This is a genomic window from Pseudoalteromonas sp. Hal040, from assembly GCF_037162425.1.
Classification (GTDB): Bacteria; Pseudomonadota; Gammaproteobacteria; order Enterobacterales; family Alteromonadaceae; genus Pseudoalteromonas; species Pseudoalteromonas gelatinilytica.
This window is the reverse complement of record NZ_JARLUU010000001.1, coordinates 3,045,687-3,103,357: the sequence shown is the minus strand read 5'-3', so window position 1 is coordinate 3,103,357 and position 57,671 is coordinate 3,045,687. Positions and strand designations below refer to the sequence as shown.

54 protein-coding genes, 1 other RNA gene and 3 pseudogenes (2 of these 58 cut by a window edge) are annotated in these 57,671 nt (G+C 42.1%); 32 read left to right on the top strand and 26 right to left on the bottom strand.

Features of this window, described 5'->3' with window-relative positions:
* Positions 1 to 1,187, top strand: the 3' portion of a protein-coding gene (locus tag P4S60_RS14395) for a YgiQ family radical SAM protein (RefSeq protein WP_337116395.1). Its footprint begins 991 nt before the window's first position; the window shows 1,187 of its 2,178 coding nt (coding positions 992-2,178); its start codon lies beyond the left edge, outside the window; it ends in the stop codon at positions 1,185 to 1,187.
* Between the two features lie 78 nt (positions 1,188 to 1,265).
* Here P4S60_RS14395 and mgtE read toward each other — a convergent pair.
* The 12 genes and pseudogenes from mgtE to P4S60_RS14335 all read right to left on the bottom strand — a co-directional run bounded on the left by mgtE (position 1,266) and on the right by P4S60_RS14335 (position 10,634).
* Positions 1,266 to 2,625 (bottom strand): annotated as a pseudogene (gene mgtE / locus P4S60_RS14390) (magnesium transporter).
* A 211-nt stretch (positions 2,626 to 2,836) separates the two neighbouring features.
* Entirely contained in the window at positions 2,837 to 3,109 is a 273-nt protein-coding gene (locus P4S60_RS14385) for an HPr family phosphocarrier protein (protein WP_054561108.1), read from the bottom strand.
* A gap of 13 nt (positions 3,110 to 3,122) precedes the next feature.
* Entirely contained in the window at positions 3,123 to 3,968 is an 846-nt protein-coding gene (rapZ, locus tag P4S60_RS14380) for an RNase adapter RapZ (RefSeq protein WP_054561107.1), read from the bottom strand.
* Entirely contained in the window at positions 3,969 to 4,421 is a 453-nt protein-coding gene (gene ptsN / locus P4S60_RS14375; RefSeq protein WP_063702723.1) for a PTS IIA-like nitrogen regulatory protein PtsN, read from the bottom strand. It abuts the gene before it with no gap.
* Positions 4,422 to 4,424: 3 nt separating this feature from the next.
* On the bottom strand, positions 4,425 to 4,712 hold the full coding sequence (gene hpf / locus P4S60_RS14370) for a ribosome hibernation promoting factor (protein ID WP_036971325.1): 288 nt from the start codon (positions 4,710 to 4,712) through the stop codon (positions 4,425 to 4,427).
* A gap of 27 nt (positions 4,713 to 4,739) precedes the next feature.
* The gene (locus P4S60_RS14365) at positions 4,740 to 6,236 is read right to left on the bottom strand and encodes an RNA polymerase factor sigma-54 (RefSeq protein WP_063702721.1); all 1,497 of its coding nucleotides are present in this window, start codon (positions 6,234 to 6,236) and stop codon (positions 4,740 to 4,742) included.
* Between the two features lie 115 nt (positions 6,237 to 6,351).
* Positions 6,352 to 7,077: an LPS export ABC transporter ATP-binding protein gene (gene lptB, locus P4S60_RS14360; protein ID WP_337116394.1), complete on the bottom strand. Its 726-nt coding sequence runs from the start codon at positions 7,075 to 7,077 to the stop codon at positions 6,352 to 6,354.
* Positions 7,074 to 7,595 carry a lipopolysaccharide transport periplasmic protein LptA gene (lptA, locus tag P4S60_RS14355; protein WP_337116393.1) on the bottom strand — a complete coding sequence of 174 codons (522 nt, stop codon included), beginning with the start codon at positions 7,593 to 7,595 and terminating at the stop codon, positions 7,074 to 7,076. The genes lptB and lptA overlap by 4 nt, the downstream gene beginning before the upstream one ends.
* Positions 7,585 to 8,139, bottom strand: coding sequence for an LPS export ABC transporter periplasmic protein LptC (gene lptC / locus P4S60_RS14350; RefSeq protein ID WP_063702717.1), 555 nt, complete (start codon positions 8,137 to 8,139; stop codon positions 7,585 to 7,587). Before lptC ends, lptA begins: the two co-directional genes overlap by 11 nt.
* Positions 8,136 to 8,687, bottom strand: a complete 552-nt coding sequence (gene kdsC / locus P4S60_RS14345; protein WP_063702715.1) for a 3-deoxy-manno-octulosonate-8-phosphatase KdsC — start codon at positions 8,685 to 8,687, stop codon at positions 8,136 to 8,138. Before kdsC ends, lptC begins: the two co-directional genes overlap by 4 nt.
* 3 nt (positions 8,688 to 8,690) lie before the next feature.
* Positions 8,691 to 9,662 (bottom strand): KpsF/GutQ family sugar-phosphate isomerase, encoded by a 972-nt coding sequence (locus tag P4S60_RS14340; RefSeq protein ID WP_063702714.1) that lies wholly within the window; start codon positions 9,660 to 9,662, stop codon positions 8,691 to 8,693.
* Between the two features lie 3 nt (positions 9,663 to 9,665).
* On the bottom strand, positions 9,666 to 10,634 hold the full coding sequence (locus P4S60_RS14335) for a calcium/sodium antiporter (RefSeq protein WP_063702712.1): 969 nt from the start codon (positions 10,632 to 10,634) through the stop codon (positions 9,666 to 9,668).
* A gap of 248 nt (positions 10,635 to 10,882) precedes the next feature.
* Here P4S60_RS14335 and P4S60_RS14330 point away from each other — a divergent pair, with 248 nt between their 5' ends.
* The 7 genes from P4S60_RS14330 to murA are packed head-to-tail and all read left to right on the top strand — an operon-like array spanning position 10,883 to position 15,539.
* On the top strand, positions 10,883 to 11,701 hold the full coding sequence (locus P4S60_RS14330; RefSeq protein ID WP_082401555.1) for an ATP-binding cassette domain-containing protein: 819 nt from the start codon (positions 10,883 to 10,885) through the stop codon (positions 11,699 to 11,701).
* Complete coding sequence (gene mlaE, locus P4S60_RS14325; RefSeq protein WP_063702710.1) at positions 11,694 to 12,473, top strand: lipid asymmetry maintenance ABC transporter permease subunit MlaE; 780 nt, start codon at positions 11,694 to 11,696, stop codon at positions 12,471 to 12,473. Before P4S60_RS14330 ends, mlaE begins: the two co-directional genes overlap by 8 nt.
* Before the next feature lie 13 nt (positions 12,474 to 12,486).
* A complete protein-coding gene (mlaD, locus tag P4S60_RS14320; RefSeq protein WP_337116391.1) occupies positions 12,487 to 13,035 on the top strand; it encodes an outer membrane lipid asymmetry maintenance protein MlaD in 549 nt (182 codons plus the stop codon).
* A 2-nt stretch (positions 13,036 to 13,037) separates the two neighbouring features.
* Positions 13,038 to 13,715: an MlaC/ttg2D family ABC transporter substrate-binding protein gene (locus P4S60_RS14315; RefSeq protein ID WP_217875677.1), complete on the top strand. Its 678-nt coding sequence runs from the start codon at positions 13,038 to 13,040 to the stop codon at positions 13,713 to 13,715.
* Complete coding sequence (locus P4S60_RS14310; RefSeq protein WP_054561094.1) at positions 13,708 to 14,001, top strand: STAS domain-containing protein; 294 nt, start codon at positions 13,708 to 13,710, stop codon at positions 13,999 to 14,001. The genes P4S60_RS14315 and P4S60_RS14310 overlap by 8 nt, the downstream gene beginning before the upstream one ends.
* A gap of 5 nt (positions 14,002 to 14,006) precedes the next feature.
* The gene (locus P4S60_RS14305; protein ID WP_054554171.1) at positions 14,007 to 14,264 is read left to right on the top strand and encodes a BolA family protein; all 258 of its coding nucleotides are present in this window, start codon (positions 14,007 to 14,009) and stop codon (positions 14,262 to 14,264) included.
* A 15-nt stretch (positions 14,265 to 14,279) separates the two neighbouring features.
* Entirely contained in the window at positions 14,280 to 15,539 is a 1,260-nt protein-coding gene (gene murA / locus P4S60_RS14300; protein ID WP_337116390.1) for a UDP-N-acetylglucosamine 1-carboxyvinyltransferase, read from the top strand.
* A gap of 65 nt (positions 15,540 to 15,604) precedes the next feature.
* On the opposite strand, the pseudogene P4S60_RS14295 reads toward murA, so the two are convergent.
* The 3 genes and pseudogenes from P4S60_RS14295 to P4S60_RS14285 form a co-directional block, all read right to left on the bottom strand.
* Positions 15,605 to 16,686: pseudogene (locus tag P4S60_RS14295) on the bottom strand (trypsin-like peptidase domain-containing protein).
* A gap of 98 nt (positions 16,687 to 16,784) precedes the next feature.
* Positions 16,785 to 18,138: pseudogene (locus tag P4S60_RS14290) on the bottom strand (Do family serine endopeptidase).
* A 122-nt stretch (positions 18,139 to 18,260) separates the two neighbouring features.
* Positions 18,261 to 18,704, bottom strand: coding sequence for a YhcB family protein (locus P4S60_RS14285; protein WP_063702694.1), 444 nt, complete (start codon positions 18,702 to 18,704; stop codon positions 18,261 to 18,263).
* Between the two features lie 168 nt (positions 18,705 to 18,872).
* Here P4S60_RS14285 and zapE point away from each other — a divergent pair, with 168 nt between their 5' ends.
* The 3 genes from zapE to rpsI all read left to right on the top strand — a co-directional run bounded on the left by zapE (position 18,873) and on the right by rpsI (position 21,180).
* Positions 18,873 to 19,961: a cell division protein ZapE gene (zapE, locus tag P4S60_RS14280; protein ID WP_337116389.1), complete on the top strand. Its 1,089-nt coding sequence runs from the start codon at positions 18,873 to 18,875 to the stop codon at positions 19,959 to 19,961.
* Positions 19,962 to 20,350: 389 nt separating this feature from the next.
* The gene (gene rplM, locus P4S60_RS14275) at positions 20,351 to 20,779 is read left to right on the top strand and encodes a 50S ribosomal protein L13 (RefSeq protein ID WP_062568574.1); all 429 of its coding nucleotides are present in this window, start codon (positions 20,351 to 20,353) and stop codon (positions 20,777 to 20,779) included.
* An 8-nt stretch (positions 20,780 to 20,787) separates the two neighbouring features.
* Positions 20,788 to 21,180: a 30S ribosomal protein S9 gene (gene rpsI, locus P4S60_RS14270; protein WP_095209788.1), complete on the top strand. Its 393-nt coding sequence runs from the start codon at positions 20,788 to 20,790 to the stop codon at positions 21,178 to 21,180.
* 111 nt (positions 21,181 to 21,291) lie between these two features.
* Here rpsI and P4S60_RS14265 read toward each other — a convergent pair whose 3' ends face one another.
* Positions 21,292 to 21,714, bottom strand: coding sequence for a hypothetical protein (locus P4S60_RS14265; protein ID WP_337116388.1), 423 nt, complete (start codon positions 21,712 to 21,714; stop codon positions 21,292 to 21,294).
* 438 nt (positions 21,715 to 22,152) lie between these two features.
* Between P4S60_RS14265 and petA the strand changes: the two genes are divergently transcribed.
* The 5 genes from petA (at position 22,153) to P4S60_RS14240 (ending at position 25,888) form a co-directional block, all read left to right on the top strand.
* Positions 22,153 to 22,743 (top strand): ubiquinol-cytochrome c reductase iron-sulfur subunit, encoded by a 591-nt coding sequence (gene petA, locus P4S60_RS14260; RefSeq protein WP_063702692.1) that lies wholly within the window; start codon positions 22,153 to 22,155, stop codon positions 22,741 to 22,743.
* Positions 22,743 to 24,008, top strand: coding sequence for a cytochrome b (locus P4S60_RS14255; protein ID WP_337116387.1), 1,266 nt, complete (start codon positions 22,743 to 22,745; stop codon positions 24,006 to 24,008). Before petA ends, P4S60_RS14255 begins: the two co-directional genes overlap by 1 nt.
* Entirely contained in the window at positions 24,005 to 24,742 is a 738-nt protein-coding gene (locus P4S60_RS14250; RefSeq protein WP_337116386.1) for a cytochrome c1, read from the top strand. Before P4S60_RS14255 ends, P4S60_RS14250 begins: the two co-directional genes overlap by 4 nt.
* A gap of 79 nt (positions 24,743 to 24,821) precedes the next feature.
* A complete protein-coding gene (sspA, locus tag P4S60_RS14245; protein ID WP_063702686.1) occupies positions 24,822 to 25,448 on the top strand; it encodes a stringent starvation protein SspA in 627 nt (208 codons plus the stop codon).
* A complete protein-coding gene (locus P4S60_RS14240; protein WP_119852541.1) occupies positions 25,448 to 25,888 on the top strand; it encodes a ClpXP protease specificity-enhancing factor in 441 nt (146 codons plus the stop codon). The genes sspA and P4S60_RS14240 overlap by 1 nt, the downstream gene beginning before the upstream one ends.
* A gap of 65 nt (positions 25,889 to 25,953) precedes the next feature.
* Here the strand turns inward: P4S60_RS14240 and dolP are convergent, their stop codons facing one another.
* The 4 genes from dolP to P4S60_RS14220 are packed head-to-tail and all read right to left on the bottom strand — an operon-like array spanning position 25,954 to position 29,426.
* Positions 25,954 to 26,520: a division/outer membrane stress-associated lipid-binding lipoprotein gene (gene dolP / locus P4S60_RS14235; RefSeq protein WP_063702681.1), complete on the bottom strand. Its 567-nt coding sequence runs from the start codon at positions 26,518 to 26,520 to the stop codon at positions 25,954 to 25,956.
* Complete coding sequence (locus P4S60_RS14230; RefSeq protein ID WP_063702679.1) at positions 26,520 to 27,107, bottom strand: SIS domain-containing protein; 588 nt, start codon at positions 27,105 to 27,107, stop codon at positions 26,520 to 26,522. Before P4S60_RS14230 ends, dolP begins: the two co-directional genes overlap by 1 nt.
* Positions 27,108 to 27,139: 32 nt before the next feature.
* Entirely contained in the window at positions 27,140 to 27,511 is a 372-nt protein-coding gene (locus P4S60_RS14225) for a YraN family protein (RefSeq protein WP_063702677.1), read from the bottom strand.
* A 37-nt stretch (positions 27,512 to 27,548) separates the two neighbouring features.
* On the bottom strand, positions 27,549 to 29,426 hold the full coding sequence (locus P4S60_RS14220; RefSeq protein WP_337116385.1) for a penicillin-binding protein activator: 1,878 nt from the start codon (positions 29,424 to 29,426) through the stop codon (positions 27,549 to 27,551).
* 61 nt (positions 29,427 to 29,487) lie between these two features.
* Between P4S60_RS14220 and rsmI the strand changes: the two genes are divergently transcribed.
* From rsmI to P4S60_RS14190, 6 genes are all read left to right on the top strand, one after another.
* Positions 29,488 to 30,345: a 16S rRNA (cytidine(1402)-2'-O)-methyltransferase gene (rsmI, locus tag P4S60_RS14215; protein WP_337116384.1), complete on the top strand. Its 858-nt coding sequence runs from the start codon at positions 29,488 to 29,490 to the stop codon at positions 30,343 to 30,345.
* Positions 30,346 to 30,387: 42 nt separating this feature from the next.
* An RNA gene (rnpB, locus tag P4S60_RS14210) (RNase P RNA component class A) lies at positions 30,388 to 30,753 on the top strand.
* A gap of 549 nt (positions 30,754 to 31,302) precedes the next feature.
* Positions 31,303 to 32,334, top strand: coding sequence for a DNA cytosine methyltransferase (locus P4S60_RS14205; RefSeq protein ID WP_337116383.1), 1,032 nt, complete (start codon positions 31,303 to 31,305; stop codon positions 32,332 to 32,334).
* Between the two features lie 15 nt (positions 32,335 to 32,349).
* Positions 32,350 to 33,426, top strand: a complete 1,077-nt coding sequence (locus tag P4S60_RS14200) for an HD domain-containing protein (RefSeq protein WP_337116382.1) — start codon at positions 32,350 to 32,352, stop codon at positions 33,424 to 33,426.
* A 12-nt stretch (positions 33,427 to 33,438) separates the two neighbouring features.
* Positions 33,439 to 35,229, top strand: a complete 1,791-nt coding sequence (locus P4S60_RS14195) for an ORC-CDC6 family AAA ATPase (RefSeq protein WP_337116381.1) — start codon at positions 33,439 to 33,441, stop codon at positions 35,227 to 35,229.
* Positions 35,230 to 35,239: 10 nt separating this feature from the next.
* Complete coding sequence (locus tag P4S60_RS14190) at positions 35,240 to 36,166, top strand: hypothetical protein (protein ID WP_337116380.1); 927 nt, start codon at positions 35,240 to 35,242, stop codon at positions 36,164 to 36,166.
* A 248-nt stretch (positions 36,167 to 36,414) separates the two neighbouring features.
* Here the strand turns inward: P4S60_RS14190 and P4S60_RS14185 are convergent, their stop codons facing one another.
* The gene (locus tag P4S60_RS14185) at positions 36,415 to 36,840 is read right to left on the bottom strand and encodes a sensor histidine kinase (RefSeq protein ID WP_337116379.1); all 426 of its coding nucleotides are present in this window, start codon (positions 36,838 to 36,840) and stop codon (positions 36,415 to 36,417) included.
* A 421-nt stretch (positions 36,841 to 37,261) separates the two neighbouring features.
* On the opposite strand from P4S60_RS14185, the gene P4S60_RS21550 reads away from it, so the two are divergent.
* The gene (locus P4S60_RS21550; protein ID WP_442961768.1) at positions 37,262 to 37,390 is read left to right on the top strand and encodes a YdcH family protein; all 129 of its coding nucleotides are present in this window, start codon (positions 37,262 to 37,264) and stop codon (positions 37,388 to 37,390) included.
* Positions 37,391 to 37,486: 96 nt separating this feature from the next.
* Here the strand turns inward: P4S60_RS21550 and P4S60_RS14175 are convergent, their stop codons facing one another.
* From P4S60_RS14175 to P4S60_RS14165, 3 genes are all read right to left on the bottom strand, one after another.
* Positions 37,487 to 38,878: a YfcC family protein gene (locus P4S60_RS14175; RefSeq protein ID WP_337116378.1), complete on the bottom strand. Its 1,392-nt coding sequence runs from the start codon at positions 38,876 to 38,878 to the stop codon at positions 37,487 to 37,489.
* A 2-nt stretch (positions 38,879 to 38,880) separates the two neighbouring features.
* Positions 38,881 to 39,729 carry an N-formylglutamate amidohydrolase gene (locus tag P4S60_RS14170; RefSeq protein WP_337116377.1) on the bottom strand — a complete coding sequence of 283 codons (849 nt, stop codon included), beginning with the start codon at positions 39,727 to 39,729 and terminating at the stop codon, positions 38,881 to 38,883.
* Between the two features lie 62 nt (positions 39,730 to 39,791).
* Positions 39,792 to 42,503, bottom strand: coding sequence for a TonB-dependent receptor (locus P4S60_RS14165; protein ID WP_337116376.1), 2,712 nt, complete (start codon positions 42,501 to 42,503; stop codon positions 39,792 to 39,794).
* Positions 42,504 to 42,617: 114 nt separating this feature from the next.
* Here P4S60_RS14165 and P4S60_RS14160 point away from each other — a divergent pair, with 114 nt between their 5' ends.
* The 3 genes from P4S60_RS14160 (at position 42,618) to P4S60_RS14150 (ending at position 48,719) form a co-directional block, all read left to right on the top strand.
* Complete coding sequence (locus tag P4S60_RS14160) at positions 42,618 to 43,544, top strand: LysR family transcriptional regulator (protein ID WP_337116374.1); 927 nt, start codon at positions 42,618 to 42,620, stop codon at positions 43,542 to 43,544.
* 110 nt (positions 43,545 to 43,654) lie between these two features.
* Entirely contained in the window at positions 43,655 to 45,901 is a 2,247-nt protein-coding gene (locus P4S60_RS14155; RefSeq protein ID WP_337116373.1) for a S46 family peptidase, read from the top strand.
* Between the two features lie 139 nt (positions 45,902 to 46,040).
* Positions 46,041 to 48,719 (top strand): M14 family metallopeptidase, encoded by a 2,679-nt coding sequence (locus tag P4S60_RS14150; protein WP_337116372.1) that lies wholly within the window; start codon positions 46,041 to 46,043, stop codon positions 48,717 to 48,719.
* 145 nt (positions 48,720 to 48,864) lie between these two features.
* Here P4S60_RS14150 and P4S60_RS14145 read toward each other — a convergent pair whose 3' ends face one another.
* Positions 48,865 to 50,325: a Gfo/Idh/MocA family protein gene (locus P4S60_RS14145; protein ID WP_337116371.1), complete on the bottom strand. Its 1,461-nt coding sequence runs from the start codon at positions 50,323 to 50,325 to the stop codon at positions 48,865 to 48,867.
* Positions 50,326 to 50,599: 274 nt separating this feature from the next.
* On the opposite strand from P4S60_RS14145, the gene P4S60_RS14140 reads away from it, so the two are divergent.
* Genes P4S60_RS14140 through P4S60_RS14115 form a run of 6 tightly spaced genes read left to right on the top strand, consistent with a single transcriptional unit; the run spans position 50,600 to position 57,302 of the window.
* Positions 50,600 to 51,865: a D-tagatose-bisphosphate aldolase, class II, non-catalytic subunit gene (locus tag P4S60_RS14140; RefSeq protein ID WP_337116370.1), complete on the top strand. Its 1,266-nt coding sequence runs from the start codon at positions 50,600 to 50,602 to the stop codon at positions 51,863 to 51,865.
* A gap of 23 nt (positions 51,866 to 51,888) precedes the next feature.
* Positions 51,889 to 53,007, top strand: coding sequence for an SIS domain-containing protein (locus P4S60_RS14135; RefSeq protein WP_337116369.1), 1,119 nt, complete (start codon positions 51,889 to 51,891; stop codon positions 53,005 to 53,007).
* 17 nt (positions 53,008 to 53,024) lie between these two features.
* The gene (locus P4S60_RS14130) at positions 53,025 to 53,948 is read left to right on the top strand and encodes an ROK family protein (RefSeq protein WP_337116368.1); all 924 of its coding nucleotides are present in this window, start codon (positions 53,025 to 53,027) and stop codon (positions 53,946 to 53,948) included.
* The gene (nagA, locus tag P4S60_RS14125) at positions 53,926 to 55,089 is read left to right on the top strand and encodes an N-acetylglucosamine-6-phosphate deacetylase (protein WP_337116367.1); all 1,164 of its coding nucleotides are present in this window, start codon (positions 53,926 to 53,928) and stop codon (positions 55,087 to 55,089) included. The genes P4S60_RS14130 and nagA overlap by 23 nt, the downstream gene beginning before the upstream one ends.
* 13 nt (positions 55,090 to 55,102) lie before the next feature.
* Entirely contained in the window at positions 55,103 to 56,797 is a 1,695-nt protein-coding gene (locus P4S60_RS14120) for a GMC family oxidoreductase (protein ID WP_337116365.1), read from the top strand.
* Positions 56,790 to 57,302, top strand: coding sequence for a hypothetical protein (locus P4S60_RS14115; RefSeq protein WP_337116364.1), 513 nt, complete (start codon positions 56,790 to 56,792; stop codon positions 57,300 to 57,302). Before P4S60_RS14120 ends, P4S60_RS14115 begins: the two co-directional genes overlap by 8 nt.
* 30 nt (positions 57,303 to 57,332) lie before the next feature.
* Here P4S60_RS14115 and P4S60_RS14110 read toward each other — a convergent pair whose 3' ends face one another.
* Positions 57,333 to 57,671, bottom strand: partial view of a sugar MFS transporter gene (locus tag P4S60_RS14110; protein WP_337116363.1) — the end only. The gene runs 993 nt beyond the window's last position; the window shows 339 of its 1,332 coding nt (coding positions 994-1,332); its start codon lies off the right edge, out of view — the gene reads right to left on this strand; the stop codon is at positions 57,333 to 57,335.

Here is a 57,671-nt window from a genome sequence, read left to right as displayed (position 1 = left end):
GCCATGGCGACCGTTCTATTTGGGTTAACCCGCCAGCATTTCCACTTGAAACTGAAGAAATGGATGGCGTATTTGGTTTGCCTTATCAGCGCATTCCGCACCCAAGTTACGGTGATGAAAAAATCCCAGCCTATGAAATGATTAAAACCTCGGTGAACATCATGCGTGGTTGCTTTGGTGGTTGTTCTTTCTGTTCGATTACAGAACACGAAGGACGCATTATTCAAAGCCGTTCTGAGCAATCAATTATTGATGAAATTGAGCAAATTCGTGACAAGGTGCCGGGATTTACAGGTGTTATCTCTGACTTAGGCGGGCCTACAGCGAATATGTATAAGTTACGCTGTAAGAGCAAAAAGGCAGAGAGCACGTGTCGTCGTTTATCATGTGTTTATCCTGATATCTGTAAGCATATGGACACGGATCACACCCCAACCATTGAACTTTATAGAAAAGCCCGTGATGTAAAAGGTGTGAAGAAAATTTTGATCGCGTCTGGCGTACGCTATGACTTAGCCGTTGAAGATCCGCGCTACGTAAAAGAGTTGGTTACCCATCACGTAGGCGGGTACTTAAAAATTGCCCCTGAGCATACTGAAGATGGTCCATTATCTAAGATGATGAAGCCGGGCATGGGTGCTTACGATAAGTTTAAAGAGCTATTTGATAAATACTCAAAAGAAGCGGGTAAAAAGCAGTATTTGATCCCGTATTTTATTTCTGCTCACCCAGGAACAAAAGACGAAGATATGGTTAACATGGCGCTGTGGTTAAAGGCTCATGACTTTAAACTTGATCAAGTACAAAACTTTTATCCATCGCCGATGGCTAATGCAACAACGATTTATCACACAGAGATGAACTCGCTACGCAATATAAAAAACAATATTGAACAAGTGCCAGTACCAAAAGGTGCGCGTCAGCGTCGCTTACATAAAGCGATTTTACGCTACCACGATCCAGCTGGCTGGCCGATGATCCGCGAAGCGCTGAAAAAGATGGGCAAAGCAAACCTCATTGGTAAAGGGCCAAACTGCTTGGTACCTGAAGAAGGCCGTAATGAAAAAGTGGCGCAGGGTAAAGGTGGAAAAGGCCGTGCGGCACTGACGCGTCACACCGGGTTTAGCCAATTTAAAAAGGCCAATACGAAACCTAGAGTGGGTAAAAATAAGCAGCGCGCAAAGTAAATAGAAATAAATACGGCCCTTAAAGGGCCGTTTTTATTTATACCAATTCGCTTAATTAAGTAGAATTGCGAATTGGTATTAGATCAATAACCAAGTCGCGGTGCCTAAAAAGGCAAAGATACCAACAATATCGGTGACGGTTGTCAGTACTACACTCCCGGCAAGGGCTGGGTCTATTTTCATTTTTTTGAGAATTAGCGGAATACTCGCACCTGCAATACCGGCTGCGACAAGGTTCATAAACATTGCAAACGCTAAGACCGCACCGAGCTTAAAGTCCCATTGCCATAGAGCAACCACGCCAGCAATTAAGACCGACCAAATAACACCATTAAGCGCACCAATTGCTAACTCCTTTAGTAATAAGAAGCGTTGGTTGGTTTGGTTAATATGACCTACGGCTATACCACGAATAACCAGTGTTAGGGTTTGGCTGCCCGCAACACCTCCCATTGAAGGGACGATACCGTTTAGCACCGCCAAAATAGGTAAAATTGCTAAGGTGTTTTCAAAAAAGCTTGCCACAATTGCTGCTAGCAATGCGGTTAATAAGTTAACACCAAGCCAAATAGAGCGACAGCCGCGAACTTTTTAGTACTGGCGCAAAGGTATCTTCTTCATCGTCCAGACCCGCGAGGCTTAGCATGCTGTGCTCTGCATCTTCACGGATTACGTCAACGATATCATCGATGGTAATACGACCAAGCAAGTGGGCGTTATCATCAACAACAGGGGCTGAAATCCAGTTGTGTCGTTCGAACAGTTGCGCGACATCACTTTCATCCATCGAAATTGGAATTGACTCACAATCTTCATCCATTAAGTCTCTGACAACTTTATCGGATGAATTAGTGAGTAGGGTGGTTAATGAGAGCGCCCCTAAAAAGCAATTATGCTTATCTACCACGTACAGGTCATCAGTGCCTTCTGGTAATTCGCCCCTTAAGCGTAAATAGCGTAGTACTACATCGAGGGTAACATCTGGACGAATGGTTACCGTATCGCTGTTCATCAAGGCACCAGCTGAGCGCTCTTGATAAGAAAGTGCTTGCGTTGCCCTTTCTCTATCTTGCGAATCCATGGCACTGACAACGTCTTGGTATACGGTATCAGGAAGACTACGTAGGACTTCACCTAAGTCATCGTCGTCCATGTCTTCTGTCGCCGCGGCGATGTGCTCAGGTTCCATCTGGGCAATAATGCCAAGACGTACATCTTCAGACAGTTCTTCTAGAACATCACCGCGGACATCTGGGTCAACCAGTTGCCAAAGCATACGACGAATTTTATGAGGAGAAGATTCAAGTAAAAGGGCTGTATCACAAGGCGCCGTTTTAGCTAACATACCGCGCACTTGAACAAATTGACCACTATTGAGTGACTTGGTCACTTGTTTGAGTTGTTGTAGTGGGTAATCTTGTTCAAAGGCTTCTGGCATTGGCGTCCTTACAACTGAAAAAAGTTTAAATAGGCTAAGCAAATACAGCATAGTTGCTTTGTGGTGTATTTGCAGAGATATCGTCGCACTGCGATAAATTTATTAAGAGTTTTGTAATTTAGAGAAGCGAGCGATATAAAAGTAGGATATTTAAAGGGAATTTTAAATATCCGAATTAAGTTTACCGTAAACCCCGAAGGCTTAGCAAATGCTATTCTTGCTCGTGAAAGCGTTGCGCAATTAATTCGCCAATTGCCGTTAATGCGGCATCAGCATCTGGGCCTTCGCATACAACACGAACTTCTTTACCTTGGCTGCTTTCAAGTAGCATTAACGCTAACACGCTGTCGCCTTCGGCTTCTTTATCGTCTTGATAAAGCGTAATTTTGGCATCAAATTGCAGCGCTAATTGCGCCAAAACAGTGGCAGCACGAGCATGTAAACCAAGTTTATTTTGAATTAAAAAAGTATCTTCAGCGTGCATTCTAGGTGCCTAATTAAATGTCTTGTTCACGGTGACGAATTTTTACATTGGCATGGCTTTTCGCAAAGCTTTCACCAATTGTTTGCGCTAAATAAACAGAGCGGTGTTGGCCACCGGTACAACCAATTGCGATAGTTAAGTAACTGCGGTTATTGCGCTCTAAATGTGGCAACCATGTTTGCACAAAGGTCTGTATTTGCCATGTGAACTTTTGCACTATGCTGTGGCTCGCAAGATAATCTTTTACTGGTTGATCAAGGCCTGTTAGCGGCTTTAAATCTGGCTCCCAGTGTGGATTGGGTAAAAAGCGTGCATCAAATACGTAGTCAGCTTCTTTTGGAATACCGTGCTTAAAGCCAAACGACATAAAGGTGATAATCAACTTTTTATCTTTTTTACCTAAGATCTTTTCGCGAATTGATTCAGCTAACTGATGAACACTCAAATCAGTGGTATCAATCATAAAATCAGCACGAGTAATCAGTACATCGAGCAAGATTTTTTCTTGTTTAATAGCAAGATCGAGTGGCAAAGAATCAATCGATAATGGATGTAAGCGGCGTGTTTCTGAAAAGCGCTTTATCAGGGTTTGATCATCACTATCTAAGTAAAATAGCGTTGGGTTTGCAAACCCTGGTAGGTATTCAAGAATATCATTAAATTCTTGCTGCTCTTTCGGTAAGTTACGTACATCGATACTGACTGCTATTTTATCGTAATTATCAGATACGCTACGTACGAGTGAAGGCAGTAAATTCACTGGAATATTATCAACGCAATAATAGCCTAAGTCTTCAAGTACTCGTAAAGCGACCGATTTACCTGAGCCTGAGCGACCGCTGATAATAATTAATTCCATTTATGCCTCTGCTGATATGACCTGAAACAGTTGCTGATCGGTTGTAGCACTGCGTAACTGTTTACAAAATTCTTTATCTTTAAGTCTATCAGCAATTGTTGATAAGGTCTTTAGGTGAAGCTGACAGTCACCATCTGGTACGATGAGTGCCACAAATATATCAACCGGGCGGTTATCAATAGCATCAAAATTGATGGGTGATTCACTCACTATGATAAACGCATGGGGCTCATCGGCACCGCTCATTCGACCATGGGGAATAGCAATACCGCGACCTATGCCGGTGCTGCCTAGTTTTTCTCGGTTGAGCAAAGCATCTAGGATATCTTGTTGCGATAAATGAGGAAGCTGCTGGTGGGCCAGTTCGCTGATATATTCAAGAATTCTTTTTTTGCTATTAAAAAGGACCGCAGCTTTGCTGCAGTCCTGGTTAGTAAGTGAACTTAGTTTCATAATTTAATGTCGAGCTAATTTCTCTTTGTGTTTAATGACTTGGCGATCAAGTTTATCGATCAGTGAGTCAATGGCTGCGTACATATCTTGATGTTCTGTAGAAGCGAACAATTCGCCTCCGTTTACATGTAAAGTTGCTTCTGCTTTTTGGCTTAATTTTTCTACATCTAGAATGACATGAACATTATTTATATGGTCAAAATGCCTTTCTAGTTTCGCAAACTTGGTGTTTACATAGTCTCTTAATGAATCAGTGATTTCTACATGACGACCAGTTAAATTTAGTTGCATAAGCATTTTTCCTTCTATGTAAAACGTCTAAATCAAACTCTTACGCTGATTAGACGGAGGTATTGCTAGAGACTCACGATATTTTGCAATTGTACGTCTAGCTACTTTAATTCCTTGCTCAGCCAATATATCTGCAATTTTACTATCACTCAATGGTTTAGCTGAGTTTTCTGCAGCCACTAACTTCTTGATTAAAGCGCGTATTGCCGTAGAAGAACACTCACCACCATTTTCGGTGCTGACATGGCTTGAGAAGAAATATTTCAACTCAAAAATACCCCTCGGGGTATGCATATATTTTTGCGTTGTTACACGTGAAATTGTCGATTCATGCATTTCGACCATTTCAGCAACATCATTTAGCACCATCGGCTTCATCGCTTCAGGGCCGTGCTCAAAGAAAGCTTGTTGTTGTTGAACGATACAGTTGGTTACTTTTAATAACGTATCGTTACGGCTTTCTAAGCTCTTAATAAACCACTTTGCTTCTTGTAAGTGAGAGCGAATAAATTGGCTGTCGCTACTCGATTTTACTGAGCGAGACATAGCCGCATATTGGCTGTTCACTCTAATCTTTGGCATACAATCTGGATTTAACTCAACCACCCAGCGACCTTTTACTTTTTTCACTGATACATCAGGTATAACGTACTCAGACTCTTCGCGTACTATGCTATCCGCAGGCTTAGGATTTAAGCTGTGAATAAGCGTCATCACTTCTTTAAGCTCATTTTCTTTAAGCTTAGTCTTTTTCATCAAAGTGCGATAGTCGCGACTCGCTAATAATTCGATATGCTCAGATAAAACCATTTTAGTTTCAGCTAAATATGGTGTGCTAGCGTCAAATTGACGAAGCTGAATACACAGGCATTCTTGTAAACTGCGCGCGCCAATACCAACAGGATCGAATAATTGTATTCTTTTTAAGACCGCTTCAACTTCATCAAGTTCGATTTCTTCTTCATCGTTATTTTGATTAAAGCTTTCGACAATATCTTCACAGCTGATCGTTAAAATACCTGAGTCGTCTATGGCTTCTACTATGGCTACGGCAATCGCTTCGTCAGTTGGGCTAAATGGTGTGAGCTGTAATTGCCACATCAGGTATTCTTGTAGGGTTTCAGTTGATGCGCCTTGGTAAATAGACTCATCTTCAGGCATCGGTCCTGATGATGTTGATGGGGCTGCGCTCATGTACTCGTCCCACGTGACGTCCATAGCTAAGTCATCACTTACGGTGTCTTTATTGAGGGCGTCACTGCTTTCTTGCTCGTATTCGCTAGGTGCTTCTTCTGCAGACGCGCTCAGTTGCATATCGTCAGATTCCGCTTTTTGCTCATTCTTACCGATACTTTCTTCGTTGTAATCAGCCTCTTCCACTTCAAGTAGGGGATTACTATCAAGCGCTTCTTGAATTTCTTGCTGGAGATCCAATGTACTGAGCTGCAACAAACGAATCGCTTGTTGCAGTTGTGGAGTCATTGTAAGTTGCTGGCCCATGCGCAGCTGTAATGATTGCCTCATGTATCCCTAACAATCCTTTTTAAGTTATCGATGACTGTGCAAACACAGTTAAGTCATTATCGATTTATTGTCATTGTTATAAGTCTAGCAGATGCTCTAGTCGGTGGCGTAATGGTTACAGCCTGAATTGCTCGCCTAGATATACATCACGTACAGTTTGGTCAGCTAATACGTGCTCAGGTGTGCCTGATGCAATTAGCTCCCCATGAGAAACAATGTAGGCTTTTTCACAAACATCAAGGGTTTCTCTAACATTATGGTCAGTAATGAGTACCCCAATACCGCGGTTTTTTAGGTGCTCAATAATTTTCTTTATATCTAACACTGAAATTGGATCAACACCAGCAAAAGGCTCATCTAAAAGGATAAATTTAGGATTTGCGGCTAATGCGCGAGCAATTTCAACGCGGCGGCGTTCGCCACCTGACAGCGCCATACCTTGGCTGTCACGGATATGTTGAATGCTAAATTCGTCGAGTAAGCTGTTTAGCGTTTCTTCGCGGGTGGTTTTATTTAGATCTTTACGGGTTTCTAAAATTGCCATCAAGTTTTGATAAACCGTCAACTTTCTAAAAATTGACGACTCTTGCGGCAGATAACCAATACCTAAACGTGCGCGGCTATGCATTGGTAAAAGCGTAATGTCGTTATCATCAATGCTGATTTTACCTTTGTCGCTGGGTACTAAGCCTACAATCATATAGAAGGTTGTCGTTTTACCTGCGCCATTTGGACCAAGTAAACCAACAATGCTGCCAGCTTCAACTTCAAGGCCTACACTTTTAACCACTTGGCGGCCTTTGTAGCTCTTAGCTAAAAGCTCTGCTTTTAATGTGCTCATGGTTGGCCTTTGTTATCTTTTTTGTTTTCAACTGGAACTAGGATCGTGTGTACGCGATCTGTTGAGTTTTCGTCTTTTTCGGCGCTGATCAGCTGTTGAGCCATATCGTAGGTAATGCTTTTAGCCGTTACTTTTTGGCCCGATTGAGTGACTTCAGCTTCGCCATTGAGTGTTAAGAAGCGTTTCGCAACATCGTAACGTACTTCTTGTGCACTGGCGCTCATTACGGTGCCATCAGCTTGCTTTTCTTCGAAATAAGCAGGATTACCTGTCGCGATAATTAATTCGACAGTGCCTTCGGTGTCTCCACCGTGTGCTTCAAGACGTTCTGCTGTAATATGACGATTACCATGCACGATCTCTACGTTACCTTCGAATATGCCAACGCCATCTTTTAGTTTACCAACTTGGCGGTCTGAGCTAATGCTAATTTGTGCGCCAGTTTGCTCAGCAGCCGCGCCCGAAAACGCGATCAATAAGCTTGGGATCAGGAGTAGTTTCTTCAGTTTATTGGTCATAGTATATGGTTCGTGTATGGTTAGTTAACTCAACAATTTCGGTTTTTAAATCGGCTTTTAAGCCTTTCCCGGTAATCTTTAAATTCGGTCCCGTTAGCGTCACAGGTTGCTTAGAAAACATGGTCATTTTATCAATGTCGACATTAATGTTTTCAGCTTTAATATCTTCGATCATGCCGTTGTGGGTTAAGTTTTTAGCAACCACATCCCCTTCAAAAATCAGCTGATCGTTTTCGTATAAAGTGGCTTCTTTGGCTTTTACTTGCCATACCTGCTGGTCGCCATAAATCGTAAAAATTGGTTGTTCAAAAAAGGTAAACCCTAATTGTTGATACAACTCCATTTTGGCGGCCGCCACCTTATGACTAATTTTGCCTTGTTCGTCATACGCAGTTTGCTTTAAGGCAACGGCTGTATAATCAGGCGATGCTATGATCTCGTCTTCACTACTTATTGCGTCTGTTGATTGATTAAAGTACGGGTACCATAACCACACCATGCAACAAACAAAAACAATACTCAGTAAAATACGGGCTATATTCATGCGCTGGTTCCATCGCTAGTTAACGGCTTGCCGTTTTCTAACATCAGTAAATCAGTTAATTCACGCACGGCTCCAAAGCCACCCGGTAATAACGTGGTGTAATGAGCCAGCTTTTTAATAAGCGGGTGTGCATCATTTACAGCAACAGCAAACCCCACTTTTTCCATTACTGGTAAGTCTGGACCATCATCACCAATATAGGCAATTTGTTCATCTGTCAGCGCCAGTTTATCTTTTAACTCTTGATAAGCAATCAGCTTATCTTCTTGTCCCTGATAAATGTGCTGAACTGTTAGGCTAGTCATTCGCTGCTGAACTATTTGTGAATGGCGGCCAGTAATCACCGCGACGTCAAAACCACTATTAATAAGCGCTTTGATGCCAAAGCCATCTTTTGTATTGAACGCTTTCAGTTCTTCGCCATCATTGCCTAAATAAATGCGGCCATCAGAAAACACACCATCTATATCGCAGATTAGCAATTTTACTTTTTGTGCGCGCTGACTCACATCAGGGCTAAGTGGCTGGTATAGCTCAGCGAATGTCATTGCTTAAAGAACTCCTGCTTTTAATAAGTCTTGCATATTAAGGGCACCAATTGGCGTATTGCTTTGATCCACCACAATTAAACCATTGATACGCTTACGTTCCATAATGTTTAAAGCCTCTGCTGCAAGCATATCTGGGCGCGCAGTTGTGCATGAACGAGTCATCACTTGGCTAATTGCCGTACTATGAATATCAATACGTTGCTCTAAAATTCGGCGTAAGTCACCATCAGTGAATAATCCGGCTAACTTTTCATCCGCACCAATCACCGCTGTCATACCAAGGCCTTTGGCAGACATTTCAATGAGTGCATCTTTAATGCTTTGTGTTTCGCTAACAATCGGCGTGGCATCGCCCGCGTGCATCACATCATTCAATGTCAGTAATAAACGCTTACCTAGGCTACCACCTGGGTGTGAAAGCGCAAAATCGTCGGCAGTGAAACCACGGGTTTCAAGTAGCGCAACCGCCATTGCATCACCCATTACTAACGTTGCTGTAGTACTTGCGGTTGGTGCTAGACCTAATGGACACGCTTCTTGGCTAACTTTAATGCATACATGTACATCAGACAGCTTGGCCATAGTTGAATCAGGGTTGCCTGTTAATGAAATCATCTTTGCGCCAATGCGCTTAATAACAGGAATAATGCTGAGTACTTCGCTGGTCTCACCTGAGTTTGAAATACACATCACCACATCATCGCGAGTGATCATGCCTAAATCACCGTGGCTTGCTTCACCTGGGTGAACAAAAAACGCCGGTGTGCCGGTACTTGCAAGAGTTGCTGCAATTTTATTACCAACATGGCCAGATTTACCCATACCGATAACGATAGTACGACCAGTGCATTGGTACATTAGCTGGCAGGCATTATCAAAGTCTTGGTTAATGTATTGCTCAATTTCTTGTAAGGCTTGTGCTTCAATTTCAAGTACGCGCTTGCCTTGCGCGATAAAGCTTTGTTGTGTCATTGATTATCCTATTTGGCTAAAAATATAGCCCTGATATGCAATAAATGCGACTAACAATAAGCCACCTTCTACTCTATTGATACGACGAGCACCTTTAAAGTTCAATGACATGGCAATCAATACAATCGTTGCTGCAATCATGATCAGTGCATCGCGGTTTGCCGCAGAAGGGTCAATAATTGATGGGTTGATAATACCCGCAAGAGGTAATACGGCGAGTAAGTTAAATATGTTTGAGCCAACGATGTTGCCAAGTGCTAAATCGTCTTCGTTCTTTAATACCCCTGCAATACAGGCTGCCAACTCAGGTAAGCTGGTACCAATAGCAATAATGGTTAAACCAATGACTAGGTCTGATAAGCCAAAGTATTTTGCGATATCAACGGCTGATTCAACTAAAAAGTGTGAACTGATTGGCAATAAAATCATGCCGATGACTAACCAAAACACGGCAGATTTAGTACTCACATTGTCTGGCACATCTTCACATGCTTCGCTAACAAAGGGGTCATCTTGATTTTTGGCACGCAGAGAGATAATAACTAGGCCTGCTATAAACACCACAAACGCAAGCATTAAAGCGACGCCCTCAGCGAATGAGAAGTAGTTGTCTGAGAATACATACCAAGCGGCTACTGAGATTAACAGCACTAATGGCATTTCACGTTTTAATGTCATTGATGACACGGAAAGGGGACGAAGTAAGGCTGTGACGCCAAGCACAAGTAAGATATTAGTAATGTTAGAACCAACCGCATTACCAACAGCGGTATCTGTTTTATTGGCAAGTGCCGCAGATGCAGACACCATCATTTCAGGGGCTGATGAACCCATAGCAACAACGGTTAAACCAATGATTAGGGTGGGGATCCCCATATTTTTTGCGAGTGCAGCCGCCCCATATACAAACCGATCAGCACTCCAAACGAGCGCTGCAAAACCAATAATTAAAATGACAAAAGAAGTCACCATTGTGATACGCCAACATTACTTATACAGATGACTGCAAATAGTAACAAAAGCGAGCATGAAAGTATAAGTAAAAGAATGGGCTGGCGAGCATAAAGCCAGTGTCGTGAGGAAACTAAATTTCAGCGGTGGTTAAGTTCTTTGCAGCTAGCTTTAGAATTTATTGAAAGGAAATATTACAAAATTTTACGATTTGTTTTTTCCATCTTGACTAAAAAACCCTTAAAATGGCAAAACTAGTGAAAAACGTTATGGAGAGCGACTTGTCGCAATCAATAGTAGAAATCAAGGATGTAACCTTTTCACGGGGCGATAGAATCATATATAAAAATATGAGTTTTAACATTCCGAAAGGCAAGATTACCGCTATCATGGGACCGAGCGGCATTGGTAAAACCACCATGTTGCGCTTAATTGGCGGTCAGCTTAAGCCTGATTCTGGTGACATTTTATTTGAAGGCAACAGCATTCCTGGCATGACTCGCAAGGAACTTTATGCTGCCCGCACGAAAATGAGTATGCTGTTTCAAAGTGGCGCGTTATTTACCGATATGTCAGTGTTTGACAATATCGCTTTTCCTTTGCGCGAACATACTCAACTTAGCGAAGATTTAATTCGTCTTGTCGTTTTAATGAAATTACAGGCCGTCGGTTTACGTGGTGCACAAGATTTGATGCCATCTGAGCTTTCAGGTGGTATGGCTCGCCGTGCAGCATTGGCACGTTCAATTGCCCTCGATCCAGAACTTATCATGTATGATGAACCCTTTGCGGGCCAAGATCCTATCTCAATGGGTGTGCTGGTTAAGCTGATTAAATCACTGAATGAAGTGTTAGGTTTATCATCACTTATCGTGACCCATGATGTTACTGAGGTGATGAGCATTGCTGATCACGTTATCATCATTGCTGATCAAGGGGTGATTGGCGAAGGTTCACCAGAGCAAATGCAAAACCATGAATCTGAACTTGTTCAACAATTCTTAAATGGTTTATCGGATGGTCCTGTACCATTCCATTTCCCAGCTCCTGCGTACGATGATGAATTACTAGGAGTGCACAATGCTTGATCTATTTCAGAAGTTAGGTCACAAGACCCTAGGGCGCTTTGCAGCGCTTGGTAGGTCTACTCAAATGTTGTTTGGTGCATTAGTGAATATGCCAAACTTCAAAAAAGGCACACCTTTACTAATTCGCCAATTATATATGGTGGGCTCGCAATCTCTTTTAATCATCATGGTATCAGGCTTGTTTATAGGGATGGTGCTTGCCTTGCAAGGTTATACCGTGCTGGTCGGTTATGGTGCAGAAGACAGCTTAGGTCCCTTAGTGGCATTGAGCTTGTTACGTGAGTTAGGCCCTGTAGTAACCGCATTACTGTTTGCAGGCCGCGCGGGCAGTGCGCTTACCGCTGAAATCGGCTTAATGAAAGCAACCGAGCAATTATCAAGTTTAGAAATGATGGCGATTGATCCACTTAAACGCATTATTGCACCGCGTTTTTGGGCTGGTTTTATCAGTATGCCATTACTTGCATTAATATTTTCTGCGGTTGCTATTATCGGCGCTCATTTAGTGGGTGTTGATTGGCTTGGTGTTGACTCCGGAAGCTTCTGGTCAATCATGCAAGCGCAAGTGTCGTTTCAACAAGATATTGTGAACGGCATGATTAAGAGTTTTGTATTCGCCATGATTGTGACTTGGATTGCACTTTACAAAGGCTACGACTGTGTTCCAACTTCAGAAGGGATCAGTAAAGCGACAACAGAGACCGTTGTGCACTCGTCATTGGCAGTATTAGGTTTTGACTTTATTTTAACAGCGGTAATGTTTACCAGCTAATTAGGGTATAAAGATGAATTCACGGAAATTAGAAATTTTAGTTGGCTTTTTTGTAGCACTTGGTATTGCTGCATTTGCATTATTAGCATTTAAAGTTGCGAATGCCGGCATCAGTGGTAGCGGCGAAACCTACCAGCTAAACGCAAAGTTTGAAAACATTGGCTCTTTAAAAGCGCGAGCGCCGATTAAAGTAGGTGGTGTGGTTGTTGGTCGAGTTGAATCTATTTTTATTCACCCGAAAGAATTTGTGCCAGTGGTCAATATGGCGATAGATGCAAACTACCTGTGTAAGTTTTCAGACACCACATCAATCTCAATTTTAACATCAGGTATTTTAGGTGAGCAGTATTTAGGTATTAACCCAGTAATCGCTCCAGACTCTGCAGAAAAACGTTGTATGGGTGAAGATGTAACAGCCAGTGAGCATGATACAGATCTAGATGATTTATTTGGTGTTGAAAGCAAAGCGCTTGCAGACGGTGACTACATCACTGATACAAAATCAGCGCTTGTTTTAGAAGAGTTAATTGGTCAGTTCTTATTCAACCAAGGTGGTGAATAATTATGTTTAAGAAATTTTTATTATGTATTGCTGTGCTGTTTAGCCTAAACGCACAAGCCGCTGAACCTAAGGTTGATTTAAAAGACCCGTACAAAATGGTCCGTACAGTGTCAGATAATACTTTTGCGCGTATTACTAAAGATCAACCTCTTATTGCGAAAGACAAAGAGCATCTACGCGTTATCGTAGAAGAAGAGCTAATGCCCTACATTGACTACAAGTATGCTGCACTGCGCGTACTAGGTAATCATGTTTCAAAGGTGCGCGCTATCGAAGATAAAGAGGAAAAAGCAAAGGCCATTAAAGAGTTACAACGCTTCATTGACGTTTTCCAAAAGTATTTAATTGCTACTTACGCAGGTGTATTTACTCAATACACTAACCAAAGCGTTGAGTTTGCACCACCACAGCCTTTCAAAGGCCAAGACGTGGTGGTTGTTAAAACTAAGATTGTTGAAGCCGGTAAACCTGATATCAGAATCGACTTTAAAGTACGTGAAGACCGCAGTGGTGACTGGGGCGCGTATGATATGATTGCAGAAGGTATTAGTTTGCTTGATGCTAAACAAAGTGAATTACAAGGTATTTTACGCCAACATGGTCTAGATTATGTTAGTGACTTACTAGAACAAAAGAGTCAACTGCCAGTGCAATTTAGAGGTGAAGGTGGTGATGAGTAAAGTCGAGATTACTCAACTTGAAGATAACCAGTTTCGGGTCAGTGGTGAACTGACTCGAAATTCAATCGGCCGTGAACGCCTTCTGAACGCAAAGCCAGATTCTAGCCATAAAACATGGTATTTTGACCTTTCTGGGCTATCTAGGGTTGACACGGCGGGCTTAGCTTGGTTAATTCACTCTTTCGCAGAATTAAAGCAGCAAGGTATTCACCTTGAACTGCAAAATAGCCCTGAGCAATTGCAAAATTTAATGCAGTTGGGTCAGGTCACCAACCTATTTGAGTGAGATTTATGGAAACAAGCCAAGTCGAAACGTTATTACGCGACGAACTAAAACTAGATGAAGTGATTGTTAAAGCAAATGGTAGCCACTACGAAGTGATTGCTGTTGGTGAGTGTTTTGATGGTTTATCTCGCGTTAAGAAGCAACAGTTGGTTTATGCTCCGTTAATGTCAACAATCTCAGACGGTACAATCCACGCTGTATCTATCAAAGCGTTCACACCGACTGAATGGAAACGCGAACAAAAATTTATTTTACCTCAATAGTCGCAGGGCCTCCTAATGGATCAATTTGTAATTCAAGGTGGCACCTCGCTGGCAGGTGAAGTCACTATTTCCGGCGCTAAAAATGCCGCTCTTCCAATTCTTTTTGCTGCGCTTTTAGGGCAGGGCAAAAGTACCTTTAGTAATGTTCCTCGTTTGCGCGATATCGGTACCACAGAAGCCTTGTTAAAAACACTGGGCGCGAATGTCGAGTGGCAGCAAGACAGGCTCGTTATTGATGGCGCGACGGTTGATAAAACGCTTGCACCGTACGAGCTGGTAAAGCAAATGCGTGCCTCAGTACTTGCCTTAGGTCCTTTAATTGCCCGTTTTGGTGAAGCGCAAGTGTCACTGCCTGGTGGTTGTGCGATTGGTGCCCGCCCAGTTGATATCCATATTCAAGGTCTTGAGCGCATGGGCGCTATCATCAAGGTTGAAAATGGTTACATCAACGCCAAGGTCGATGGTCGCTTAAAAGGCGCTGAAATCTTTATGGAGATGGTCAGTGTTGGCGCAACAGAAAACTTACTGATGGCAGCAACGCTGGCTGACGGTAAAACAGTACTTGAAAATGCAGCTCGCGAACCTGAAATTACCGATCTTGCTAATTGCTTAATTGCGATGGGTGCGAAGATCAGCGGTGCCGGCACTAGCCGTATCGAAATTGAAGGTGTTGAGTCACTCTCGGGTTGTGAGTACAGCATTCTTCCCGATCGCATTGAAACAGGTACCTTCTTGGTTGCGGCGGCAATGGCTGGCGGTGAAGTGCTTTGTAAAAATACAGATCACCATAGTCTTGATCCTGTGATTGAAAAGCTACGCGCTACCAATGCCTTGGTTGAAGTCACAGATAACAGCATTTACCTCGATATGCGTGGCCGTGAGTTAAAGGCAGTGAATATCAAAACGATGCCACACCCAGGTTTCCCTACCGATATGCAAGCGCAATTTACAGCTTTGAATGTGGTAGCGAAGGGCAGTGCGACCATCACAGAAACGATTTTCGAAAACCGTTTTATGCACGTGCCTGAATTACAGCGTATGGGTGCTAACATTCGCTTAGAAGGGAATACGGCAATTTGTGGTGATACAGAACGCTTATCGGGTGCGCAGGTAATGGCAACTGATCTACGTGCATCTGCAAGTTTAATTCTTACTGGCATCGTTGCTCAAGGTGAGACTATTGTTGACCGCATCTATCACGTAGACCGTGGTTATCAACGCATTGAAGATAAGCTGAGTGCGCTGGGTGCTAATATCAAGCGCCGTTCAAGCTAATCGCTAAGACTTATAAAAAGGCCTAACATTTGTTAGGCCTTTTTTTGTATCTGTATTACCAGTAACTACTGCTCGTCTTCGAGTTCTGCAACAGTCACCATTACTTTTAAGATTTTGCCATCGCGGTAAATCTCAAATTCGAGTTCTTTGCCTGGTTCTGTATTCGCTAATTTTTCGAGTACTTGTTGTGGGTTTGCAACAGCAATACCGCCAATTTTAATCACAATGTCGGTTTCTCTAATACCGGCTTTCCAAGCTGGGCCAAATGGATCAAGCTGCGAGATACGCATACCTGCAACAGGCGTAAAGTTATCGCTAACATCTTTACCTGTGCTATCAATGCCTGTGCCACTAAAGCCTAAATAGCCACGGACTACACGGCCATGCTTTATTAGTTTATCCATCACATCTTTGGCTATCGAGTAAGGCACTGCAAAGAAGATACCTTGAATATCGAGGTTCTCATGGGTTTTAAATTGTGCCGAAGTGATACCTACTAAGTCACCTCGTGAATTGACAAGCGCCCCCCTGAGTTACCTACGTTAATCGCAGCATCCATTTGTAAAAGGCTACTGTAAGGGCTGTCGATTAAGTTTTGCTTCCCTGTTGCACTGATAATACCTTGAGTGATGGTTTGACCTAAATTAAGTGGGTTACCAATCGCTAATACAACATCGCCAACACGGGGTTTGAAGCTATCGTTAACAGGAATTTTAGGTAAATGTTCTGCGCTGATTTTTAAAAGTGCTAAATCTGTTTGGGTATCAAAGCCAATCACTTGTACATCATAAAAACGACGACCATCAGCCAGCGTGACAATAATGAGATCGGCATTTTTGATCACATGGTAGTTAGTCAGAATATAACCGTCTTGAGTCATGATAACGCCTGAACCAAGGGCTTGAACGGTATTTTGACGTTTATAGCGAGGTTGATTCGAAATGCTTTCTGAAAAAATAGTAACAACCGACGGCGCTGCTTTTTGTACCGCATCAGCAAAGCTCATATGCTCAGAAGACATCGGCGCGGGTAGATTCATACTCGGTAATAGCGTGCTACGAAGACTTGGGTTAAATAACACCACTAAAAAGGCAATGCCTAAACCAGTGAAAAGCGGGGGAAGAATAAATTTAAAAAGTTTTAGCACGGTATTCTTATTATCAATGAGCAATCCCTTAATGATGGCACAAAAAAAATAACAGCGGCAAGCACCGCTGTTATTTTTTCATGATTTATCAACTAGGTTTACTGAATAAGTACGAAAACAAGCTCTCTACCACGTTTAACACCTAGTACTATGTTACCTTTGGTATTTTCGATGATCTTGTTCATGTCGCGAATTGTTTCAACACGTTGACGGTTCACTTGCATGATCACGTCACCTTCTTCAAGGCCAACACGAGCAGCAGGAGAGCGTGCTTCAACACCGGTTACTTCAACACCTTTACCATCACTCTTTTGTGTATTTTCTAGGGTTGCACCTTGGAATGCTGGGTGTGTCTCTTCGCCAGCAGCAGTGGTTGCTGATGCACCATCTAGAGTGACACTAACGGTTTTCACTTTACCATCTCGATAAAGGCCAAGTTTCACTTTTTTGCCTTCACCAAGGGTGGCAATTTTACTGCGCAGTTCATGGAAACCACTAATTTCAGTGCCATCGACGCTAATAATTACATCACCGGCTTTGATACCCGCTTTGCTTGCTGCAGTATCATCCATTACTTGCATAACGTAAGCGCCTTGTTTTACGTCAAGCTGTTGTGCTTTAGCAAGGCCAGCGTCAAGTGGGCGACCCGAAATACCTAATGAGCCACGACGCACTTCGCCGTGTTCGATAATTTGGTCAACTAGGTTTTTCATCATGGTAGATGGAATTGCAAAGCCGATCCCCACGTTACCACCAGATGCGCCTAAAATAGCGGTGTTAATACCGATAAGCTCACCATTAAGATTTACTAACGCACCGCCTGAGTTACCTTGGTTGATAGCGGCATCGGTTTGAATAAAGTCTTCATAACCTTCTATATTTAAACCAGTCGCGGCCAAGGGCACTGACGATACCGGATGTTACTGTGTGACTTAAACCAAATGGGTTACCAATGGCCACAGCAAAATCACCTACACGTAATTGATCTGAATCGGCAATTTTAAGCGCCGTTAAATCTTCAGCATCAATTTGTAGTAAAGCAATGTCTGATTCTTTATCGCTACCAATTTTGGTCGCTTCGTATTCTCGGCCATCCTCTAAGGTTACCACCATTTTTTCGGCATCTTCGATAACATGGTTATTAGTTACCACGTAACCTTCTTTAGCATCAATGATCACACCTGAGCCTAGGCCACTAAATTCACGCTTTTGACTGCCCCCACGAGGAACACCAAAAAAATCATCAAATGGTGTCGCGCGGCGGCGGACTTCTTTTGAACCTGATACTTGAATACTCACTACACCCGGTGTGATTTGTTCAAGCATAGGCGCGAGGGTTGGCAATTGTTGACCATTAACAGCAACAGGAAGTTTTGCCATTGAAATTGCAGGGCTTAATAATAAGCTTGAAGATAAAATAGCAGCACTGATAACAGATAATTTCATTTTCATAGTCTGGGTTTACTCCACTTCAGAGATAAAGCAAAAACTAAAAAGGGCTGCATAAGCAGCCCTTTTCTTGGTTTAGATATAAAGCTGTTATATCTAAAGACTATGGGGTCAAAAAAAGTTCATCAAGAGGCTTTAGAATGTTCTGAAACTTTCTGTGAACCGGTAAATAATCCTGTTTCACCGACAACATAGTCAGCAGGCTGAGCTTCTGCGCTTGAACGATCCCCTCTGCGGTCTTGCAGTGAGTTTTGTAGTTGCTCAGTCGTTTCTTTAGAAAAGAAAGGCTCATTTGGGTGCTGTTTTTTATCAGCAAGTAATAGTTTGTTTGTTTCTTCTACATGGTTTAGCAGCTGGTCGTAGTTATCTTTCATTTTAGATACTAGTTTACCTGTGCTTGCTAGGTGATCAGCTACATCTTGGCGGTATTGCTCAAGTGCATTGTTTGCTTGCTCGACTTGTTGTTCTAGTTCGTCTTGCTTAAATTGTTTTTTGGTTACAAAAGCACCAATGAAGAATGCTGAAATTGCAACGATAATTAGAATACCTACCCAGGTAATTGTGCCCATAAACCTACCCCTTTGGGAAAAAATAACAAAAACAAATACTTTATAGTCCAATCATTATTAAAATATGCTTAATTTGATTGTGAAATCATACTGCGGGTTAATATACCCTGAGATACGATGCGTGTTAATATACTGTGCAAATTTAACTGTGTTTTATTGTAACGACCTATGACTCCTTGGCAGAAATACCAACAAGATTTACAACGTGAAGACTTCGTACATGATGCAGCGCAAGAAAATGCAGTGCGCCATTTGCAAAGACTCTATGATGACCTAACGGCAGACAAACCCGCCGCGAAGGGATGGTTTGCCAAACTATTCTCTAAAGATAGCACGCCGAGTATAAAAGGGCTGTATTTTTGGGGCGGAGTAGGCAGAGGTAAGACCTATTTAGTTGATACTTTCTACGAAGCTTTACCCACTGACCGTAAAATGCGTGTGCACTTTCACCGTTTTATGCATCGCGTGCACGATGAGCTTAAAAAGTTGAAAAATACCAGTAACCCATTAAATGTGGTTGCAGATATTTTTAAATCTGAAACAGACATTATCTGTTTCGATGAATTTTTTGTGCAAGATATCACAGATGCAATGCTGCTAGGTGGTTTGATGGAAGCCTTATTTGAGCGCCGTATCGTGCTAGTTGCGACATCAAACATTGTGCCTGATGAGCTGTATCGAAACGGTTTACAACGGGCGCGTTTTTTACCAGCGATTGAATTGGTAAAAGCCAACACTGAGATTGTTAATGTGGATTCGGGTGTTGATTATCGCTTACGTACCCTAGAGCAAGCTGAAATTTTCCATAGCCCGCTTGATAAGCAAGCTGATGATAACTTATTTGATTATTTCGATAAGCTGTCGCCAGAGCCGGGTGTGCTCGACAAAGCTATCGAAATTGAAGGGCGTATGATCAAAACCCGTAAAGTGTCAGACTGTATTGCTATGTTTGATTTTAGCGAATTGTGCGAAACAGCTCGCAGCCAAGTTGACTACATGGAAATAAGCCGACTCTATAACACGGTCATTTTGTCGAACGTAAAAGCACTTGGTCAAGCCAATGATGATGCGGCACGTCGTTTTATCGCATTAGTGGACGAATTCTACGAGCGTCATGTAACCTTGATTATCTCTGCAGAAAAGCCAATTACTGAGCTGTACAGCGAAGGTAACTTAAATTTTGAATTTAAGCGTTGTATTAGTCGACTACAAGAAATGCAATCGCTAGAATATCTAGCTAAAGAGCATCTAGCTTAGTCAAGTTGTCAGATTTTAGTCGTTAGTTTTTAGCTGACCGAGAAGATGGCTTAATTATTTGTGTTTTGAACAATAATAGCTTTGCATCCATTTTCTAATGGTTTTTATTTAGTCAGACTTCTGACTTCTGACTTCTGACTTCTGACTTCTGACTTCTGACTTCTGACTTCTGTTTTTTTAGAATAAAAAACAACCATCATATAGCAATGTGGTTTAAGTGCTGGTATACTCCCGCGTCTGCCACGTTGCGTTCTATTGCCAGATATTAGTTTAGCCTCTAATTGACGGCTCAAAGTCTTAAACTCGAAGGGGTTAAAGCATTCAACTTAGAGCGGTAATTAATAATAATTACCTGTGGTTTTAAATTAAAAAACATTGGATTTTAATAAATGAAAACGTTTGTTGCTAAGCCAGAAACAGTAAAACGTGACTGGTACGTAGTTGACGCTGAAGGTAAAACTTTAGGTCGCATCGCTACTGAAATCGCTCGTCGCCTACGCGGTAAGCATAAAGCTGAGTACACTCCTCACGTAGATACAGGTGATTACATCATCGTTATCAACGCAGAGAAAGTTACTGTTACTGGTAATAAAGCAAAAGACAAAATGTACCACGCACACACTGGTTTCCCAGGTGGTCTTAAGTCTACTACTTTCGACAAGCTTCAAGCTGCAAAGCCTGAAATGATCATCGAAAAAGCTGTTAAAGGCATGTTGCCACGTGGTCCTTTAGGCCGCGCTATGTACCGTAAACTTAAAGTTTACGCAGGTACTGAGCACAACCATGCTGCACAACAGCCTCAGGTTCTAGACATTTAAGGAGCACTATCATGGCAAATCAATACTACGGTACAGGTCGTCGTAAAAGTTCAAGTGCTCGCGTATTCTTACGCCCAGGCACTGGTAACATCGTAATCAACAAGCGCTCTCTAGAAGAGTACTTCGGTCGTGAAACTGCTCGCATGGTTGTTCGTCAAGCATTAGAGCACGTAGAAATGACTGAAAAGTTTGACCTACACATCACTGTTTCTGGTGGTGGTACTACTGGTCAAGCTGGTGCTATCCGTCACGGTATCACTCGTGCACTTATGGAGTTTGACGAGTCTCTACGTCCTACACTTCGTAAAGCAGGTTTCGTTACACGTGATGCACGTAAAGTTGAGCGTAAGAAAGTGGGTCTTAAGAAAGCACGTAAGCGTCCACAATTCTCAAAACGTTAATATTTACGTTTATCAGAATACCAAAAACCCAGCTCCGGCTGGGTTTTTTGTTTTTTAGAGCTGTCAGCTTTCAGTTTTTAGCTGATCGAGATAGGGATTTAGTTATTTGTGTCAATGAACTGAAGTAGCTTTACATTCATTTTTCGATTTTTTAAGCTTTTGATAGCTGATAGCTGATAGCTGATAGCTGATAGCTGATAGCTGATAGCTGATAGCTGATAGCTGATAGCTGATAGCTGATAGCTGATAGCTGATAGCTGATAGCTGATAGCTGATAGCTGATAGCTGATAGCTGATAGCTGATAGCTGATAGCTGATAGCTGATAGCTGATAGCTGATAGCTGATAGCTGATAGCTGATAGCTGATAGCTGATAGCTGATAGCTGATAGCTGATAGCTGATAGCTGATAGCTGATAGCTGATAGCTGATAGCTGATAGCTGATAGCTGATAGCTGATAGCTGATAGCTGATAGCTGATAGCTGATAGCTGATAGCTGATAGCTGATAGCTGATAGCTGATAGCTGAAGCGCAAAACCCTACCTTTTTTCGTTCGATATTTAACCACTGTTAATAATTAGTACGTATAACAGTAAAAAAACTTCAAGATTTAGCAAAATTAGCTTAAATCCATCAGTTAATTGATGAAATTTTTTGCTACAATTGGGGGGCAAGTAATGTGAGTGAGTTCAACAACAGCTAATGCAGAATTCTGTTTCCTCTTAGTGAGGTTGATCTTGGTCAGTATATTGTTTTTTATATGCGTTATCATAACCAGCGGCTTCATACTCGAGCTAACCTAAATTAATAATTCATTAAATCGGGTTTATTCGAGCATGAGACTGTGAATAACCTTGTTTTAATCAAGGGTTTTAATTATGATCGCGTCTATTTTGAAATTTCTAAAAATTAACCTGCTGTAACTGATGTTCTCAATATGGCAAGTGTTGGGAATCATAGTGGAGATAAGTGGATGAGCAATGCGCCTGTAGACAATGGCCGACGTCGCTTTTTAACCATAGCTACCTCTGTTGTTGGTGGTGTTGGTGCGGCTGGGGCTGCTGTTCCTTTTATTGCGTCTTGGAATCCAAGTGAGCGAGCTAAATCTGCGGGTGCGCCTGTAGAAGTAGATATCAGCAAGCTTGAGCCAGGGCAATTAATACGTGTTGAGTGGCGAGGAAAACCTGTTTGGGTTATTAATCGTACACCAAAAATGCTTGAACAGATGAAAGAACATGAAGGTCAACTTCGTGATCCTGCATCTGAAGAGCCTCAACAACCTGAATCATCAACAAACGAATACCGTTCTCAACGTCCTGAGATCTTCGTTGCTGTTGGTATTTGTACGCACTTAGGTTGTTCTCCTAGCTTCCTACAAGGCGGCTTTGGTGAAAAAGTAGAGGGCACAGACGACGGTTTCTTCTGTCCGTGTCATGGTTCTAAATTTGATATGGCTGGTCGTGTATTCCAATCTGTACCTGCACCATTAAATCTAGAAATCCCTCCGTATACCTTCCTTGATGACACGACTATTCTAGTCGGTGAAGAAAAAGGAGTGGCGTAATGTTTGGTAAAATTATTGGTTGGATCGACGATCGTATTCCAATGACACGTGTTTGGAACATGCACATTGCACAGTATCCAGCACCAAAAAACTTTAACTTCTGGTACTTCTTTGGCTCACTAGCCATGTTAGTACTTGTTAACCAAATCGTAACTGGTATCTGGTTAACAATGAACTTCGTACCGTCTGCTGAAGGTGCTTTCGCATCGGTAGAATACATCATGCGTGATGTTGAATACGGTTGGTTACTACGTTACCTTCACTCAACAGGTGCATCAGCGTTCTTTATCGTTGTATATCTGCACATGTTCCGTGGCATGATCTACGGTTCTTACCAAAAACCACGTGAACTACTGTGGTTATTCGGTATGTTCATCTTCTTAGCGCTTATGGCTGAAGCTTTCATGGGTTACTTACTTCCTTGGGGACAAATGTCTTTCTGGGGTGCACAGGTAATCATTTCACTATTCGGTGCGATTCCGGTAATTGGTGATGACTTAACGCTTTGGATCCGTGGTGACTACGTAATTTCTGGTGCTACGCTTAACCGCTTCTTTGCACTACACGTAATTGCATTACCTTTAGTAATCGTTATCTTAGTATTCTTACACATTGTTGCACTACACGAAGTGGGTTCAAACAACCCAGACGGTGTTGAAATCAAGCGTAAGAAAGGCACTGTTGCTGAAGAAGATAAGCCTAAATTTAAATTCCACGAGTATTACACCAACAAGAAAGACATTGTTGATGCAATCCCGTTCCACCCTTACTACACAGTGAAAGATATTGTGGGTGTGGTTGGTTTCTTAATCTTATTCTGTTGGGTTGTGTTCTTTATGCCTGCGATGAATGGTTTCTTCTTAGAAGGACCAAACTTCGAAGCTGCTAACCCACTGAAAACACCAGAGCACATTTTCCCTGTTTGGTACTTTACACCATTCTATGCGATTCTGCGCGCTATCCCAGATAAACTAATCGGTGTTATCGCGATGGGTGCATCTATCGTAGTGCTTGCGTTACTACCTTGGATTGACCGTGGTTCGGTTCGCTCTATTCGTTATCGTTGTGGTTTCCATAAACTTAACATCGCACAATTCGTGGTAACGTTCGTTATCTTGGGTTGGGTTGGTGCTACACCACAAACTGATTTCAAAACGCTGTTATCACAAATCACGACTGTGACATACTTCATGTTCTTCGTATTGTTATTCTTTTACAGCAAGAATGAGAAAACTAAGCCATTACCAACGAGGTTGACGAAATGATGAAAAAGCTAATTATCGGTTTATTCGCATTGTTGCCATCGTTGACAATGGCAGCAGGTCCTTCGGTTCCTTTAATGGATGCGAACATTGACCTGAAAGACAACGCGTCTTTACAACGTGGTGCTAAATTGTTCATGAACTACTGTCTTGGTTGTCACCAAATGCAGTATCAACGTTATGAGCGTACGTTCCGCGATATCGGTATTCCTACTGAGATTGGTCAAGAGCAGCTAATTTTTGATGGCTCTAAAGTAGGTAGCCACATCAAGAATGCGATTGCTAAAGATGACGCAGCTAAATGGTTTGGCGCGACGCCACCGGATCTTACGCTTGTAGCGCGAGTTCGTGGTACTGACTGGATCTACACTTACCTGAAGTCATTCTATAAAGATGAATCTCGTCCGTTTGGCGTAAACAACGTTGTTTTCCCATCGGTAGGTATGCCACACGTTCTTCAAGAACTACAAGGTTTACCAACACCAATCACTGAAGAAGTCGAAGAACATGGTCACACAGTGACTAAAGTTGTTGGCACTGAAACAGATGGTTCTGGTGAAATGAGTGACGACGAGTACGATCGCGCTGCTCGCGACCTAACTAACTTCTTAGCTTACGTTGGCGAGCCGTCACGTTTAGAGTCAGAAGCGATAGGTATTAAGGTAATTGGTTTCCTAGTGATTCTATTTATCTTGGCATTCATGCTGAAGAAAGAATACTGGAGAGATGTTCACTAATCCTGGGCATTTTGAAAGGTAATTTTGTAATAGGGGCTTAAGCCCCTATTGCTGTTTTTGTAATATAATGGAGGTAGGCATGGCCGTAGCTGCCAATAAGCGCCCTGTAATGACCCTGTTTTCTGGTGCTAACTGTATGTATAGCCACCAAGTACGTATCGTACTTGCTGAAAAAGGTGTAAGTGTTGACATTCACCTGGCTGAAAAGGATAACCTGCCAGAAGCACTTCATGAGATTAACCCTTACGGTACAGTACCAACACTGATCGATCGTGAGCTTGGTTTATATCAGGCAAACATCATCATGGAATACCTTGATGAACGTTTCCCTCATCCTCCACTAATGCCAGTTTATCCGGTTATGCGTGGCCGTAGTCGTCTGATGATGCATCGTATCGATACGGATTGGTATAGCCTAGCTAACAAAATCACTAGCGGTAGCAGCGAAGCTGCGCAAGCACGTAAAGAGCTGACAGAAGCGTTACTTGCAATCGCACCAATTTTCTCTGAAGCTCCTTACTTCATGAGCGAAGAGTTCAGCTTAGTTGATTGTTACTTAGCACCGCTACTTTGGCGTTTACCTGAGCTTGGCATTGAGCTTACTGGCGCAGGCGCAAAAGAGCTTAAAGAATACATGTTGCGTTTATTTGAGCGTGAATCATTCCAAGCTTCACTAACAGAAGCTGAGCGTGAGATCCGTTTATAATGACGCCTAATCGTCCTTATTTACTACGGGCCTTCTTTGATTGGATTGTTGATAATCAGTGCACACCTCACTTAGTGGTGAACGCTGATTTTCCTGCTGTACAAGTACCAACACAGTTTGTGCAAGACGGTCAGATCGTTTTGAACATCAGCCCATCAGCGGTAACACAATTTGCAATGGACAACCAACAGCTTAGCTTTAATGCGCGCTTTGGTGGTCAACCAATGCAAGTGTACGTACCTATGGGTGCTGTGCTCGCAATTTATGCACGTGAGAATGGTGAAGGGACGGTATTTACTGCAGAAGAATTCATCGAGGACGAAGACGATTTTGCTCCGGTATTAGAAAGTGTTGAAACACCTGACGATATTACGCCAGATGATGAACCACCAACTAAGCCAGAGAAGAAAAAAGGTGCTCACTTACGAGTGATTAAGTAACCTTATTCAGATAAAAGAAAACCCGCTATAAAGCGGGTTTTTTATTATTAATTAATGGGCTGGCGTTACAGATATTCAAACACTTTAATAACACGTTCAACGCCTGATACGTTACGTGCTACATCAACCGCTAAATTCGCTTCAGAATCGCTCACTAAGCCCATTAAAAAGACTTCGCCATTCTCTGTTACTACTTTGATGTTATTGCTGCTGATGCTCTCTGTGGTGAGTAATTGCGTTTTCACCTTAGAGGTTAACCAAGAGTCGTGTGTTTGCGTGCTCATGCCAATATTCGAACCAATGCGAATTTGGTTGTGAATTTTACGAATACCATCAACGCCTTCAATAGCACGTTGTGCTTCATCTTTCATTTCTTGGTTAGCTACTTGGCCGATCATTAGCACGATACCATTAACGCTGATAACGTTAACGTTGGCGTACTTGTGAAGGCGCTCGTTTTCACTAATAGCGATAGAGCTTTTAATTTCGATGTTGTTATCGTCAATTTGCGAGCCAATTGTGCGGCGATCATTCGCGGCAGTTACAGCACCCGCTGTACCGGCGACAACAGCAGCTGCACAGCCCTGCAGCAATAAAACGGTACCAAATACTAGTAAAGACTGTTTAAACATTAATTTTCTTCCTGTGGGAATAAGGTTAAATCGATAAGCTCACTTAGGCAGTGTAAATTCACTAAATGCGACTCAACAATGCGGCTTGGGCGTTTTGATGGCACACGAATTTCAACGTCATTTGGACCAAGTAAGCCAACTAATTCACCACCATCATCGCCAACAAGCACAATCACTTTCATATCACGGGTTAGCGCCGCTTCGACCGCTGAGATAATTTGCTTTTCATTACCATTCACGGCAATCGCTAGTAAAAGATCGCCTTGCTGTGCAAATGCACGAATTTGTCTTGCAAAAGTTTCGTGCTCATCATTGTTTGCAATTGCACCTAAGTTAACTTGCTCTTGTGCGAGCGCAACAGCGGGTAGGCAAGGGCGCTCGGTTTCATAGAAGTTAATTAATAGCCCTGCCATGTGCTGTGCCAACATATGACAGCTTGGGGTGCCACAACAGAGCAGTTTATTACCGTTAATAAGGCTTTGTGCAATGGTGAACGCTGCTGACTCAAGTGCGCTTGGCAGCACTTCACCCGCAGCTATTTGAACCTGAATATTTTCGGTAAAGATTTTTTTAATCGTTTCTTGCATAACCTACCAAATTAAGCCGACGCCAAACGGCGTTAGTAAACATTTTTAAACCAGTTTAGGGTGCTGTTAAGCTCTCCTGTAATAGCAACATAATCTATCCGCATTGCCTGGTTTGAGATCTTTTTCTCGGCAAGATAATGGCTAATAGTACGCCTTAATCGTTGCTGCTTTTGTTTGCTGAGCGCATAGTTTGCACCACCACGCAGGGCATTTTTTCTAAATTTTACTTCTACAAAAACCAGTGTTTGCCCGTCACGCATTATTAGGTCGAGCTCGCCGTACTTGCATAAGTAATTGCGCTCAATGGCTTTTAAGCCATGTTGTATTAAATACTGTTCTGCCTGATGTTCGTAATACAGGCCTTTTTCGCGGCTATTTTGCCACAATTGCTTAAACCACGACATAGCTTCATCCTTGAGCTAATAGCACATTCTAAACGGTTTACTCGGCGGCGTTGATGCCAACAGCAGATTGCATAAATAATGGGATTGGCTGCTCCGTTGCCAAATCAACCGCAATGATTTGCTTGTCTTTATACTGCGCCCAATCTAAAGAACGAGTAACGTAACCATTGCTGGCAATGCTTAACTGCCCACTAATACCGCTAAAGCGTTTTCCTTGTACCATGCTCAGTTGTTTTACATCACCGAGCATGCTGGCTGCATCGAATGCCATAGCGAATAAACGTTGGCTTATATCGGCATTCTCAGGCCATAAACTTTCGTACTGCTGGCGTAAATTATGTTGTGAGATTTGACCATCTAGCATCCAAGGTAGTTCCGTAAAATAAAGGCCATCTAAATCGCCTTTATCGGTTCTATCGATTTGTTTACTGTGGCTTTTTGAGCTGGCATAAAGTGGAATACGCTCAGCAAAAGTACTCACGTTAACGTCTAAATAAGGTTTGATTAAACGCGTTTCGGTGGCATCACCTAAAATATAAATCACATCAATGTCGTCGCGAGAGCGAGTTTCGCTTTCAACTTCTTGTTTAAATAAAGACTTAACTACATTGATGCGCTCTTTACTTTGGTCAACTTCTAATAAGCCCGTAATGGTTTTTGGCATATCTTCTTTGCCAGCGTAAAAGCCAATTTGCGGTTTTACTTCGCTGTAACGCTGCCATTGCGTATTGAAGTATTCAACTAAACGTTGCCCATTACTGTTATTTGGGGCCAATAGCATCGGCTTTTGATAGCCCGCTGTTAAAAACCGCTCTAACGCTTGCTGAACTTCATGCTCAGGACTTAAAGCAAAGAAAAAGTGCTGCTGTGAAATGCGCTCACCATCAAAGGTGTTTAAATGCATTACCGGGTAATCAACCAGTGTTTGTGCGCTAGTCAGCTTTTCGATATTGCTTTTTAGTAGTGGGCCAATAACAAAATCAGCATTAAACTCACTGAGCTTAAGTGAAATTTCAGCGGCTGATAGCGACTCATCAATAAATAATGTTTGCTCTAATGACTGCCCATCTAGGGCCGCAAGCACACCGGCTTTTAAGGCATCACCTAAACGCTCATTAGCGCCAGATTGAGGAATAAGCACAGCTAAACGATTTACATTTAATGGCTCAATCTGAACTAGCTCCGTTACTTTTTTTGGTAGTACTTCAGCAGCTGGGTGGCCCGGGTAGCGACGCAGCCAATTATTCATTGCTTGATGAAGCTCAACAGGCGCACCTAAATACACTTGGTGATAAAGCGCTAAGTTAACCCAACCTTGCTGCACTACAGAGCCACGATTAAAGCGCTCAAGTGCATACGAAGAAAGTTGAGTTAGACTTTGCCATAAATCTTTGTTTAAATTCGCAACGGTAAAGTTATTTTCGCTGCTAAGTGTTGATGCTTTAAAGAAAAAAGGCATCGCTTGTTTTGGCATACCTTGCGAGGCATAAACGCGCGCGGTCAAGTATTGGTGCCAAGCTTGATGCTCAGGTTGGCTCAATTGTGGCTCTAGTTGTTGTAACTGAGCTAAAGCTAAGTCGCTTTTGCCTTGATGCTCTTGTGCAAGGGCAATGTAAAGTTTGTTTTGAATTTGGTCGACACTTGGAGTCGCTTCGAGCTCAAGGCAAATTTTTTCGAGTAGCGGCCAACGTTCTTCACTAATTGCTGCATCACGTGCAGTGTATAAAAGCTGGATTTTATCGGCGCCTTGTCGATTTAGCGCCGCTTGGTACATAGATTGTGCGTCGGTTAGCTGTGATAGCGCAATACTCGATTGGCTCGATTGATTTTCTGCACTATTTCGAGGTTTTTCGGTTGTGCTACAAGCCGATAACCCTGACAATACAATTAATAGACTAACAAGTTTAAGTCGCACAATGATTTCCCGATACGTTAACGCGATTTGCTTATATTACTGACTGACGCAGGAGACCTCAATGTTAAATGAGGACAATTCAGATAAAATCGGCACTCTTTACATTGTTGCCATGCCTATTGGTAACTTTGATGACATCAGCCAGCGTGCCATCCAAACCCTATCTGAGGTTGACTTAATAGCCGCTGAAGATACTCGTCACACAGGAAAGTTGTTAAGCCATTTTAATATCAAAGCAAAAACCTTTGCTTTACATGACCATAACGAGAAACAAAAAGCGCAACAAATTGTTGATTGGTTAGAGCAAGGAATGAATATTGCGCTGGTATCTGACGCCGGCACGCCACTGATTAGCGACCCAGGTTATGCGGTGGTTAATTTATGCCGTGAACAAGGCGCGCATGTTACTCCGGTGCCGGGAGCATGTGCTGCGATTACCGCTGTGTGCTGTTCTGGTTTGCCGACTGATCGTTTTCAGTTTATTGGTTTTACACCAGCAAAGAGTAAAGCAAGACAGAGCTTTTTTATCGAAGCGGTAAACTCAGGTATTACTAGCATCATGTATGAAAGTACCCACCGTATCATGGCGAGCCTTGATGATTTAGAAGAAGCACTCGGTGCAGAACAGCCAGTGGTTTTTGCCAAAGAACTGACTAAAACTTTCGAAACTTTTTTCAATGGCACGGTTGCCGAGTTAAAACAGTTTTTAACGGATGATCCAACTAAGCAACGCGGTGAAATCGTATTGATGCTACCGGGTAAAGCGAAGCAAAGTGACGATATTCCAGAAGATGCGCGCCGTATGCTCGGTTTACTTGAAGCCGAAATGCCACTGAAAAAAGCCTGTGGTGTTGTGGCTGAGTATTTTGGTTTGAAGAAAAACGCACTTTATAAAGCAATTATTGACGAAAAAGGCTAATTCTTTACTGCATAGACGTGCGCGCTCAGGTATACTGCGCGCCGAGTCAGCCGAGATAATCGCTGCCTGCAACGAAAATGCGCAGGGGGAGGAAAGTCCGGGCTCCACAGGGCAGGGTGCCAGCTAACGGCTGGGGGGCGCGAGCCTACGACAAGTGCAGCAGAGAGGAGACCGCCAACTTAGGTTGGTAAGGGTGAAAGGGTGCGGTAAGAGCGCACCGGGCCACTGGTAACAGTTGGTTGCAAGGTAAACTCCACCCGGAGCAAGACCAAATAGGGTTCTATCATTTTAAATAATGAACGCGTGGCCCACGTGAGAACCGGGTAGGTTGCTTGAGCCATAGAGCAATTTATGGCCTAGACGAATGATTATCCACGACAGAACCCGGCTTATTGGCTGACTCACCAAATCATATTAAAGCCCGTAGTGAATGCTACGGGCTTTTTGCTTTGTAGGGCGGAGAAAATCCACTCCGCGCATACAAAACAGCGGCTTATTGGCAGACTCCCCAAATTACTCAAGAGCCTCGGTATTTACCGAGGCTTTTTGCTTTCTGACCAAAATTCATGGCAGGCTTGCAGATGAAAAACAGAATTCAAAGAAATAACCCTCGTGGGATTGGAGAGTCAAAGGATATAATAAAAGTAAGTTTATGACTTCAATGGTATCTGGCTTCTATTTTCAATAAAGGGCTTAAAGTGAACCTTGATGATCTAATCAACAGTATTTAACTTATTCACTATTGAAAATTGTTCATAATTTTTTACGTATCATATGGAATTAGGGTGAAGCTGTAGGTCTAGTAAGAAGAAGGTGGATGGGTGGGTGGCCTGACTGCGGTTACGATTTAGAACACTAATAAAAGAAGAATACATCAACTTTCTTTAATTAGAGATATTAAAAGTATAGAATGTTATTTTTAGGTTGATTGTAGTTATCTAGATGATAGGAATAGATTTGTTTGCAGGAGCTGGGGGGATGTCTTTAGGGGCTACACTTGCAGGCATTGATGTACAAATTGTTGTAGAAGCTGACAAGCATGCAGCTAGCACTTACCTAAAAAACCATACTCCTAAGTATGGTTTATTCCAAGATGATATTCGTAAATTTGAAAAAATACACTTAGACAGTTGCGAGCCGATAGTTTTATTTGGTGGGCCACCATGTCAGGGGTTTTCCACTTCCAATCAAAAGACTCGTACAAAATCTAATGAAAACAATTGGCTTTTTGAAGAATTCTTAAGAGTCATAAAAATGTATGAACCTGAGTGGATTGTTTTTGAGAATGTAAAAGGAATTCTCGAAACGGAAAAGGGTCTTTTTGTAATTAAAATTTTGGAAAAACTAGAGTCACTTGGTTATACAACCTCTCAAGCAATTTTAAATGCTGTTGATTTCGGTATTCCCCAAAAGCGCTCTCGATTTTTTATTGTTGGTTCAAAATCTGGTGCAAAGTTTATTTTTCCTGATAAGGTTGAAGGTACTGTTACTGTTCAGGATGCGATAAGAGATTTACCAGTATTGAAAAATGGCGCCTCATTATGCTTTGAAAATTACAGTAAAATCGCGCCCTCAAAGTATGCGAAAAAATTAAGAGCGGAAAATAAAATAGGCTGCCACAATAACTTGGTAACTAGAAATAATGACTTGATAATAGAACGATACAAGCATATTCCTCAAGGTGGAAATTGGGAAAATATACCAGATGAATTAATGACAAATTACAAAGATAAAAGTCGGTGTCATACAGGAATTTATCGTAGACTAGAAAAAGAAAAGCCATCAGTTGTTATCGGTAATTATAGGAAAAATATGTTAATTCATCCAGAGCACGATAGAGGTTTATCAGTTCGGGAGGCCGCAAGAATTCAGTCTTTCCCTGACTCATATATATTCACTGGAAGCATCGGTTTTCAACAACAACAGGTTGGTAATGCTGTACCACCTTTATTAGCCAAAGCTATATTTCAGAAAATATTAGAATACTAAAGAGTAATATTAATAATGGATCTTTCTAAACTATTGCCATTGGAAAAGTGGCTTCAATACCAATGTATCAACAATAACCATCAATTTCCAAGTAGCAAAAGTGATTATTTTACTCGTTACTCAGCTATAAAAGCCTATATGGTAAGTGACTTATACAAATGGATTGGTGCGGGTACATCGGCTGAAGATCAAGGTGTCTATACAGATCATAGCGAAGATCACTTTAATGCCGTTATTCGTTATGCCAGTAAGCTTATGAGTTTTAATGAACATGCTTCTGCACCGGAGACTCAAAGCTTAGGTCTAGCACCTTATGAGGTATACATAATGCTAGTTTCAATTCTATTACATGATGCTGGTAATATTGAGGGTAGGAAGGGGCACGAAAAACTGCCATTAAAGATATTTAAAGATATGGGCCCTGCAGTATGTCCTGATAATTTTGAAGGGAAAAAAATTGCTGATATTGCAATGGTTCATGGGGGTAAGGTTAAAATCGATGATGGTGAACTATCAAAAGATACAATTGGTATTCAGTTAAAAGAAGAAAGATCTTCTATAGGTGGTATAGAATTTAGGCCAAAATTGATTGCCGCTTTAGTCAGGTTTGCGGATGAAATTTGTGAAGATAGATCTAGAGCCGCTCGATATTTGTTACGGGTGGATGGACTTCCGAAAAAAAGTGAAGTTTTTCATAATTATGCTGAGAGTATTTCAAGTGTTGAAGTAGATATCCCTAGTAAGTCTGTTCATTTAAAGTTTGAGATAAGTAAATCAAATATTCTTAAACTAATGGGAAAAGACAATGGGACTACATACGATAATGTATTTTTAATTGATGAAATAAACTCCAGATTGGAGAAAATGTTTTGTGAACTAGTTTATTGCAGAACTTTCATGTACGAACTTGTTGATATTACTAAAGTTAGGGCTACTGTTAATATTTTTGATGATGAGGATGATCATTGGCCTGTCATTGATAATCAAGTATTTGAGCTGAAACAACAAGGGTACCCGCCTGAATCATTTCTTTTTAGAGATACTCATCCTGAGTGGAATGGTGAGAGCGTCAAAAACAAACACTCAGAATAATAAGGATATAATATGAGTAACCCATTTTCTGTGAAAACGCCAGAAACACTTTCTCCGAAAGACATAGCAGACCTTTTTATTGACGTATTCTCTGATTTTCCTAGAATACAAGCATCTGAACATACATTTATACATGGCCCTAGGGGAACTGGTAAAAGTATGATGCTCAGATATTTAGAGCCACAGGTACAACTAGCCGCTCATAAAGTCGAAAAAGCTAATGAACTTTCTCATTACGCAATTCATATGCCAGTGAAAAGTTCGTACTATAATTTATCTGAGCTTGAAAGGTTACAAGGTGCACCATACTGGCTTTTAGCTGAGCATTTCTTAATTGCTAATGCAATCTTGCACATTCTTAAGTCCTTGGAAAAACTGGTTGGTTTGCAATCTATTGAAACTGAATGTATCAAAGCGTTTACAAAGAATGTATATAGTTTAGCTGATGATACGGGTTGTAGTCTTAATCAACTCGAAGAATACTCTACGATTTCAGATTTATGTAACATCTTTGATGCTGAAAGAAGAGCAGCAAAAAATTATTTAGCTAAGTTAGCTTTCACTCAAGAATTAATTCCTTATTCAGATGCATTATTTTCGTATGAAGATGTATTTATCCCTCTTGTAAAATTAGTTAAAGGGCTTTCAGTTACTCCGTCTGGCCCACTATTTTTAATGTTAGACGATGCTGATAACTTACCTGTTCGTATGCAGAAAATAATAAATGGTTGGGTATCATATAGAAGCACAAATACAGTGTGTTTAAAAATATCCACTCAACAGCGTTATAAAACATGGAGAACTACACAAGATATATTAATCGAAAGTTCTCATGATTTTTCTGAGGTTGATATTAGTTCCGTATACACATCAAAAAATACCAGTCATTACTATGACCGAGTCGAGCAAGTAGTTAAACGTCGACTAGAAATTTACAATATTAAAAGCTCGCCATCAGACTTCTTCCCGATCAGCCAAGATCAAGAATTAGCTATTGAAGCCGTTAAGCAGAAAATAAAAAATGATTGGGATAAAGGGACTAAAAGAGTATCGAGCAGAAAAAGCGACGATATTACTCGATATGCTGTTTCTGAATATATGAAATCTTTAGGTAGTACAAAAAAGACTAATCGCTATAGTTACTCAGGCTTTAAAAGTATGGTTAACATTTCTTCTGGAATGATCAGGTTTTTCTTGGAGCCTGCAGCAAGAATGTTCAGTGAAATGGCAGCTACAAACTCAAGTAAAAATTTAACTCACATCCCTTTTGATGTACAAGATGATGTTTTATACAAATGGTCTGAAGAATTTGTTTTAGAAGAGTTTGAGCGCCTGAAAAATGATGAAGCAACAATTAAAAATGATGCAAGTCACTCAACATACATGAATAATAAGGTTCAAGGGCTCAAATCTTTAATCAATGGTTTGGGCGAACTCTTTCAAGCTAAACTTGTTTCTGATGATAGTGAGAGAAGATTAATTTCTTTCATGGTCACTAACTCTCCTAATGATAATGTGCAAGAAATATTAGATTTGGGAGTTGAGTGGGGTTACTTGCATAGGAAAACTATTGCTCGAAAAGAAGGTTTAGGTCGAAATACCTTATATAGTTTAAATCGAAGGTTAGCTCCTTTCTTTAAGTTAGACCCTTCAGGCTATGCTGCACATATTTCAATTACTCCCGAAGACTTAGAATTAGCCATTTATGATCACCGAGCATTTGTAAGGAATAGGTTGGCTAAAGTAGTTACGAGAAAGAAATCAAGTACATCGAATACTCAACAAACTAGTTTTGACCTTTAAGGTGAATAAAATGACATTAAAAGTAAGCTTAGACGACATACAAAAGTCATTGCCAAATGAAGTTGATTACTGGATTACATGTGCAAGTTTTGAAAATAGATCACTAACCCTAATTGATTGTCAAAGTGACCTAAAGATTAACAATATTATCCAGTTTTACTTTGAACAAAATAAATCTGAAGTTGAAACTTGCGTAAACAAGCATGAGCAAAAATTTAGTGGAAAGATAAAAAAAGCTGCAATAGACATGAGGTCTCCATACACAATTGTAGATAACGTCCTCAATTTGCTACCAGAAAAAAGTTTAATAAATAAGTCTATAGTATTTGATATTTCAACATTTACTAGAGAGTCACTTTTAATCATTTTTAAATACCTAAACCTTGTTAAAGGCTTATGTAAAAGTGTTCATTTACTCTATCGAGCTGCTAATACATCAAAAAACCTAAGTAATGGGCTCTTAGATGTTAGGTCTATAATTGGGTATATGGGAGAACTTGAACATGAAAAACCGATTCATTTGATTGTATTGTCGGGATTCGAGCAAGAAAGGGCGAAATCAATGATTGAACAGATCGAGCCACAATACATTACACTTGCTTACGGCAGTAAATCTTGTTCCATTTCAGAAGGGTTACATGACACAAACGTCGGGTTAACCCAGCAATTGATTTCATATTATTCGAATGAGAATATTGACTCATTTGAGCACTCACTTATTGACCCTATAGATACGAAAAATACTTTGCTTAATTATTTAAGTAAATATGATGACAGGAACTTTGTGATAGCTCCTTTGAATAATAAAATCTCAACTATTGGAGTTGGTATGGCGGCAATTGAAAGAAAGGATATTCAGGTATGTTATTCTCAGATGGGTAGTTATAATTTTAATTACTCAGAAGCTAGAGATGAAGTTTATATTTTTGAAATTTAAGCCTTTAATGTTTTAGAGTGTAGTTTTACTTATTAGTTTTGGTAACCAATCCGTATTTAATCGGTGTATTTAGGCTGACTCACCAAATTAAAGAAAGCCCACTGTGAAAACTGTGGGCTTTTTGTTTTTTTGGCGGAGAAAATCCACTCCGCGCATACAAAACAGCGGATTATTTTTTGCATAAAAATATACAGGAGAGGGTAATTGCAGAGTTTTTAGCTGATCGCTATTGTGGCCTAACCATTATGCTAAATAGTGAGATTTATCATTATTGTTAAACCACCACATTCACCATTTTTAAACAGAGTTTTACCTTTGAGCACTGAGACACGCTCGACGATCCCTAATACACCAAACCCGCCTTTATAAATTGAGTTTTTATGTTCAGGTAGCCCTATGCCGTTGTCACAAATAATGATCTCAAGCTCACTTTCTTGGTAAGTAATATCTATTGAAAACTCAGTGGCTAGAGAATGCTTAACAGCATTGGTTGATGCTTCTTGGCATATGCGAAAGATGGCGATTTTAAAATCATCATTTAAGCTATCTATCGGTCCACTTATTTTGCATTGATAAGCGATTCCAGTTTCATTTAGGTGCTCAGAGAATAACTCGCTTTTTAATGCTGCTTCTAAACCTAATTCATCTAATAAGCGAGGCCTCAGCCAGTGCATTAATCTGTATACCGAGTCATACATATGGCTTGAAACTGAGCAAACTGAACTTAACTTCGCAAATTCAAATTACTAAACTGGCTCTTGAACAAGGAGAAATTCTTATTGATGACATAGGGTAAATTCATCCCCGTTTTGTATGCTGCTTATCAATTGCTTAAGTTATCAAAAACGGAAATTTCTAGTTTAAACGCTATATTTTCTGAATCGTTGTGATTATTGATCTCGGACAAGGTTGCTGCGTTGACTCTATATGTTGCAGTGGTACAGTGAAATTGAACTTAAATTCTAGCTAAAGGAGTTGCCCATGCTAGGCGAAAAACACTCGTTATTGAATGAATTCCCTGAGTTTAATGAATTAATCCATAGCCTCGCGAAACACGATGCTCATTTCAAGAAAACCATGTAGCGTTATGATGATATGGATAAAGAAATTCGTGAGCTTGAATTGCAAAATTCACCGATTGAAGATGCGGATATGCATGAAAAGAAGCACCAACGCGCCGTGCTAAAAGATGAACTTTATGATTTTTTAAAAGCCAATGCTTAATTATTGAATCGAAGCTAATGCCCCTTGCTCTAATGACTCTCGCTGACAAGGGGCATTATATCAACTCGCAATAATAGTTAACCGTATTGATATTATTTAAAAGCCGATAAACACTGAAACCTGCAATAAAAGCACCGCTAAAACGATATATACCAACCACAATGGGAAAATAAATTTAGCCCACTCTCCCCATCCCACCCGCGCTGTCGCAAGATACGCAAGTAAAGTTCCTGACGTTGGGGTGAGAATATTAGTGATGCCATTACCAAATAAAAACGCCACTATCGTGGTTTGCTCAGAGACACCCGCTAAACTACCCACTGGGCCTAAAATTGGCATACTGACTGCTGCTTGGCCTGACGTTGAGGGGATCAAAAAGTCTAACAATAATTGCGATACAAACATACCTGTGGCAGCTACATAGGCATTGCCTTCGCCAATAAATGACATTAAAAAGTACACAATGGAATCAAGTATCATGCCTTGCTTTAAAACAACAGCAACCGCAGTGGCTACGCCTATCAGTATGCTTGCAAGTAGTACTTTTTTCATGCCATCAACAAATGCTTGAGCCGCTTGGTTTGCCGTTAATCCAGACATGGCGGCAAGCACCATGCTAAGGGCAATATAATAAGCACTTAAGGCATGATGTTTCCAATGCCAATGGGTTGATGCATAAACTAATAATGCAATGCCTCCAGCCAGTGTGAGTAGCATAGAAACATGGCGTGTTGATAATTTCTCGGCATGAAAATGCACTTGGGCATTGTTAAAACCATGACGCTTGATCATTAAGAGTACAAAGCTAATACCAACCGCTAAAAAAGCCAGGTAAAAGAAAAATCGCACACTTGCACCACTAAATATTTGTAAGCCAAGCAGTGGTTGCGCAATTGTGAGTGGTAAAGGGTTCGTCACTGATGATAAATAACCGGCTTTCACGGCAACACAGACAATCGCAAAACCAATGATATTCGGCAGCCCTAAGCGATTAGCCATACCAACCATTAAAGGAATAATCAAAAGGTACTCAGACGCTAAGCCCAAAAAGGTGCTTCCTGCTGAAAAGGCGATCATAAGAATTATCACCAGCACATAAATGTTGCCTTGAACTAGGCTTAATAGCCGCTCAAGGCCCGCATCTACCGTGCCTGCTTTGGTCAAAATACCAAACATACCGCCAATAATAAGCACCATAAATATCAAGCCAGCGCCTTGCTCTAAGCCTGTTGGAATTGCCATAAATGCGCCAATAATACTGACGGGTTCGGCTTTTATTTGATCTGCATTTTCATAATTAAATAAATTGCTGAGGGATTTATCTTTCTCGATAACTTTGTAGCTATTAGCTACAACAACATTGCCTTGTCTATCGTAAGAGCCTGAATCAACAACGTATGTTAGCAACATGGCTAAAAACAAAATACTGAGCAATATAATTATCGGGTTCATGCCCTTTTTACTGGTGCTGGGATTTTGCGTGCTCATTATTATTGTCCTATTTGAGCCGACACATACGCCGCTAATTGTTTTGCGACAAACGCCGCATCCGATTTAAACGTTTGATAGTTTTCGCTCTTTTCAAACGCTTGTTCATTCATATATAACGCTCGGTTGATTTCAATCTGCACCGAATGACGATTTTGCGCTACATCAGCATAGTTACTGACTAGGTAGCCGCCCTTATAAGGGGTATTTTTTACCACTTTATAGCCTTTGCTGGTAAATGCCTTTGCAATCACATCAACAAATTCAGCGCTGGCTGAAGTGCCATCTTTATCGCCCAAAATAATATCAGGACGAGCCACACCTGCATCTATGTTCATCCCATTGCCAACGGATTTCATCGAATGGCAATCAACATGCCACACACCCTGATGTTGATTATATAAATCATCAAGCAATTTATTGAGTTGTTGATGATAGGGGCTGTAATAGTGACTAATTCGGTGAGCAATCTCTTGTTTCGTCAATGCTTTTTCATACATAGGTTTGCCAGGTAAGGCATAGCGACGAATAAGTCCCATACCACGCTCGCTGTACTTTGTTGGTTTACAAAGCTCCCAAGGGGTATCTAATAGTTCGGGATCAATATCTGTCGGGGCACGGTTAGGATCAATATACATCCGCGAGAAGTGTGCATGTAATAAGTACCCACCTTGCTCTACAATGGGTTGCCAAATATCATCAATAAATGCATCCCAACCGGTTTTTATAAATTCAACAGGCACTTGGGTATTAAAATCCGCAGGACAATAAATACCGCTGTGTGGTGAATCAAACACTAACGGTAAGGCTGCTGTTTGGCTTGGGGTTAATAAACTGAAAGCCGGCTCCATAGGTTATTCTCCTAACTACTTCATAAAGTTGCCTGCCACTTCGGCAGGCATCGCGACTTTCATTACAGTGAGTAAGTCAGCTGTAAATACATATAACGGCCCGTTGGGTTATAGGTATTTTGATCAAAGTTAATGTTTAAATTAGTCAATGAAGCGGGTGGCTGCTTATCAGCTAAATTATTAATCCCTAATTTCACCGCTAAGTTATTTTCAAACTGATATCCACCCGAAATATTATGATACGTCACAGAGCCAATATCGCGTGGTTCACCAGATACTTGCTCGGTTGTCGAACCGATATAACGGAGATTATAGTTGGCTGACCAGGCATCATGTTTCCAAGTACTAGAGAAGGTGCCGCGCCACTCAGGATATGATTCCCTCGAAGCCGCTGTGCCAGCTAAATCTTCACGTTCAACAGAACCATCAGACAAGGTCGTGTATTCGGTTAATTCATTTAGTTTAGAAACATTGGCGTTAAACGACCAATCACCATGATCTGTTTGTAAGCTGTAGTAAGTGACAAAATCGACCCCAGAAACGCGAGTTGCGTTTAGGTTGACTGGGCCATCTAAAATATCAAGGATTTCACCACTGCTATCACGGGTTATGGTGTCGCAGTTTTTGTTTTGATAGGCACATAAGTCTAGGTTGTTTTGTGCGCCAAATTCACTGATGGTGTCGTTTATTTTTATTTCGTACCAATCTAAGCTAAAGCTCAGGTTTTCGATTAAATTAGATTCGTAAACCAAGCCAACGGTCTTATTTTTAGAGGTTTCAGGCACTAACTGACGATTGCCGCCCGTGGTTACTTGAACATTCGTAAACGGTTGCGTGTAGCCACTAGGTACACCGCTACAACCAGGTAGGCTGGCATCTGTTGAGCACGGATCTGTGACAGCGCTGTAGGTCAAACGTTCGCCTTCAAACAGCTCTAAAATTGATGGTGCTCTAAAGCCTTCAGCCCAGTTTGCGCGCAGGGTCAGTTGCTCAAAGGGAGTGTAAAGTAAGCCCACTTTGCTGTTAGTTGTTGAGCCAAAGGTGCTGTAGTCTGAGTAACGTGTCGCTAAGCTCAGTTCTAGGTAGTCTGCAAGTGGTAGATCAGCGAGCAACGGGATACTAAATTCAGCATAGGCTTCTTTTAAATCGTACTCACCAATCGTCCCTTCGCGTGGCGAAGAGGTGGTGGTTCTGTAGGTATTAATACGAGGATCAGCGTTAATTGTGCTGTCTGGTGTGTCTTTACCTTTTTCTTTTCGGTATTCAATACCAAAGGCTGCACCAATGTAACCGGCTGGTAGTTCGTAAAGGGTGCCTGTAATATTTGCCGTAAAGTCGACTTGGCTGGCTTCGTTTTTGTCGTGACCGGTAAAGTTAACGTACTCGACCATCTCGTCGGTCAGTGGGTTAAAAATATTTACTGGCACACAACCGACTGCAATATCAGACACATCGCCATCAATTCCACTGGTATCACAGGCACGTAAACCTAGCGCTAGTTTGTCTAAATCCATTTGATTATTAGAGGTAAACTCGCCTTTGTTTTTTGCCCAAGACACAAATGTATCCCAGCTCCAATCATCAAACACTTCGCCTTTAAGCCCCATTGCAAAGCGTGTCGTTTCGACTTTTTGGTCGTTCACACGATAGCCATTGTTCATAAAATATGAGCTATGTTTAAAGTCGCTTCCCGAAAACTCAACCCCGAATGGGTTAACACTTTCGTCATCAACAATGACAAAGCCACGACTGCCACGAATAGATGAAAGAGCAGGTGAAAACTGCTGATCAGACTCTCGTTTGTTATAAAGTGCTTCGGCTTTAAAATTTACCGAGCCAATCGGCATGACAAGCTGCGTATATAAAGATGAGCGCTCACTCGGACCCGTTACATAGTTATTGTAATAGCGGTTAAAGGTGTCATTGCTGTTGACTGCTCGCCAGCTATCTATACTACTGCCATCACTATTTGGATCGCGGGTGATCCCTGCCGATGGAATTGTAAAATCAACAACATCGGCCAAGTTATCTTCAACAAAATAACCTTCAGGTGTTGATGCCGTTAAGCCGTTTAGCGGCACCGCAGTTAATTTACGGTCTTGGGTGTAAATTGGCTTTTGATCCACATAGCTGGCTGCAAACATAAGGTTGGCTTCGCCAATATTTGTGCCTGATAACAAATCAAGACTAAAGGTTTCTTTATCACCTTCAGATGTTTCACCGTAGCTGGTTTTGACTTCAAGGCCTTCGTAATCGTCATAGGTATATAAGTTCACAACCCCTGCAATCGCATCCGCGCCATAAATCGCAGTTGCGCCGTCTTGTAATACTTCTACACGTTTAACAATATTTTGAGGGATGGTATTCATGTCAACAAAATCACGGAAACCACGGGTGCCGGCACCATTTACCCAGCGATGGCCATTCACCAATACTAATGAGCGATTAGCCCCTAAGTTTCTTAAATTTAAGCTTGATGCGCCGTGACTTGTTCCGGCCGAACCATTGCCATTTAGGCTTGAACCTACTGAAGGAAGCTCCTGTAATGCCTCTCCGAGTGATAACGAACCATTTGCCTGCAGGGCTTCTAAGTCGATATTTTGCACTGGGCTTGCTGTTGCTTCTTGGCGCTTAATGCGCGAGCCGGTGACGGCAATAACTTCGACGTTTTTTTCTGCTGATGTTTCTTCTGCGAGTACGTGTTGTGATGTGCTCATACAAGCTGTAGCAACAGCAAGCGATATCACTGAATGCTTAAATCTTGAATATTCCATTTGTTACACTCCGAGAGGTTATAGTTATTTTGTTGTTGTCAGCTAAGCACTTTACTCACTCCTAAAAGCTATGCAATATTATGAAATATCATCATTAAGCTATAACAAATTGTTATGAATGGACCGACGCAAACCACCCAAAAAATAACCTTAAATAGTATGGAAGCCTTTGATGCAGTTATGAAAACTGGCTCAGCAACGGGGGCAGCAAAGCAACTTGGACTCACGCAGCCCGGGATTAGTCGTTTGATTGCTCAGCTTGAAAATAACGTTGGCTTTTCATTGTTTTATAGAGAAAAAGCGCGATTATTTCCGACCGATGAAGCAATTGCATTACATAAACAAATCGAAATTTCGTTAGCCAGTGTGTACCGCGTAGAGCAACTTGCTAAGAACATTCATCAATCACATGTTGGTGAGCTTAATATCGTTGCCCCGAGCAGCTTTGTAGCAGGCCCGTTAGCAGAGGCGGTGGCGTCATTTGTTAAATTACACCCAAATGTAAAAATTAGTTTAGATAGTCATAGTCCAGCCAGAGCATGTGAGCTTGTCGCAAATAAAGCCTTCGATTGTGGCTTTATACAGTTTCCTGAAAATCACGAGGGATTGTGGTGTGAACCCATTGTCACCAGTCATTTAGTATGTGCTGTATCAAGCAGCCATCCATTTGCAGATGCAAAGCAGCTTACAGCGCAAGATTTGCGTGATGAAAGCTTAGTGTTATTAGGTCGAGGCCGCCATTCGCGTAAGCAAATAGAGCATGCTTTTTTACAAAATAATATCCGCGTTAATGTACGTGTTGAAACGCATACCGTGACAACAGCCTGCACCTTGGTAAAGCACAATGTGGGTATATCGATAGTGAATGAGTTGCTAGCTAAGCAGTACCAAGACGACGCGCTGAAGTTAGTGCCATTTATACCAAAAATAGAATTAACCTATGGGTTTATTACGTCGGCATCAACGCCCATGAATCGGTTAACCAATGCGTTTTACAATCATTGCAAAGCACATTTTGATGAATTTGCGGCAGCTAACTAAGCAAGCTGTCGTTAATCGCAATATCCCTTTACTCAAACAAGGTTATGATAGTCTTAGCGCGATTTTTTCAGGCAACAATGGAATAGTGCTTTGCACTGACTAGGATTAACATGATTAAAAAAAATATGATTACAACTTCATTAGCACTCATGGGTGTTGTCGCTGTCGGTAGCGCGCACGCTGATGAAGGGCAGTGGCAACCGCATCAATTAAAACAATTACAAAGCGAGTTTGACCGCGTTGGTATTGAATTACCGGCTTCACAAGTGGCAGATCTTAACCAATATCCACTCAATGCAGTGGTTGGTTTAGGCTATTGCTCTGCGTCATTTGTGTCACCAAAAGGCTTAGCGGTAACTAATCATCACTGTGCTTATGGCGCGATTCAAAATAACAGCACACCAGAAAATAACTTAATCGAAAAAGGCTTTTTAGCGGCCGATTTATCAAAAGAGCTACCAGCAGGCCCGCAAGAGCGTTTGTATGTAACTGAACAAGTGGATGATGTCACTGATCGTGTATTGGGTAACTTACCCGCAGAACTACACGGCAAAGCGCGTTATGAAGCGATTCAAGCAAATCGCAAAGCCTTGATCAGCGAGTGTGAGTCAGATCCTAACTATCGTTGTACAGTCCGTGATTTCCACCATGGCTTAGAGTACTTCATGATCAAACAATTGATGATCAAAGATGTGCGCTTAGTGTATGCCCCAGCAGAAGCGCTGGGTAACTTTGGTGGTGACATCGATAACTTTGAATACCCACGTCACACAGCTGATTTTACCTTTGTACGTGGCTATGTTGGTAAAGATGGTGAGCCTGCAGATTACAGCGAAGATAACGTACCTTACGAGCCAAAGTCGTTCTTAAAAGTGAATGCGAGCGGCGTAAGCTTAGGTGATGGTGTGCTGGTGGCCGGTTATCCGGGTCGTACTAGCCGCTATAAGCTTGCAGACGAAGTAAATTATTCTGCGAGTTGGTATTACCCAACATTGCTTAATACTTACAACATGACTCTCGATGTGATTGCCAAGCAGAGCAAAGGCGATGAGCAAGCACAAGTAAAATATGCCTCTCGTGTGAAAAGCACTAACAACCGTTTAAAGAAACTGGAAGGCTTACAAGATGGCTTTAAAGTAACGGATATTCCGGGTATTAAAGCTGCGCAAGAACAAGAGTATCTCGCTTGGTTTGCGCAAAGTGCTGAACGTAAAGCGTACGCAGATTCATATCACGCATTAAAGTCATTATTAGTTGAAGCGCACGCTCAGCAACAAAGTCATTTTTACTTTGATTATGCAAAACGCGCAGACTTACTAAGCACCGCGATTCGTTTATATCGCTTAGCAAAAGAGAGCGAAAAACCTAATGCAGAGCGCGAAATGGGTTACCAAGAGCGCGATCTTCCTATGCTTAAAGCGCGTTTAGAGCGCTTGCAAAAGCAATTTACACCTGAGGTCGATAAAGCTTTATGGTTAAGCTACTTAGGTAACTATTTAGCGCAAGATAAAGCTGCGCAAGTTGCAGCATTAAACGACGGCTTGGGTATCACTGATACTACTACCCAAGCTGAGCTTGATGCGATTGTAGCTTCTTTTTACGCTAAAACAGAACTTACAGATACAGCAACGCGTGTTAGCTGGATTGGTAAATCAGTAGCCGAATTTGAAGCATCAAACGACCCATTCATAAAGCTTGCTGTTGCTCTATATGATACCAACATGGCACAAGAAGCTGACGAAAAAGAAATGGCGGGGCGTTTAGCTGAAATTCGTCCGCAATATATGCAAGCCGTGATCGCCTTTAATACAGCCAAAGGTAAGCCAGTTTACCCAGATGCAAATGGCACATTACGCGTAAGCTATGCCCAAGTTGATGGTTACCCAGCAGCAGATGCTGTGTATAAAACGCCATTTACATCACTACGTGGTTTAGTGGCTAAACACACTGGCGAAAAGCCATTTGTTGTTACCGATAAAGTACTTGAAGCATACAAAAAGCAAGCGTTTGGTGCGTATTACCGCGGTGACTTAGGTTTGCCAGGTGTAAGCTGTAGCTTATTCAGTTTTGGTTGTGAGCCACAAGCGGCTAAACCTCTTGAAGTTAACTCAGTACCAGTCAACTTTTTAAGTAGCGCTGATACCACTGGGGGTAACTCAGGTTCGCCAGTAATGAATGGTAAAGGTGAATTAGTGGGCCTTAATTTTGACTCGACTTATGAATCAATCACCAAAGATTGGTACTTTAACGCCAAGATCACCCGTGCAATTCACGTTGATATTCGATACATGCTTTGGTTAATGGAAGAAGTTGATAACGCAGGTTATCTACTTGATGAAATGACCCTAGTTAAATAGCTCCGCTATGTTAATAATAACCGCAGCAATCGGCGCGGTTTTTTTATGTCTTTAATTTTTGCCAATCTAACGTTTTTAATTTGTTTATTTTCAATACTTTTGTAATGTACAAAACAGATACTTTTACTTGGGAAAAATAATGAGCGCCAAACAAATAATAAAAGCCATTTCAGTGAGTGTTGTGGCAATAACGGCAAGCTTTAATGCCAGTGCCGCGAATACCGAAGCAATGTGGCCGGGCACGGCTTATAATCAGCAAATACCAACATTTAAACAAGTTCTTGGATACGATGTAGGTGAGCGCATTACCAATTACAACGATATGCGCCGTTATTTAAGCGCCCTTGAACAAGCTGCGCCTGATCGTATTAAAGTGTTTAAGTACGGAAACAGCTGGGAAGGTCGTGAACTGGTTTATGCGGTGGTTGGCACAGCGGAGCATATTCGCTCATTAGAAACCCTCGCCAATAACACCCAAGCTTTGGCTGATCCGCGTATCACCTCTGAAAAAGAAGCTAAGTCGCTAATTAAAAATTTACCGACGTCTGTGTGGCTTCAGTATGCCGTGCACGGCAATGAAATTAGCTCAACCGATGCTGCACTATTCACTGCATATCACTTACTAGCAGCCCCGAATGATGCCGTAAACAGCAAAATTTTAGACAATACCGTGGTGTTTATCGACCCATTGCAAAACCCTGATGGCCGTGAGCGCTTTGTTACTCGTTATTATGCGACCGTGGGTCTTGAGCACAGTGCAGATCGGTTAAGTGCAGAGCATAATGAGCCGTGGCCAAGAGGCAGAACTAATCATTATCTGTTTGATATGAACCGTGATTGGTTAGCGCTTACTCAGCCTGAAAGTAAAGGTAAAGTTGCGGCAATCAATAAATATAAACCACAAGTGGTGATTGATATTCACGAAATGGGCGGCGACCAATCTTACTACTTTGCACCGGCTGCTCAGCCATTTAATCCGCATATGACGAAAACTCAAATCGCAAACATGGATGCAATTGGGCAAAATCATGCGAAGTACTTTGATGAATTTGGTTTTGATTATTTTACCCGTGAAATTTTTGATGCCTTTTACCCAGGCTACGGTGATAGCTGGCCTGTTTTTTATGGTGCATCAGCATCAACTTACGAAGTAGGCTCTGCGCGAGGCCATGTTTTTGAGAAAAATACCGGTGAACTACTGACGTATTTTAATACTGTAAAGCGTCAGTTTGTGGCCTCAATTTCGACTGCCGAAGGGGCTGCCAATCAACGTGAAAAACTACTAGGTGATTTTTATCAATATCAAATTGATGCGATTGACAGTGGTAAGAAAAGCAAAGAGCGTGTTTATATCTTACCTAATCAAAGCAATCGTGAGGGCACGCACAAGCTTGCTACCCTAATGGCTGAACATGGTGTTGAAGTTAAACAAGCAACCGAAGACTTCAAAGCCTGTGGTGTTAAGTACAAAGCGGGTAGTTATATTATTGATACCGCACAGCCGCGTGGTGTCTTTGTGCGTACCACGTTTACAGACCAAGTTGATATGGCTGAGGCATTTGTCAAAGAGCAAGAAAGACGTCGTGCTCGTAACCTAGGTGATGAAATTTACGATGTCACAGGCTGGTCACTGCCGATGATGTTTAATGTTGATAGCGACAGCTGTGGTAAGGCGGTGAGTGCCGACAGTAAAGCCGTTCAGGCCAACGACACATTGCTTGGCAAAGTGAATAACCCAGAAGCCTCTGTGGCTTATATCGTTGCGTGGGGTGATACGGCCGCAGCACGCTTTTTAACTGCAGCGCTTCAAGCAGGCGTTAAACTGAAAAGTGCTGATCAAGCATTTGTATTAGGTGATAAAACTAGCTACCCAGCGGGCAGCTTAGTCATTGAAAAGCGCCTAAACGATAAAGACTTACTGACTAAAATTAGTCAAATTGCCGAGCAAACAGGGGCAATTGTCGATGGTGTTGATTCAAGTTGGGTGATTGAAGGCCCAAGCTTTGGTAGTAACAAAACCGTGCCAATGGTAGCGCCAAAAGTGGCGATTGCATGGGATGCACCAACCAGTGAGCTAAGCGCCGGTAGCACCCGTTTTGTAATCGAAAGACAGCTTGGCTACCCAGTAACCGCCATTCGCACACCAATGCTTGCATGGGCTGACTTAAGTGATTACCAAGTGGTAATTTTACCAGAAGGTAATTACGAGCAAGCATTAGGTAAATCGGGCGCAGCTAATTTAAAAAGCTGGGTTGAGGCAGGCGGCGTATTGATTGCCCTCGGTAATGCTAACCGCTTTACTACTAATGCTGATTACGGCTTATTAGATGTGAAGCGCGAGCAAGCTTATCGAGAAGATAAAGCCGACAGCAGCGATGATAAAAGTAGTAAAGTGGCAGGGCAGTTATTCGCTTCTCGCGATGATTTAAAAGCAGCGAGCATTGAGCCACATACATCGCCAGACTATGTAGCCGGTGTACTTGCTAATGTTGAAGTAGACCAAGAGCATTGGTTAACTGCAGGGGTTGATAAAGACCTTGTTGCAGTGGCTTACGGTAATGATATTTACACGCCTATAAAACTGAACTCAGGTAAAAACCTAGCGTGGTTTACAGGTAAAGACGATGTGCTAGCAAGTGGTTATCTATGGCAGCAAAATAAAGCACAGCTTGCGTATAAGCCATTGCTTGTTCATCAGCCGCAAGGCAAAGGCATGGTAATAGGCTTTACACAATCACCAACCTACCGCGCCTACCTTGAAGGCATGAATGTACTGTTAACTAACACGATTTTCCGCGCAGCAGCACATGCTCAGTAAGGTTAAAGTCTAATCAAAAAGCCCGCCGATGTTGCGGGCTTTTTTGTGTTTAGATATTTATAAAACACAATTCCAAAAAGAGTGGGCAATAAAAAAGCCCGCAGGGCAAAGAGCGGGCTTTTTAGTGTTCCAAGGAGAGAAAGTGTTAAGACACAATCCCTAGTGGCTTACCTGTTTGCCAAGCGCCACGGGTAAAGTCTGGAATTGTTTTGCTGTTACTTCTATCAGCAACTGATGCCATACTTTGCGGGAAGATTGATGACCATGCTGCGGCATCATATACATCTTGATCGAGTGGCTCATTGTTGCGTAAGCAGTAGATCATGCGCCAAAGCATAATGAAGTCCATACCGCCGTGGCCGCCGTTACGTACTGCTTCTTCACCCATGCGTTTCCACAGTGGGTGATCAAACTCAGCACGCCATTTTTCCATATCTTGATCCCAGCTATGGAAGTTTTGCATATGTGGCTTACGGCCCTGTGAACCTGCTTTTTCCCACGCGACGAGCTCTGCTTCATATTGCTGTTGGTAAATTTTCGCAATGGCTGGTGGCACATCTTCAAGAGCAATACGATTAGGGAATCCAGCAAATGTGCCATTAGTACCTTGAATTAGGTTATGGCGGCTGTATGGGCGTGGGCTTGTGGTGTCGTGCTGAACCATAATGCTACGACCTTTCACTGTTTTAATAATGCTGGTGTTCATGTCGCCAGCGGTAAATTTCAGCGAGCGGCGTTCGTGGCCTGCAGGGAATTCGCGCTCTGCATAGGCGGCGCGGCCAAGTGCTGGTGAGCTGACTGAGGTAACAAAGTCAAAGCGGTCACCACGGTTGATGTTCATATACTGAGAAACTGGGCCTAAACCATGGGTTGGGTATAAGTTACCATTTACCTTGGTATGCCAGTAAGTACGCCATGAGCCTGTACTACGGTCAATCTCTTTCATTTGCCAACGCAGATCATGAATATAAGCAGCTTCACCATGCAATAACTCACCAAATACGCCTTTACGAACCATGTTTAAAACCATTAACTCGTCACGGCCGTAGTTAACGTTTTCCATCATCATACAGTTCTTTTGCGTGCGTTCAGCAGTGTTTACTAGTTGCCAACACTCTTCCAACGTGGTTGCTGCAGGTACTTCAACAAAGGCATGTTTACCGCTTTCCATGGTCGCGACGCTCATTGGTGTATGCCAACGCCAAGGTGTTGAAATGATCACAATGTCGATGTCATCGCGAGCAAGCATGTCTAAATAGGCTTTATCAGAACCCGTATAAGCAGTTGGTTTAGGTAAGCCTTTTTCAACAACATAATTAACAGACTTATCTAGCATCAGCTGATCAGTGTCGCAAATAGCTTTAATTTCAACACCTTCAATATGGCAAAGGTGTTTTACATGACCGCTACCACGTTGACCAACCCCAATAAAACCAACACGTACCACATCCATTGCTGGCACAGCTAAGCCCATTACGCTTTTACCTTGTGCTGCAAGTGGTGTGCTTTGATTATCACCTTGTTGGCTTTTCGCACAGCCAGTCACGACTGTCGCGGCGGTAATGGCTGCGGCAGATTTTAAAAAACTACGTCTATCTATTGTCATAACGATACCTAAATCACTGAGATTATTTTAATAGTGGGTTTCAGTTGTTTCTGTTATATCGCAACTCAAAGTCAATTACAATTAAATGCTTTCAAATTCTTTCGTAACTTTGGGTTTTATCATTTTTATCCTTATAAAATACCGTGGAAAGTGTGTTTTCAACTTATTTTGTCACTTTCATTATCTTTCGTTTTGTTGCGCGGCGTTTCGCGCTGTGCTAATGTAATTTCAAATCACGTATCTAACCATTAGCGTAAGCTACTTGGAGAAAACCATGAATGCATTAAAAACGATTATAAATAACAATCGAGTAGAGCAAGCGCAGGGTATTTATTCTGTGTGTTGTGCACACCCGCTCGTTATCGAAGCAGCAATGTTGCAAGCTCTCAATGATGACACCGAAATTTTAATTGAAGCTACAGCGAATCAAGTTAATCAGTTTGGTGGTTACACAGGGATGAAGCCCCATGACTTCGTTGAGTTTGTTCATGCTATAGCCCAAAAAGTAGGGTTAGATACCCAGCGCATTATTTTAGGTGGTGATCATTTAGGCCCAGTGTGTTGGGTAAATGAGCCTGCAGACGTTGCGATGGTAAAAGCTGTTGAACTAGTAAAAGCTTATGCAAGTGCGGGTTTTAAGAAAATTCATTTAGATGCCAGTATGCCATGCGCCGACGATGGAGAGCGTTTAGCTGATGCCGAAATTGCCAAGCGTGCCGCATTGATGTGCCAAGCCGCTGAGTCAGTCTCAAAAGATAACGATATTCTGTATGTAGTGGGCACTGAGGTTCCTCCTCCGGGTGGCGCAACACAAGAGCATGAAATTATTGAGGTATCGCATGTTGAGGGAGTGCAGCAAACAATCGAATTACATCAGGCAGCGTTTGCTAACTTAAACATAAGCGATGTCTGGTCACGTGTTATTGCTGTTGTTGTGCAGCCAGGAGTTGAATTTGATAACCATCAAGTTTTTGATTACCAACGTAATGAAGCGCAAAAACTGAAAGAGTTTATCACCACTGTCGATAATCTTGTTTATGAAGCTCACTCTACCGACTATCAGCCAGATCATTGCTATCACGAGTTGGTGCAAGATCACTTTGCTATATTGAAAGTGGGTCCTCAGCTTACCTATGCACTACGCGAAGGGTTGTTTGCGTTATCTTATATTGAAGATCAATTAGTCGAAGCGGCTAAGCGTTCTAATTTACGTGATGTATGTGATCGCATCATGCTAGAAAAGCCACATTACTGGAATAAGTTTTACCCAACACAAGGTGCTGAAGCTAAGCTGTTTAGAGCTTATAGTTATAGCGACCGTATTCGTTATTACTGGCCTGAAGATGAAATAAAACAAACAGTAGAAACACTGTTTGAAAACTTAGAAGGGCAAATTATTCCACAAACTTTACTTAGCCAATTTATGCCAGCGCAATATAAGGCATTGATCAATGGCCAAATTAACTCATCACCGCGTGAGTTAGTAATTAATAAAATCATGGAAGTCACGAATACCTATTCGCGTGCTTGTAATCAATAAGTGGTGTTGAGAGAGAATTAATTATGACGCAGTTTTTATCATTAAACGAAACAGAGCTTAAGCAGCAAAACGCTTATTGGACAGCAAGAGAAATCTCCCAGCAGCCAGAGTCATGGTGCAATACGGCGGCTATTATTGAAACGCATCGAGCAGAAATAAATGCATTTTTAGCGCCAATTTTGGCATTAAAAGGACTGCAAATCGTATTAACAGGGGCTGGCACATCAGCCTATGTTGGTGAGGCATTAGCACCACACTTAACAGCCAAAACAGATTTAAATGTGCGCGCAGTGAGTACTACCGACATTGTCTCTAACCCTCATGGTTTTTTACAAAAGAGCACACCCACTTTACTTATTTCTTATGCGCGCTCAGGCAATAGCCCTGAAAGTGTCGCGACGGTCGATATCGCAGAGCAAGTTGTTGAAAAGTGCTTTCATTTAGTTATTACCTGTAATGAAAATGGTGAGTTAGCGAAAAGAGCAGCAGCTAAAAAAAATAGTTTTAGTGTACTTATGCCAAAAGAAACCTTAGATGAAAGCTTTGCTATGACCAGTAGTTTCACCTCGATGCTGCTTTCAACATTATGTATTTTTACACCAGATGTTAATCAGCTTGCACAAGTTGCCACGCAGACAGAGCAGCTGCTCGACACGCAACTTGAAGAGATCAAGGGGTTTGCGCAAACTGACATTGAACGTTTGGTATTTTTAGGGGCGGGCTCCTTACTTGGCTACGCGAAAGAAGCGGCCTTAAAGTGCTTAGAGCTGACCAATGGTGATTTAATAAGTTACTTTGAAACCCCACTTGGTTTTCGTCATGGTCCTAAAACCATTATTAATGATAAAACCGCAGTGCTATTAATGGCCTCAAGTGATTTTTATAGTAGTCTGTATGATGCTGATTTATATAACGAACTGTTGAATGACCAACAATGTTCAGCGGTTAAAAAGCTGGCTTTAAATACTGAACTGGTCGAGCTAGATGATGTTTGGCAAGGTCTGTATTATATTGTCTATTGTCAGATTTTTGCATTTTATAAATCAATGTCACTCGGTTTAACACCTGATAACCCTTGTCCTACGGGCGAAGTTAACCGTGTTGTAAAAGGGGTAACTATTTACCCATTAACTTCTCGCTAAGTAGTGTTGGGTAAAGTATGGCTGTTTACGGACTCGATATTGGTGGTACAAAAATAGAGACCGCCATTTTTAATGATAATTTAGAGCAACAGCAAAGTTGGCGTATTACTACGCCAACTGATGACTATCAGCAATTTTTGCATGCAATTTATCAGCAGGTAATTAAAGCCGATGAACTGACAGGTTGCCAAGGTGCGGTGGGCATCGGTATGCCAGGTATCGTTAATGATGAAGGTAAAGTACTGTCGGCTAATGTGCCGTGTGCCACAGGCAAAGTGATTGCCAACGATCTTCAAGCATTATTAAAACGCCCTGTTGCGATATTAAATGACACCCGGTGTTTTGCCTTATCAGAAGCCAATGGCGGAGCTGGTGAAGGTTATAGCCGAGTATTCGGTGCCATTGTTGGCACTGGTGCGGCGGGCGGTATGTGTATTGATGGAACCTTGTTTAACCAAGGTTTGGGTATGTCGGGGGAGTACGGTCATTTACCGCTGTCTGCATATTTGCAGCAAAAATACCAGCTGCCGGTTTTAAAATGTGGCTGTGGTTTAAATGGCTGTGTCGAAAGTTATATTGCGGGGCCTGGTGTACAAACCTTGTATCAGCATATTACGCAATCTCCTAAATCTGCGATTGAATGGGCTAACGATATCAAGCGCTCGGATGAGCAAGCCTTAAAGGTGCTCGCTTGTTACTTAGATATTCTTGGCGAAACCTTTGCTGCTATTAGTAAAAGTTTGCACCCAGAAGTTATCGTGCTGGGGGGCGGGCTGTCGCTCATTGATGCAATAGTAGAAAAACTACCTGACGCGATTCAAACTCATTTATTTTCAGGTTTTGCCGTGCCCGACGTGAAGCGTGCAAAATTTGGTGATTCTAGCGGCGTAAGAGGCGCTGCAATAATAGGAAGTGTTCATGCTAATTCCAACGCATCTTGATCGTTATTACTTAAAAGCTGCAAAAGTGGTGACTGCTGATGCGGTTTTACTCGATCATGTGGTCTTGGTCGAGCAAGGAAAAATTACTGCCATTACCACGCAAATAGCGCCCGAGATCGAGGTAATAGATTTAGGTGAGCACAGTTTATTTCCGGGCTTTATTGATTTACATATTCATGGCCGTGAAGGCTGCGATATTATGGACGGCACCCCAGAATCACTAGAGACTATTTCTCGTTCTTTAGCAAAGCACGGCGTAACGGGTTTTGTTGGCACAACGGTAACCGCAGACTGGGACGTCTCAATTCAAGCTTATAAAAATATGGCGAGTGCGTATCAAAAAGGCTTGGCTGGAGCGCAGTTGCTAGGGGCTTATAACGAAGGTTTATTCTTTGCCGAAGCACATAAGGGCGCGCATAACGAGTCATTTTTTTTAGAGCTTACTAAACAGCGATTTGATGAAATTTATGCCGCATGTGAAGGTTGTTTAAGCTCATTTGCGTTAGCGCCAGAACTACTTAAATCGCCCGACATGATCCGCTATATCACTGATAAAGGTGTGCGTGTAATGCTGGGTCATACAGATGCTAATTTTGAGCAAACAACACAAGCTCTTGCTCATGGTGCCTGCGGTGGTGTGCATATTTTTAATGGTATGCGCGGTATTCATCATCGTGATCCTGGTTGTACAGGCGCACTATTGATGGACAACGATGCCATGGTTGAGCTTATTCCTGATGGTATTCATTTGCACCCGAGCATCATGAACATGGTTTACCGTTTAAAAGGGGCAGATAAAATTGCTCTGATCACAGACTGCGTGAGCGCCGGAGGCTTGCATGATGGTCGCTACCGCTTAGGTGAGCTTCCTATTGTGGTTGAGCAAGGTGTTGCGCGAACTGAGAGCGGCTCTTTAGCGGGCAGTACATTAACCATGGAAGTTGGCGTTGAACGTTTTTATAACCTAACCGACGCAAGCCTAGTTGAAGCAACTAACATGGCCAGTTTAGTACCCGCTGAGTTTTTAAATAAAGCGGAGCAAATAGGCAGTATTGCGGTAGGTAAACAGGCTAATTTTGCCCTGCTCGATAAAGACTTCTCTGTGCAAGCAACGATCTGTGCGGGTAAGCAAATCTTTTAAAAGTTAAGTGAGAATGCAGGCAAAAGTATTCGATGCCATTGTTATTGGCAGTGGCATTACTGGCGGCTGGGCTGCTAAAGAACTGACCGAGAAAGGCCTTAACGTGCTGTTACTTGAGCGCGGCAGGCAGGTTGTGCATGGTACTGACTATATCACTGCCTTTAAAGAAGATTGGCAACTGCCATTTCGTGACAGGCCTAGCCTACTAGAAAAACAGAATCAAGCTAAACAAGCACGCACTGGCTATGCCACCAAGCAATCAATAAAACATTGGTTTGTGAATGATTTGCAGCATCCTTATCTAGAATCGCAACGTTTTGATTGGATCAGAGGGTATCATCTTGGTGGGCGCTCATTAACTTGGGGGCGGCAATGCTTACGCCTCAGTGATATAGATTTTGCAGCCAACAAACAAGATGGTCACGGCGTTGATTGGCCAGTGCGCTACAAAGATATTGCGCCTTGGTACGATAAAGTCGAAGCCTACATCGGGGTTATTGGCGAAGCGCTGAACTTACCTCAGCTACCAGATGGACCTTACTTACCTCCTTTTGCGCTTAATGCTGTAGAGCAGCAGCTTAAACAAAGTTTATTAACTCACTACACTAATCGGCACCTCACCATCGGGCGAGTTGCGCATTTAACTAAGGCAAAGCCTGAGCAAGGTCGTGCTCCATGCAGCAAGCGCAACCGCTGTATGCGAGGTTGTCCAACCGGTAGTTATTTTAGTAGTTTAGCCTCGACCTTACCTGCAGCGATGCGTACTGGGCGACTCACTATTCAGACTCACTCCATTGCCAAAGAGATTATTTACAACCCTGATAGCGGGCAAGCTACGGGCGTGAAAGTAATTGATGCTGAATCTAAAAAAGAGCGTATCGAGAGAGCGAACATCATCTTTTGCTGTGCATCAACGGTGGCAACAACAGCCTTGTTATTAAATTCAACCTCTGCACGTTTTCCTAATGGCTTAGGGAACGATAGTGGAGAGCTTGGTCATAACCTTATGGATCACCATTTTAGGGTTGGCGCAACGGGTGAACCAAAAGGTTTTGCTGATGACTTTAATGATGGCGACAGACCCGTTGGCTTTCATATCCCTCGTTTTCGAAACCTTGATGATAAAGAGCAGCATAGCTTTATTCGCGGCTATGGCTATCAAGGATACGCAACACGCAAAGATTGGCGACGGGGCTTTAAAGAACTTAGCTTTGGTAAGGCTTTTCGAGAAGAGCTTGCCAAACCTGGGCCTTGGCAAGTTGCATTAATAGGCTTTGGTGAATGCCTGCCTTATCATCGTAATAAAATGAGCTTAGATCCGGTATTAAAAGATCAATGGGGATTACCTTTAGTTAATTTTGATTGCCAATTTGCTGAAAACGAGCAGCGCATGCGCGATGATATGAAAGCGCAAGCCGTCGAGATGCTCAGCAAAGCTGGATATCAGAATGTGCAAGCGTACGATAAAGGCTCAGCGCCGGGGCAGGCCATCCACGAAATGGGAACTGCGCGCATGGGATATGATGCTACAACCTCAGTGCTTAATCGTTACAACCAAATTCATAGTGTGCGTAACGTTTATATCACTGACGGCTCGTTTATGTGCTCGTCGGGTTATCAGAACCCTTCGTTAACCTATATGGCATTTACTGCAAGAGCTGCCGATCACGCTGTACGGCATTATCAAAACGGGGTGTTCAATGGCTGATTTACAAAGGCGAAATGCGATTAAATGTTTAGCTGCATTATTCGGTGCGGCTATTACGCCAGTGGCTGCGACTCAGCTATTTGATAGAGTGGATGACAATCATTTTGAGGTGCTTAAAACAGCGGCTCATCGGGATGTGGTCACGCAAATGCAGGCGGTTATTTTAGAGCTAGAGCCAAATGAGCAACTGTATTTTAATTTAGTTGCTTTCACAGATTTAATGCTAGCAAATACACTAACTGTGACTGAACGTACGGCATGCTTAAAAGGCGCTGAGCTGATTGCAGAAGGTGCTGTTTCATCGTCGCAATTAGCAGATAAACTCACTGGCTTATTTACTATCTCTTTGCAGCAGCAACAGCACATAATAGCGCAGCAAGCCTTACCTCTTTCAAAAGTGAGCCTTGATAAGCGTGACGAGTACTTAATTTATAAGTGTATTTTTACTGTGCGTGAATTTTTGCTATTGGGCTATTTCACATCAGAAAAATTGCAGGCTAGTTAAATAGTAAAACAACTAAGCCTGCTCATGTCGTTACTTACACCAACTTGTTAGTTTGTGACCAATCAGTGCGTAATAAAGAATAAACGCATAGCAAGGGATCAACAGATAGTAAGCTTGTTGTGCATTGCCTGTATATTCTGCAAATACACCGTATACCAAAGGCAATAGCGCGCCACCAGAAATCCCCATAATCAGTAATGCCGCGCCGGTTTGGGTTTTATCGCCAAGATTTGCAAGGGCCATAGGCCAAATGGTTGGCCAAACGAGCGCATTCGATAAACCAAGTAATGCAACAAATAACACGGTATCTGGAAAACTGTTTTCAGCAAGCCAAAAGAGCACTACGTTTGCAATCGCTGTTTGTTGCGG

Coding starts and splice junctions, on each gene's coding strand:
- P4S60_RS14175 (WP_337116378.1), bottom strand. CDS start 38,878: ATGAGCACGCAAAATCCCAGCACCAGTAAAAAGGGCATGAACCCGATA.
- P4S60_RS14285 (WP_063702694.1), bottom strand. CDS start 18,704: ATGGGCACAATTACCTGGGTAGGTATTCTAATTATCGTTGCAATTTCA.
- P4S60_RS14130 (WP_337116368.1), top strand. CDS start 53,025: ATGGCTGTTTACGGACTCGATATTGGTGGTACAAAAATAGAGACCGCC.
- mlaD (WP_337116391.1), top strand. CDS start 12,487: ATGAATTCACGGAAATTAGAAATTTTAGTTGGCTTTTTTGTAGCACTT.
- P4S60_RS14255 (WP_337116387.1), top strand. CDS start 22,743: ATGTTTGGTAAAATTATTGGTTGGATCGACGATCGTATTCCAATGACA.
- P4S60_RS14115 (WP_337116364.1), top strand. CDS start 56,790: ATGGCTGATTTACAAAGGCGAAATGCGATTAAATGTTTAGCTGCATTA.
- nagA (WP_337116367.1), top strand. CDS start 53,926: ATGCTAATTCCAACGCATCTTGATCGTTATTACTTAAAAGCTGCAAAA.
- P4S60_RS14145 (WP_337116371.1), bottom strand. CDS start 50,325: ATGACAATAGATAGACGTAGTTTTTTAAAATCTGCCGCAGCCATTACC.
- zapE (WP_337116389.1), top strand. CDS start 18,873: ATGACTCCTTGGCAGAAATACCAACAAGATTTACAACGTGAAGACTTC.
- P4S60_RS14335 (WP_063702712.1), bottom strand. CDS start 10,634: ATGGTGACTTCTTTTGTCATTTTAATTATTGGTTTTGCAGCGCTCGTT.
- P4S60_RS14120 (WP_337116365.1), top strand. CDS start 55,103: ATGCAGGCAAAAGTATTCGATGCCATTGTTATTGGCAGTGGCATTACT.
- P4S60_RS14140 (WP_337116370.1), top strand. CDS start 50,600: ATGAATGCATTAAAAACGATTATAAATAACAATCGAGTAGAGCAAGCG.
- P4S60_RS14200 (WP_337116382.1), top strand. CDS start 32,350: ATGGATCTTTCTAAACTATTGCCATTGGAAAAGTGGCTTCAATACCAA.
- hpf (WP_036971325.1), bottom strand. CDS start 4,712: ATGCAACTAAATTTAACTGGTCGTCATGTAGAAATCACTGATTCATTA.
- P4S60_RS14190 (WP_337116380.1), top strand. CDS start 35,240: ATGACATTAAAAGTAAGCTTAGACGACATACAAAAGTCATTGCCAAAT.
- P4S60_RS14310 (WP_054561094.1), top strand. CDS start 13,708: ATGAGTAAAGTCGAGATTACTCAACTTGAAGATAACCAGTTTCGGGTC.
- P4S60_RS14330 (WP_082401555.1), top strand. CDS start 10,883: ATGGAGAGCGACTTGTCGCAATCAATAGTAGAAATCAAGGATGTAACC.
- P4S60_RS14165 (WP_337116376.1), bottom strand. CDS start 42,503: ATGGAATATTCAAGATTTAAGCATTCAGTGATATCGCTTGCTGTTGCT.
- sspA (WP_063702686.1), top strand. CDS start 24,822: ATGGCCGTAGCTGCCAATAAGCGCCCTGTAATGACCCTGTTTTCTGGT.
- P4S60_RS14185 (WP_337116379.1), bottom strand. CDS start 36,840: ATGCACTGGCTGAGGCCTCGCTTATTAGATGAATTAGGTTTAGAAGCA.
- rsmI (WP_337116384.1), top strand. CDS start 29,488: ATGTTAAATGAGGACAATTCAGATAAAATCGGCACTCTTTACATTGTT.
- dolP (WP_063702681.1), bottom strand. CDS start 26,520: ATGTTTAAACAGTCTTTACTAGTATTTGGTACCGTTTTATTGCTGCAG.
- P4S60_RS14365 (WP_063702721.1), bottom strand. CDS start 6,236: ATGAGGCAATCATTACAGCTGCGCATGGGCCAGCAACTTACAATGACT.
- P4S60_RS21550 (WP_442961768.1), top strand. CDS start 37,262: ATGGATAAAGAAATTCGTGAGCTTGAATTGCAAAATTCACCGATTGAA.
- P4S60_RS14385 (WP_054561108.1), bottom strand. CDS start 3,109: ATGCACGCTGAAGATACTTTTTTAATTCAAAATAAACTTGGTTTACAT.
- rapZ (WP_054561107.1), bottom strand. CDS start 3,968: ATGGAATTAATTATTATCAGCGGTCGCTCAGGCTCAGGTAAATCGGTC.
- lptB (WP_337116394.1), bottom strand. CDS start 7,077: ATGAGCACATTAAAAGCAGAGCTTTTAGCTAAGAGCTACAAAGGCCGC.
- P4S60_RS14150 (WP_337116372.1), top strand. CDS start 46,041: ATGAGCGCCAAACAAATAATAAAAGCCATTTCAGTGAGTGTTGTGGCA.
- P4S60_RS14305 (WP_054554171.1), top strand. CDS start 14,007: ATGGAAACAAGCCAAGTCGAAACGTTATTACGCGACGAACTAAAACTA.
- mlaE (WP_063702710.1), top strand. CDS start 11,694: ATGCTTGATCTATTTCAGAAGTTAGGTCACAAGACCCTAGGGCGCTTT.
- P4S60_RS14170 (WP_337116377.1), bottom strand. CDS start 39,729: ATGGAGCCGGCTTTCAGTTTATTAACCCCAAGCCAAACAGCAGCCTTA.
- rplM (WP_062568574.1), top strand. CDS start 20,351: ATGAAAACGTTTGTTGCTAAGCCAGAAACAGTAAAACGTGACTGGTAC.
- lptA (WP_337116393.1), bottom strand. CDS start 7,595: ATGACCAATAAACTGAAGAAACTACTCCTGATCCCAAGCTTATTGATC.
- ptsN (WP_063702723.1), bottom strand. CDS start 4,421: ATGAAACTAAGTTCACTTACTAACCAGGACTGCAGCAAAGCTGCGGTC.
- murA (WP_337116390.1), top strand. CDS start 14,280: ATGGATCAATTTGTAATTCAAGGTGGCACCTCGCTGGCAGGTGAAGTC.
- P4S60_RS14240 (WP_119852541.1), top strand. CDS start 25,448: ATGACGCCTAATCGTCCTTATTTACTACGGGCCTTCTTTGATTGGATT.
- P4S60_RS14160 (WP_337116374.1), top strand. CDS start 42,618: ATGAATGGACCGACGCAAACCACCCAAAAAATAACCTTAAATAGTATG.
- P4S60_RS14340 (WP_063702714.1), bottom strand. CDS start 9,662: ATGACACAACAAAGCTTTATCGCGCAAGGCAAGCGCGTACTTGAAATT.
- P4S60_RS14315 (WP_217875677.1), top strand. CDS start 13,038: ATGTTTAAGAAATTTTTATTATGTATTGCTGTGCTGTTTAGCCTAAAC.
- P4S60_RS14135 (WP_337116369.1), top strand. CDS start 51,889: ATGACGCAGTTTTTATCATTAAACGAAACAGAGCTTAAGCAGCAAAAC.
- P4S60_RS14195 (WP_337116381.1), top strand. CDS start 33,439: ATGAGTAACCCATTTTCTGTGAAAACGCCAGAAACACTTTCTCCGAAA.
- P4S60_RS14225 (WP_063702677.1), bottom strand. CDS start 27,511: ATGTCGTGGTTTAAGCAATTGTGGCAAAATAGCCGCGAAAAAGGCCTG.
- P4S60_RS14230 (WP_063702679.1), bottom strand. CDS start 27,107: ATGCAAGAAACGATTAAAAAAATCTTTACCGAAAATATTCAGGTTCAA.
- kdsC (WP_063702715.1), bottom strand. CDS start 8,687: ATGACATTCGCTGAGCTATACCAGCCACTTAGCCCTGATGTGAGTCAG.
- lptC (WP_063702717.1), bottom strand. CDS start 8,139: ATGAATATAGCCCGTATTTTACTGAGTATTGTTTTTGTTTGTTGCATG.
- P4S60_RS14250 (WP_337116386.1), top strand. CDS start 24,005: ATGATGAAAAAGCTAATTATCGGTTTATTCGCATTGTTGCCATCGTTG.
- P4S60_RS14155 (WP_337116373.1), top strand. CDS start 43,655: ATGATTAAAAAAAATATGATTACAACTTCATTAGCACTCATGGGTGTT.
- petA (WP_063702692.1), top strand. CDS start 22,153: ATGAGCAATGCGCCTGTAGACAATGGCCGACGTCGCTTTTTAACCATA.